General features: G+C 64.2%; 54 protein-coding genes (1 of these 54 cut by a window edge). 9 read left to right on the top strand and 45 right to left on the bottom strand.

Annotation, left to right across the window (positions count from 1 at the left end):
- The 3 genes in view from NCS03_RS14530 to NCS03_RS14520 are tightly spaced (at most 32 nt apart) and all read right to left on the bottom strand, a layout consistent with a single transcriptional unit that may run on beyond the window.
- Positions 1–167, bottom strand: the 5' end (the start) of a protein-coding gene (locus NCS03_RS14530; RefSeq protein WP_008354074.1) for a hypothetical protein. 445 nt of this gene lie to the left of the window's left edge; only the first 167 of its 612 coding nucleotides appear in the window; it begins with the start codon at positions 165–167; its stop codon lies off the left edge, out of view.
- Positions 168–199: 32 nt separating this feature from the next.
- Positions 200–973, bottom strand: a complete 774-nt coding sequence (locus NCS03_RS14525) for a molybdopterin-dependent oxidoreductase (protein ID WP_250529311.1) — start codon at positions 971–973, stop codon at positions 200–202.
- Positions 974–976: 3 nt separating this feature from the next.
- On the bottom strand, positions 977–1,600 hold the full coding sequence (locus NCS03_RS14520) for a cytochrome b/b6 domain-containing protein (protein ID WP_250529310.1): 624 nt from the start codon (positions 1,598–1,600) through the stop codon (positions 977–979).
- Between the two features lie 115 nt (positions 1,601–1,715).
- Between NCS03_RS14520 and NCS03_RS14515 the strand changes: the two genes are divergently transcribed.
- The gene (locus NCS03_RS14515; RefSeq protein WP_175982952.1) at positions 1,716–2,387 is read left to right on the top strand and encodes a heavy metal response regulator transcription factor; all 672 of its coding nucleotides are present in this window, start codon (positions 1,716–1,718) and stop codon (positions 2,385–2,387) included.
- The gene (locus tag NCS03_RS14510; protein WP_008354078.1) at positions 2,384–3,805 is read left to right on the top strand and encodes a heavy metal sensor histidine kinase; all 1,422 of its coding nucleotides are present in this window, start codon (positions 2,384–2,386) and stop codon (positions 3,803–3,805) included. Before NCS03_RS14515 ends, NCS03_RS14510 begins: the two co-directional genes overlap by 4 nt.
- Here the strand turns inward: NCS03_RS14510 and NCS03_RS14505 are convergent.
- From NCS03_RS14505 to NCS03_RS14405, 21 genes are all read right to left on the bottom strand, one after another.
- Positions 3,756–4,682 (bottom strand): LysR family transcriptional regulator, encoded by a 927-nt coding sequence (locus NCS03_RS14505; RefSeq protein WP_284504360.1) that lies wholly within the window; start codon positions 4,680–4,682, stop codon positions 3,756–3,758. The two genes, NCS03_RS14510 and NCS03_RS14505, sit on opposite strands and share 50 nt — an antisense overlap.
- A gap of 84 nt (positions 4,683–4,766) precedes the next feature.
- Positions 4,767–6,029 carry a cytosine permease gene (locus NCS03_RS14500; RefSeq protein WP_008354081.1) on the bottom strand — a complete coding sequence of 421 codons (1,263 nt, stop codon included), beginning with the start codon at positions 6,027–6,029 and terminating at the stop codon, positions 4,767–4,769.
- Positions 6,030–6,058: 29 nt separating this feature from the next.
- The gene (locus tag NCS03_RS14495) at positions 6,059–6,451 is read right to left on the bottom strand and encodes an allophanate hydrolase-related protein (RefSeq protein WP_175982951.1); all 393 of its coding nucleotides are present in this window, start codon (positions 6,449–6,451) and stop codon (positions 6,059–6,061) included.
- A 40-nt stretch (positions 6,452–6,491) separates the two neighbouring features.
- On the bottom strand, positions 6,492–7,454 hold the full coding sequence (locus tag NCS03_RS14490; RefSeq protein WP_250529308.1) for a carbamate kinase: 963 nt from the start codon (positions 7,452–7,454) through the stop codon (positions 6,492–6,494).
- Complete coding sequence (locus NCS03_RS14485; protein ID WP_250529307.1) at positions 7,451–8,878, bottom strand: YlbE family protein; 1,428 nt, start codon at positions 8,876–8,878, stop codon at positions 7,451–7,453. Before NCS03_RS14485 ends, NCS03_RS14490 begins: the two co-directional genes overlap by 4 nt.
- A 14-nt stretch (positions 8,879–8,892) precedes the next feature.
- A complete protein-coding gene (gene fdrA / locus NCS03_RS14480; RefSeq protein ID WP_250529306.1) occupies positions 8,893–10,443 on the bottom strand; it encodes an acyl-CoA synthetase FdrA in 1,551 nt (516 codons plus the stop codon).
- 60 nt (positions 10,444–10,503) lie between these two features.
- Positions 10,504–11,418 (bottom strand): oxamate carbamoyltransferase subunit AllH family protein, encoded by a 915-nt coding sequence (locus NCS03_RS14475; RefSeq protein ID WP_250529305.1) that lies wholly within the window; start codon positions 11,416–11,418, stop codon positions 10,504–10,506.
- A gap of 18 nt (positions 11,419–11,436) precedes the next feature.
- On the bottom strand, positions 11,437–12,105 hold the full coding sequence (locus tag NCS03_RS14470) for a cysteine hydrolase family protein (protein ID WP_250436340.1): 669 nt from the start codon (positions 12,103–12,105) through the stop codon (positions 11,437–11,439).
- Positions 12,106–12,487: 382 nt separating this feature from the next.
- Positions 12,488–14,254 carry an FAD-dependent oxidoreductase gene (locus NCS03_RS14465; RefSeq protein WP_372492631.1) on the bottom strand — a complete coding sequence of 589 codons (1,767 nt, stop codon included), beginning with the start codon at positions 14,252–14,254 and terminating at the stop codon, positions 12,488–12,490.
- A gap of 32 nt (positions 14,255–14,286) precedes the next feature.
- Complete coding sequence (locus NCS03_RS14460) at positions 14,287–15,399, bottom strand: DedA family protein/thiosulfate sulfurtransferase GlpE (protein ID WP_008354090.1); 1,113 nt, start codon at positions 15,397–15,399, stop codon at positions 14,287–14,289.
- 274 nt (positions 15,400–15,673) lie between these two features.
- A complete protein-coding gene (gene denD / locus NCS03_RS14455; protein ID WP_008354091.1) occupies positions 15,674–16,639 on the bottom strand; it encodes a D-erythronate dehydrogenase in 966 nt (321 codons plus the stop codon).
- 16 nt (positions 16,640–16,655) lie between these two features.
- Entirely contained in the window at positions 16,656–17,444 is a 789-nt protein-coding gene (gene otnI, locus NCS03_RS14450) for a 2-oxo-tetronate isomerase (protein ID WP_250529318.1), read from the bottom strand.
- A 335-nt stretch (positions 17,445–17,779) separates the two neighbouring features.
- Positions 17,780–18,421 carry a 3-oxo-tetronate 4-phosphate decarboxylase gene (otnC, locus tag NCS03_RS14445; protein ID WP_175982946.1) on the bottom strand — a complete coding sequence of 214 codons (642 nt, stop codon included), beginning with the start codon at positions 18,419–18,421 and terminating at the stop codon, positions 17,780–17,782.
- A complete protein-coding gene (gene otnK / locus NCS03_RS14440; protein WP_250529304.1) occupies positions 18,421–19,698 on the bottom strand; it encodes a 3-oxo-tetronate kinase in 1,278 nt (425 codons plus the stop codon). The genes otnC and otnK overlap by 1 nt, the downstream gene beginning before the upstream one ends.
- Positions 19,695–20,591 carry an L-threonate dehydrogenase gene (ltnD, locus tag NCS03_RS14435; protein WP_250521485.1) on the bottom strand — a complete coding sequence of 299 codons (897 nt, stop codon included), beginning with the start codon at positions 20,589–20,591 and terminating at the stop codon, positions 19,695–19,697. Before ltnD ends, otnK begins: the two co-directional genes overlap by 4 nt.
- A 10-nt stretch (positions 20,592–20,601) precedes the next feature.
- Positions 20,602–21,306, bottom strand: coding sequence for a FadR/GntR family transcriptional regulator (locus NCS03_RS14430; RefSeq protein ID WP_008354096.1), 705 nt, complete (start codon positions 21,304–21,306; stop codon positions 20,602–20,604).
- An 87-nt stretch (positions 21,307–21,393) separates the two neighbouring features.
- On the bottom strand, positions 21,394–21,732 hold the full coding sequence (locus NCS03_RS14425; protein ID WP_008354098.1) for a thioredoxin family protein: 339 nt from the start codon (positions 21,730–21,732) through the stop codon (positions 21,394–21,396).
- Positions 21,733–21,787: 55 nt separating this feature from the next.
- A complete protein-coding gene (locus NCS03_RS14420; protein WP_175982943.1) occupies positions 21,788–22,315 on the bottom strand; it encodes a chromate transporter in 528 nt (175 codons plus the stop codon).
- On the bottom strand, positions 22,312–22,863 hold the full coding sequence (locus NCS03_RS14415; RefSeq protein ID WP_250436372.1) for a chromate transporter: 552 nt from the start codon (positions 22,861–22,863) through the stop codon (positions 22,312–22,314). The genes NCS03_RS14420 and NCS03_RS14415 overlap by 4 nt, the downstream gene beginning before the upstream one ends.
- 5 nt (positions 22,864–22,868) lie before the next feature.
- Positions 22,869–23,795, bottom strand: a complete 927-nt coding sequence (gene panE / locus NCS03_RS14410) for a 2-dehydropantoate 2-reductase (RefSeq protein WP_008354101.1) — start codon at positions 23,793–23,795, stop codon at positions 22,869–22,871.
- Positions 23,796–23,824: 29 nt separating this feature from the next.
- Positions 23,825–24,166 (bottom strand): hypothetical protein, encoded by a 342-nt coding sequence (locus NCS03_RS14405; protein ID WP_250529317.1) that lies wholly within the window; start codon positions 24,164–24,166, stop codon positions 23,825–23,827.
- A gap of 286 nt (positions 24,167–24,452) precedes the next feature.
- On the opposite strand from NCS03_RS14405, the gene gnd reads away from it, so the two are divergent.
- Positions 24,453–25,859: an NADP-dependent phosphogluconate dehydrogenase gene (gene gnd, locus NCS03_RS14400; protein ID WP_008354103.1), complete on the top strand. Its 1,407-nt coding sequence runs from the start codon at positions 24,453–24,455 to the stop codon at positions 25,857–25,859.
- A 145-nt stretch (positions 25,860–26,004) separates the two neighbouring features.
- Here gnd and NCS03_RS14395 read toward each other — a convergent pair whose 3' ends face one another.
- Genes NCS03_RS14395 through NCS03_RS14370 form a run of 6 tightly spaced genes read right to left on the bottom strand, consistent with a single transcriptional unit; the run spans position 26,005 to position 32,736 of the window.
- On the bottom strand, positions 26,005–27,129 hold the full coding sequence (locus tag NCS03_RS14395) for a Gfo/Idh/MocA family protein (RefSeq protein WP_008354104.1): 1,125 nt from the start codon (positions 27,127–27,129) through the stop codon (positions 26,005–26,007).
- A complete protein-coding gene (locus NCS03_RS14390; protein WP_008354106.1) occupies positions 27,126–28,193 on the bottom strand; it encodes a sugar phosphate isomerase/epimerase family protein in 1,068 nt (355 codons plus the stop codon). The genes NCS03_RS14395 and NCS03_RS14390 overlap by 4 nt, the downstream gene beginning before the upstream one ends.
- A gap of 45 nt (positions 28,194–28,238) precedes the next feature.
- Complete coding sequence (locus NCS03_RS14385; protein ID WP_175982940.1) at positions 28,239–29,204, bottom strand: substrate-binding domain-containing protein; 966 nt, start codon at positions 29,202–29,204, stop codon at positions 28,239–28,241.
- 25 nt (positions 29,205–29,229) lie between these two features.
- Complete coding sequence (locus NCS03_RS14380; RefSeq protein ID WP_008354108.1) at positions 29,230–30,246, bottom strand: ABC transporter permease; 1,017 nt, start codon at positions 30,244–30,246, stop codon at positions 29,230–29,232.
- On the bottom strand, positions 30,227–31,714 hold the full coding sequence (locus NCS03_RS14375) for a sugar ABC transporter ATP-binding protein (RefSeq protein WP_250436332.1): 1,488 nt from the start codon (positions 31,712–31,714) through the stop codon (positions 30,227–30,229). Before NCS03_RS14375 ends, NCS03_RS14380 begins: the two co-directional genes overlap by 20 nt.
- Before the next feature lie 2 nt (positions 31,715–31,716).
- Positions 31,717–32,736: a LacI family DNA-binding transcriptional regulator gene (locus tag NCS03_RS14370; RefSeq protein WP_175982938.1), complete on the bottom strand. Its 1,020-nt coding sequence runs from the start codon at positions 32,734–32,736 to the stop codon at positions 31,717–31,719.
- A 193-nt stretch (positions 32,737–32,929) separates the two neighbouring features.
- Here NCS03_RS14370 and NCS03_RS14365 point away from each other — a divergent pair, with 193 nt between their 5' ends.
- Complete coding sequence (locus NCS03_RS14365) at positions 32,930–33,346, top strand: YciI family protein (protein WP_008354111.1); 417 nt, start codon at positions 32,930–32,932, stop codon at positions 33,344–33,346.
- A gap of 9 nt (positions 33,347–33,355) precedes the next feature.
- Here NCS03_RS14365 and NCS03_RS14360 read toward each other — a convergent pair whose 3' ends face one another.
- The 4 genes from NCS03_RS14360 to NCS03_RS14345 all read right to left on the bottom strand — a co-directional run bounded on the left by NCS03_RS14360 (position 33,356) and on the right by NCS03_RS14345 (position 36,097).
- The gene (locus tag NCS03_RS14360) at positions 33,356–34,549 is read right to left on the bottom strand and encodes a thiolase family protein (protein WP_175982936.1); all 1,194 of its coding nucleotides are present in this window, start codon (positions 34,547–34,549) and stop codon (positions 33,356–33,358) included.
- A gap of 13 nt (positions 34,550–34,562) precedes the next feature.
- Positions 34,563–35,270: an SDR family oxidoreductase gene (locus NCS03_RS14355; protein ID WP_033536683.1), complete on the bottom strand. Its 708-nt coding sequence runs from the start codon at positions 35,268–35,270 to the stop codon at positions 34,563–34,565.
- An 81-nt stretch (positions 35,271–35,351) separates the two neighbouring features.
- Entirely contained in the window at positions 35,352–35,780 is a 429-nt protein-coding gene (locus NCS03_RS14350) for a MarR family winged helix-turn-helix transcriptional regulator (protein WP_033536665.1), read from the bottom strand.
- A gap of 32 nt (positions 35,781–35,812) precedes the next feature.
- On the bottom strand, positions 35,813–36,097 hold the full coding sequence (locus NCS03_RS14345; protein WP_175982935.1) for a hypothetical protein: 285 nt from the start codon (positions 36,095–36,097) through the stop codon (positions 35,813–35,815).
- Here NCS03_RS14345 and NCS03_RS14340 point away from each other — a divergent pair.
- Complete coding sequence (locus tag NCS03_RS14340; protein WP_008354116.1) at positions 36,070–37,224, top strand: branched-chain amino acid ABC transporter substrate-binding protein; 1,155 nt, start codon at positions 36,070–36,072, stop codon at positions 37,222–37,224. The two genes, NCS03_RS14345 and NCS03_RS14340, sit on opposite strands and share 28 nt — an antisense overlap.
- A gap of 36 nt (positions 37,225–37,260) precedes the next feature.
- Here the strand turns inward: NCS03_RS14340 and NCS03_RS14335 are convergent, their stop codons facing one another.
- The 5 genes from NCS03_RS14335 to NCS03_RS14315 form a co-directional block, all read right to left on the bottom strand.
- Entirely contained in the window at positions 37,261–37,719 is a 459-nt protein-coding gene (locus NCS03_RS14335; protein WP_051079078.1) for a hypothetical protein, read from the bottom strand.
- A 21-nt stretch (positions 37,720–37,740) separates the two neighbouring features.
- Positions 37,741–37,956 carry a hypothetical protein gene (locus tag NCS03_RS14330; RefSeq protein ID WP_008354118.1) on the bottom strand — a complete coding sequence of 72 codons (216 nt, stop codon included), beginning with the start codon at positions 37,954–37,956 and terminating at the stop codon, positions 37,741–37,743.
- A 215-nt stretch (positions 37,957–38,171) separates the two neighbouring features.
- Entirely contained in the window at positions 38,172–38,843 is a 672-nt protein-coding gene (locus NCS03_RS14325) for a response regulator (RefSeq protein ID WP_250459178.1), read from the bottom strand.
- The gene (locus NCS03_RS14320; RefSeq protein WP_250529303.1) at positions 38,840–40,324 is read right to left on the bottom strand and encodes a sensor histidine kinase; all 1,485 of its coding nucleotides are present in this window, start codon (positions 40,322–40,324) and stop codon (positions 38,840–38,842) included. The genes NCS03_RS14325 and NCS03_RS14320 overlap by 4 nt, the downstream gene beginning before the upstream one ends.
- 254 nt (positions 40,325–40,578) lie before the next feature.
- Complete coding sequence (locus NCS03_RS14315; protein WP_034473137.1) at positions 40,579–41,490, bottom strand: LysR substrate-binding domain-containing protein; 912 nt, start codon at positions 41,488–41,490, stop codon at positions 40,579–40,581.
- Positions 41,491–41,620: 130 nt separating this feature from the next.
- Here NCS03_RS14315 and NCS03_RS14310 point away from each other — a divergent pair, with 130 nt between their 5' ends.
- From NCS03_RS14310 to NCS03_RS14300, 3 genes are all read left to right on the top strand, one after another.
- Positions 41,621–42,775: a methionine aminotransferase gene (locus NCS03_RS14310; RefSeq protein WP_008354122.1), complete on the top strand. Its 1,155-nt coding sequence runs from the start codon at positions 41,621–41,623 to the stop codon at positions 42,773–42,775.
- Between the two features lie 22 nt (positions 42,776–42,797).
- A complete protein-coding gene (locus NCS03_RS14305; RefSeq protein WP_008354124.1) occupies positions 42,798–43,580 on the top strand; it encodes an ABC transporter substrate-binding protein in 783 nt (260 codons plus the stop codon).
- A gap of 94 nt (positions 43,581–43,674) precedes the next feature.
- Positions 43,675–45,264: a DHA2 family efflux MFS transporter permease subunit gene (locus NCS03_RS14300; RefSeq protein WP_250529302.1), complete on the top strand. Its 1,590-nt coding sequence runs from the start codon at positions 43,675–43,677 to the stop codon at positions 45,262–45,264.
- Positions 45,265–45,285: 21 nt separating this feature from the next.
- Here NCS03_RS14300 and NCS03_RS14295 read toward each other — a convergent pair whose 3' ends face one another.
- From NCS03_RS14295 to NCS03_RS14285, 3 genes are all read right to left on the bottom strand, one after another.
- The gene (locus NCS03_RS14295; RefSeq protein WP_250459182.1) at positions 45,286–45,789 is read right to left on the bottom strand and encodes a DUF29 domain-containing protein; all 504 of its coding nucleotides are present in this window, start codon (positions 45,787–45,789) and stop codon (positions 45,286–45,288) included.
- A gap of 27 nt (positions 45,790–45,816) precedes the next feature.
- Positions 45,817–49,509: a DUF748 domain-containing protein gene (locus NCS03_RS14290; protein WP_250529301.1), complete on the bottom strand. Its 3,693-nt coding sequence runs from the start codon at positions 49,507–49,509 to the stop codon at positions 45,817–45,819.
- Positions 49,510–49,666: 157 nt separating this feature from the next.
- Positions 49,667–51,130, bottom strand: coding sequence for a DUF1254 domain-containing protein (locus NCS03_RS14285; protein WP_250436328.1), 1,464 nt, complete (start codon positions 51,128–51,130; stop codon positions 49,667–49,669).
- A gap of 412 nt (positions 51,131–51,542) precedes the next feature.
- Between NCS03_RS14285 and NCS03_RS14280 the strand changes: the two genes are divergently transcribed.
- Positions 51,543–53,786: a heavy metal translocating P-type ATPase gene (locus NCS03_RS14280; RefSeq protein ID WP_250529300.1), complete on the top strand. Its 2,244-nt coding sequence runs from the start codon at positions 51,543–51,545 to the stop codon at positions 53,784–53,786.
- On the opposite strand, the gene NCS03_RS14275 is transcribed toward NCS03_RS14280, so the two are convergent.
- The 3 genes from NCS03_RS14275 to cdhC are packed head-to-tail and all read right to left on the bottom strand — an operon-like array spanning position 53,726 to position 56,126.
- Positions 53,726–54,208, bottom strand: a complete 483-nt coding sequence (locus NCS03_RS14275) for a thioesterase family protein (RefSeq protein ID WP_250529299.1) — start codon at positions 54,206–54,208, stop codon at positions 53,726–53,728. The two genes, NCS03_RS14280 and NCS03_RS14275, sit on opposite strands and share 61 nt — an antisense overlap.
- 20 nt (positions 54,209–54,228) lie before the next feature.
- Positions 54,229–55,176, bottom strand: coding sequence for an L-carnitine dehydrogenase (locus NCS03_RS14270; protein WP_008354131.1), 948 nt, complete (start codon positions 55,174–55,176; stop codon positions 54,229–54,231).
- A 20-nt stretch (positions 55,177–55,196) separates the two neighbouring features.
- Positions 55,197–56,126, bottom strand: coding sequence for a 3-dehydrocarnitine:acetyl-CoA trimethylamine transferase CdhC (cdhC, locus tag NCS03_RS14265; RefSeq protein WP_008354133.1), 930 nt, complete (start codon positions 56,124–56,126; stop codon positions 55,197–55,199).
- Positions 56,127–56,344: the final 218 nt, after the last annotated feature.

Raw genomic sequence — 56,344 nt, 5'->3', positions numbered from 1 at the left:
ATCTTTACGGTGTCGCCGCTGCGTCGATGAACGGTCAGCGTATCGCCTGACAGCGACACGATATCGCCGCGAATGCGCGCGGGTTTCGCGGCGGGCGTCTGAGCAAGAGCCGCGGATGCGAGTGCGAGCGTCACGATGCTGACGCCAAGTTTGAGTCGAATCGACATGCAATCTCCTTCTGGTGATGAAAGCAAAGGCTTCAGGAACCGCCGAACCAGTTGTAGCCCTGGTTCTCCCAATAGCCGCCGGGATAATCGTTCGTCACAGTGATCGCGACGATGTGCTTCGGATTCTTGTAACCGAGCTTGGTCGGCATGCGCAGCTTCATCGGGAAGCCGTACTTCGCCGGCAAAATCTGGCCGTCGTAGGTGAGCGTGAGCAGCGTCTGCGCGTGCAGCGCGGTCGGCATGTCGATGCTCGTCGAGTAGTTGTCGGCGCAATGAAAGGCCACGTATTTCGCGCTCGTATCGGCGCCTGCACGCGCGAGGATTTGCGCGAATCGCACGCCGCCCCACTTGCCGATCGCACTCCAGCCTTCGATACAGATATGCCGTGTCACCTGGCTTTCCTGCGGCATCGCGTGCAGTTCGTCGAGCGTCCACACACGCTTGCCCTTGACGAGGCCGCCTATCTCCAGCTTGTATGTCGATGGATCGACTTCGGGCACTTCATCGATGTCATAGAACGCGTTGAACGGAAACGGCCGCGTGATCATCGAGTCGGGATAAGTCGGCGCGAGCTGGTTCGGGTCGAATAGCAACGCCTGCATGTCGTCGTTGAAGGATGAAATGCGGCGCAGCATCGCGTTGACCGATTTGTCGTCGGTGATGTTGCAGCCCGACAGCATCGCGAGGCCGCCCAGCGAAAGAATGCGCTTGCCGAACAAACGGCGCGCCGGCGCCTTCAGTTCCTTCGCGGCATCGTTGATGATGAGTTCAGCGTCGGGTCTCGATTTGAATAGCTTGAGCGACATGTGTTAGCGACCTCGGATCATCAGCACGAGCGAGCGCGGCACGAGCGCGACCATCGCGACGTGCACGACGAAGAACGCCACGAGAAAACTCATGCCGAAGAAATGCACGATGCGAGCGTTGTCGTAACCGCCCATCAACGTGCGAAGCAAGGGAAACTGCACCGACTTCCACACCGCGAGTCCCGACAGGATCACGATCGTGATGTCCACGATCACCGCGAGATACGCGAACTTCTGCACCGCGTTGTAATGCGTGAGATCGTCGTGACCGAGCTTGCCGCGTAGCGCGGCGAAGGCGTCGGTGAAAATGCTCTTGACGGAGAGCGGAAACATGCGGCGGCGCAGGCGTCCGGTGAAGAGATTCATCGCGATGTACACGATAAAATTCGCGACCAGCAGCCACATCGCCGCGAAATGCCATTGCAGCGCGCCGCCGAGCCAGCCGCCGAGCGTGATCGCGGACGAGAAGGTCAGCGATTTGAAAATCGGCGATGCGTTGTAGATCTGCCAGCCGCTCGTCACCATGATCAACACGGCGAACGCGTTGAGCCAGTGCGTGATGCGCAGCCATAACGGTTGGATTTGCACGTCGTCGAGCCTCGCGAGTCGTTGAGATTTCGAGGGCATGGTAGCGACGCGCCGCTGATCGATCGATGACCTCTCGATGACTTTTTTGTCATCTTTGCGAGCGTCGCGCGCGCTCTGGCTAGAATGTCGGCAATCCATCGAATGCAGTGCGAGCATGACCATCCTCGTTATCGAAGACGACCGCAAGACAGGCGACTACCTGAAGAAAGGGCTCATCGAGTCCGGCTATCAGGTCGAGCTCGTTCGCAACGGCACGGACGGTCTGCACCAGGCGCTCGCGAATTCCTACGAACTGATCGTGCTCGACGTGATGCTGCCGGGCATCGACGGCTGGCAGGTGATGTCGGCCTTGCGCGCGAAACGTGACTTGCCTGTCATTTTTCTCACCGCACGCGATCACGTGACGGACCGCATTCACGGACTCGAACTCGGCGCGGACGATTATCTCGTCAAGCCCTTCTCTTTCACCGAACTCGTCTTGCGCATTCGCACGCTGCTCAGACGCGGCGTGATGCGCGAATCCGATACGTTCCAGATCGCGGATCTTCATGTGGATGTGCTGCGTCGCAAGGTGACGCGCAAGGGCATCGACATCGTGCTCACGAACAAGGAATTCGCGCTGCTGCATCTCTTTTGCAAGCATCAGGGCGAGGCGCTGTCGCGCACCCTGATCGCATCGGAAGTGTGGGACATGAACTTCGACAGCGACACCAATGTCGTCGACGTCGCGGTGAAGCGGCTGCGCGCGAAGATCGACAATCCATTCGATCTGAAGCTCATTCATACGGTGCGCAGCATCGGCTATTCGTTCGGGGAGAATCCTTGAACCGGCCATCGCGCTCGCTTGCGGTACGTATCGCGTTGTCGTTTGCGGTGATCGTGTGCATCGTCGTCGGCATGATCGGCGCATCGCTCTATCACGCGACGAATCGCGCGCTGTCCACGCGCGCGGATTACCAGCTGATCGCGCGCGTCGAGCATTTCCGCTCGCTTCTGCACGATCTCTACACGATCAAGGAAATCGAAGCGCGACCTCGGCTCTTCGAAACGATGCTAGGCGATCGTCAGGACGTCATCCTCTTTCGACGCGCGGGCTCGGGGCCTTTCATCTACGTCAATCCGGAGAAGATGCCGTTGCCGCCGCTCGATGTCGTGCCTGTGACGCGCGCCATCGGACTCGATGACCTGTACGAAGGCTCGCGCGCGGACGGCGTGCGGATGCGCTGGGTCGGCGCGCAGGCGCGCATCGGCGAGAACGGCGAGGTCGTCGAGATCATCGCCGCGCATGTGATGACGCAGGAAGCGATTGTGTTGTCGGCGTATCTGAAGCGCGTATGGATCAACGTGATCGGCGCGGTGCTCGTGACGTTGCTGCTCGCTTACTGGGTCACGAGCCGCGGACTCATGCCGCTCAAACTGATGGCCGATAAAGCCGCCGAAATCACGCCGAACCGATTGTCCGCGCGGCTCGACGTCGCCCATGCGCCCGCCGAATTGCAAAGCCTCGCGGCGTCGTTCAATGCGATGCTCGACCGGCTCGAACACGGCTACGAGCGTCTGGTGCAGTTCTCCGCCGATCTCGCGCATGAACTGCGCACGCCGATCGGCGTGTTGGTCGGTCAAACGCAGGTCACGCTCGCGCACGAGCGCAGCGTCGCGGAGTATCGCAGCGTGCTCGAATCGAATCTGGAAGAACTGGAGCGCCTCGCGCGCATCGCGCAGAACATTCTCTTTCTCGCGCAGGCGGATCATGAGCAGCAACAGATCGAACGGGAGCGGCTCGATATCCGCGAAGCGCTCGAGACGATCGGCGCTTACTTCGAAGGCATCGCCGATGAACGCCGCATCACGTTCGATATCCAGGCCGAAGGCGAAATGCTTGCGAATGCAATCATGTGCCGCAGGGCGATCGGCAATGTCGTCGTGAATGCGGTGCGTTATGCGACGGCGGGCACCGTGGTCCGGCTGCGCGGTTACGCGGATGAACAAGGCGCGAGCATCGTCGTGGGCAATCGCGGCGCGCACATCGAGAAGGAAGAGCTCGCGAAGCTGTTCGACCGCTTTTATCGCGGCGACGCGGCGCGCAGCGAGTTCACGGAATCGAGCGGACTCGGCTTGTCGATCGTTCAGGCGATCATGCGGCTGCATGGCGGCGTCGCATCCGCCGAATCCACGCCGGACGGGTGGATCGAATTCACCTTGCGCTTCCCTGCTGCGGAGCATCGCCGCACAACCACGCCCTGAATTCCGGTCGCATCAGATAGTCGACGCACCATGCCCGCACCTTGCCGACGCCATCCGAACGATGCGCGAGGAAGAGCCGCGTCGCGTGCTTCTGCTCCTGAATCGACTTACTGACGAGCCCGGCGTCGCCGAATGCCGCGCGGATATGCGTGGGCACATAGCCGATCGCGACATTGCGCGCGATGATTCTCACGGCCATCGAAAAGTCGGGAACGAAGATCGGCTTCTGCCCTTCCAGAAGCCACGCATGCATCGGATCGAAATCGATCGACGTGTCCTTGATGCAGACCGCCGGATACTTCCGCAACTCCGCGCTTTGCAGGATATGCGGCGCATCCGCGAGCGGATGATCGGCGCCCACGAGAAAGTCCCACGCGAGATGGCCGAGCGCGACGCTCGTGATGCCGTCGGTCTTCGGCACGAAATGCGGCGCGCCGACGACGATATTCGCCTTGCTTGCATAGAGCGCGTCCCAGCAGCCGTTGTACACCTCCTGCTGGATCGTGACGCGCGTCGTCGGATACGCATCTTCCAGATCGCACAAGAACTGGATGATCGCGTCGCGCGGCACGATGTTGTTGACGGCCACGGTGAGCTCGGGCTCGATGCCCCCCTGAACGATGGCGAGATTGCATTTGAGCGCCTGCAGATCGTCGAGAATCGCCTTGCTGTGCGCGATGAAGTATTCGCCCGCCTCGGTAAGCCGGATATAGCAACCGCGGCGCTCGAACAGCTTCGCGCCGAACGATTCCTCGAGCTTCCTGACGGTGTAACTGATCGCCGACGGAACCTTGTTCAGCCGTTCCGCGGCCGCCGTGATGCTTTGATACTGCGCAACCAACCGGACTATCCGAATGCTTTCGTCCGAAGTGAACATCGAGCCTGCTTCCACATGAGTATTTGTCCTGCCACATGAGCGAAGCGCGCGATGAACACCGTGCGCTTCGCTCACATCGTTGCGTCAGTGCCCGCTGGGCTTGACAGTGCCGCTCGCCTGCGCGAACCGGCTCAGGATCATGTAGCCGATGCACGCAACGAGAATCGAATCGAGTGAGGGAATCGACGTGACCGTGAACATGCCGTTCACCGTCGCGAAACCCGTGAGCGATCCGAGAATCCACGCGACGAAGGTCATGATCTTGATCTGCGGTTCGCGCGCTGGCGCGGCAGCATCATACCCGTTGCGCCGATACATCACGAAGTCCGCGATATAGATGCCCGCGACGGGCGGCGTCGCGATGCCGAGGAACAGCAGGAACGGAATGAACCACGACATGATGTTCATGCTGCCGACGATCGCCGCCAGCACGCCGAGCGCAACGGTGATCTGCCACTTCGGAAAGCGCGTGATGAGCGTCGATGTGACGAGCGTGCCCTGGAACATGTTGCCCGCGTTGCCCGTGACCGTCGCGAAGATCAGCAGCAAGGCGGCCGGCAAGGTCGCGCCGAACACGGCCATCGCGGTGAGCAGCGAGCTCTTGCCCGTGAGCACGCTCGGCGTCGCGCCCGCCCAGTACAGCAGCGGATAGGCGATCAGGAACGTGAGCAGCGCGCCGCCGACCGCGTGTTTGCGGTTATGCGTGAAGCTGCCGAAGTCGGGCAAGGTCGCGACCAGCACGATGATCGTGCCGACGACCGTCGATACCGCGACGCCCATCGGCATGCCGGCGATCGCATCGACGGCAGGCGCCTGGCCATTGAGCGCGACGCGCACGATATAGCACATCATCAACGCGATGACCGGCACGGCGAACTGCGCCACCTTGCCGAGCACTTCGAAGCCGAACGCGGTGGACGCGACGAAGATCACGCAGCCGATCGCGACGAGCAGCGGCGCGGGCACGTTCACGCCATGTTGCGCGAGCAGGTCGGCGACCGAGTGGCCGAACATGTTGGCCGTCACCGCGATCCATCCGAACAGGCTGACCGCGAGCAGCACGTTGATGGCGATCGCGCCTTTCTCGCCGAACGGATACTTCACGATGCCGTAGGTCGGCAGCCGTGCTTTCTCGCCGACCGAGATCGTGATCGACGCGAGAATCGCGAGGATCAGGCTGCCGATCCCGACGACCTTGATCAGATCGCCGTTCGACATCTGATTGCCGAGACTCGACGACGACAGCAACACCGGCGTGACGGCGATGCCGAGCAGGATCATCGCGATGCGATAGCCCGGCGCAGTGCCGGGCGAAGCGCTGACCCGGCTCTCTTTCGATTGACTCATGACAGTTCCTTTGCTGATGCCGATTCCATTCAGGGCGTGTAGTGGTGGCCGGTGTATTCGCGCCATCCGCCGGATGCCGTGATCTCCTTCTGTCCTTCGACGAGCCACGGTTCGGCGAGGACGCCGAGCACTTCGCTGCCGTCCGCGAGCACGACCTTGCCGATCGAAAGACCCGCCGGTTCGCTGAGCAAGAGCGCGCCGAGATTGGCCATCGGCAATTCCCAGACTTCCAGCGATACGGCCACGCCGCCGCTCTTCACGCGCAACATGCCGGGATGACGATCGTTGATGGTCCAGATGCGATAGCACGCGTCCGTGCGATCCTCGCGCACGAATTCGCCCTTCGCCGCCAGCATGTTGTGGTTCAGCCCGAGGCCGCGCATCAGCGTGCCGTTCACCGCGAGCAGTGTCTTGTCGTTCATGTGTGTCCTTCTCCTTGTTGATGTCGGGGGCGTATGCGCGTTACGGCGTGATCCACGTACCCGTGCGCCGTTCGAGCGCGGGCCTGATCGCCGCCGGACTCGTGATGAGCCCTTCGCCCGCGTGGCCGTCCGGTTCGATGTGCGACACGAAGCGCAGAATCGCCTCCACTTTCGGCAGCATGCTGCCCGCGCCGAACTGACCCTGCGCGATCAGCTCGCGCGCTTCGCTCACGCTCATCGTGTCGAGCCAGCGCTGCTCGGGCGTGCCGAAGTTCACCGCGACCTGTTCGACGCCGGTCGGAATCAGCAGCAGATCCGCTTTCAGTTGCTGCGCGAGCAGCGCCGATGCGAGGTCCTTGTCGATGACCGCCTCGACGCCGGACAGCTTGCCGTGCTTGCGCACCACCGGAATGCCGCCGCCGCCGCACGCGATCACCACGCAGCCTTGCGCGAGCAGGCTCGCGATGACATCGCGCTCGATGATTTCAAGCGGCTCCGGCGACGGCACCGTGCGCCGCCAGCCGCGTCCCGCGTCTTCCATCAAGGTCCAGCCGAGCTCTTCCTGACGCTTCTTCGCGGTCGCTTCGTCGAAGAACGCGCCGACCGGCTTGGCCGGCTTCTCGAACGCGGGATCGTCGGCGCTGACGCGCGTCTGCGTCACGAGCGCAACGACGCGCCGTTCGATGCCGCGACGGTGCAGCTCGTTGGTCAGCGCCTTCTGGAACATGTAGCCGATCGCGCCTTGCGTATCGCCCACCGCGTAGTCGAGCGGCACGGGCGCGACTTCCTGAGACGCGAGTTCGGAACGCCGCAAGATGAAGCCGACTTGCGGCCCGTTGCCATGCGTGAGCACGACGTTCCATCCCGCCGCGATCATGTCGGCGATATGTGTCGCGCTCTCCGTCACCGCTTCGTATTGATCGGGAATGCTCAGATGACGATCGTCGCGAATCAGCGCGTTGCCGCCCACGGCGACGACTGCCAGAGGTTTTCGAACTGTCATGATGCTTGTCCGCTGGGTTGTTTGACGGTCTCGGCGAGCGCGCGAATGGCTTCGACGAAGCACTCCATCGGCGCGGTCGTGATGCCTGCGCCGATCTGCCCGACGCCTGCTTGCTTGTGAGCGATGCCCGTATTGATGACGGGCAAAATGCCGCGGTCGGCCACCTTGCGCGCATCGATGCCCGCGGCGGTCGGCGCGAAGTTGAGCGCGGGCAGCGTGAACGCCGGATTGCCGCCGAGCGTGATGGCCTGCATGCGGCGGCTGTTCGCGGTCGCATCGGCGGGCGTGCCGCCGACGAACTTCACGATCGCGGGCGACGACGCCATCGCGAAACCGCCCACGCCGGCCGTTTCGGTGATCGCGCTGTCGCCGAGATCGGCGGCTGCGTCATCGACGCCATAGCCCGGAAAGAACAGGCCCTCGACCGGATTCGCCTTCGCCTGGAACCAGCGGTCGCCGGTGCCCGACAGACGGATGCCGAAGTTCACGCCGTTGCGCGCCATCACCGAGACCATCGAGCTGAAAGGCACGTTGGCGCACGCGTCCATCATGGCCTTGCACGCGGCCATCGAGATGTTGAGGAAGAAGTGATCGTTGGCGATGATCGCCGCGCTCGCTTCGCGAATCTGCGCGAGCGGCAGTTGCGTGCCGAGCAGCGCGGGCACGATGCGCTTGATGAAGAGGCCCGTCGCCGCGCTGTTGCGGTTGTGGACTTCATCGCCCATATGCAGCGCCTGCGCCATCAGCGGCTTCAGCTCGATCTCGCCGGACACCGCGAGCGCGGCCTTCAGCGCGGGCGCGAGCGTCGCTTTCATCCAGCGCAGACGGTCGAGCACTTCCGTGCTGTTCGCGCCGAAGCGCAGCACCTTGCCGAGACCTTCGTTCAGATTGCTGTACGTGCGATGCCCGTTCGCCTTGTTCTCGACGACGAAAAGCGGCATCGACGGACTGATGATGCCCGCCATCGGACCGACGGCCTGATGGTGGTGACACGGCTCGAGATCGACCTTGCCGTCGAGAATCAGGCGTTCGGCGGCGGCGTGATCGGCGGCCCAGCCTTCGAGCATCACCGCGCCGATGATCGCGCCCTTCACCGGCCCGCACATGTTCTCCCACGCGATCGGCGGACCGGAGTGGAGAATCAGCTTGCGCGCGCTCATCGCGCTGATTGCTTCGGATGCCGTAGCGATGTCTTTCAACACCGGCTGCGCTTCGAGATAACGCGCGAATGCAATGTCGTTCGCCTGCTCGACGAGCGGATGGCGCATCAGCCACGCGAGATCGAGGCCCGCGGCGACATCGCCGAGAGCGGGCGGCTGCCAGTTGACGTGACTGACTTCGCCGCCCGCGAGACGCAGGTTGTCGGCGAAGCTCGTGAGCCCGCAGTTCACCACTTTCAGTGGCTGACCAAACAATCGGTTCATTCTTTTGCTCCTTTTTACGCGTGGCGTCGCGCCTGCAGACGCGCGACGCGGCTCGCCCACAGCGCGGCCTCGGCGTTGCATCCGGCGACGAGAACGCCTGCCTCGCGCAATGCGTCGATCTGACGGCTTCTGACTTGCGGATCGGATTCCGTGCCGCACACATGCGCGATCAACAGCGGCGCGTTTTCGCGCGGCAATTGCGCCAGCAATGCGATGAGCCCTTGCGCCGGTTCGTCCGCCGCGCCGTAACCGAGCACGAGATCGAACAGCACGACGGCAGTTGCGGGATCGAGCATCTCGGCGCGCACGCGTTCGTCGCGCAGGGTCGGGTCGATCATCGGATGCGGACGGCCGCGCGTGAAATCGTCGTCGCCCATGTCGACGATCGTGTGGCCCTCGCTTTTCCAGATATCCGCGAGCTTCGCGTTGCCTTTCACCGGCGTGTTCGAGCTCGCCATGAAACCTTCCGCCTTGCAGAGCAGTTGGCTCTCGTAGCAGAACGTGCCGCCCGCGAACACGCCGCGAATGAACTTGCGGCCCGCGCCGAGCGTTTCGCTCCGCTTGACGAGCGTCGCTTCGTCGTTGGCTTCCACGCGCGCGACGCTCGCCGGCAGCGGCGCGCCGTTCAGCAACGCGACGGCGAACTGCGCGGCATCGGCGAGCGTGTGCGCGGGCGTGAGGCCCGGCGCGCGCATCTCGTCTTCGGAAGCGCCGAGAAAATTCACGACGACGGGCTTGCCCGCCTTGCGCGCGCTCTCCAGAATGCGCTCCGCAACCGCGCGTGCGGGCGGCTTGGAGATCAGCACGATCACGCGCGTGTCGGGATCTTCGGCGAGCGCGTCGAGGCCGAATTGCATCGAAATGCCGCCGATGTCCTCATGCAGATCGTGTCCGCCCGTGCCGAGCGCCTGCGAAATGCCCGCGCCGAGCTGGTCGATACGGCAGGTGACTTCCTGCAGCCCCGTGCCCGATGCGCCCACGACGCCGATGCCGCCGCGCCGCACCACGTTGGCGAAGCCGAGCGGCATGCCGTTGACGATGGCCGTGCCGCAGTCGGGGCCCATGACGATGAGGCGCTTTTCGCGCGCGAGCGTCTTGATGGCCTTTTCGTGCGCCATGCTGACGTTGTCGCTGAAGAGCATGACGTTCATGCCGAGCTGCAGCGCCTTGATGGCTTCGGCGGCCGCGTAATCGCCCGGCACCGAGATGAGCGCGAGGTTCGACGCGGGTTCGTCGTCGCAGACCATCGCGAGACTGGTGGCCTTGAGCGCTTCGCTCGTCTGCGTGTCGGATGTCGACGCGCGCGCGCTCAGGCGTTCGCGAGCGAGACCGAGCGCTTCTTCGCAAGCGGCTTCGTCGCCGCGCACCGCGATGACGAGATCGTTCGGGCTTGCTTTCACGTCGTCGCCGAGTCCGGCGTCGGCGAGCTGCACGAGATTGGCCGGCGTCCCCATGACGACGGACGCCTGCTCGACGCCCGGCAGCTTGCCGATATGCGCCGAAATCTGCATCAGGGAAACCGAATCCTGATACAGATTTTTGAATATTTCGATTTTGATGGCCATTGCACCTCTCCGTTCTTTAAATGCGATTCGCGGTTTCTTGAAAACAGAATCGCAAATGCTTCAAGCCGATTCCGGGAATAATGATTTCGCTTCGCGCATTCGAATCGTTTCTCGCCATGCGCGCATGCCGTGCAAAATGCCGCCGAGACAATCCACGCCGGACGACGCGCCCCAGCGCATCACGGCATCGGCGGCATGTTCGATATCCGCGCTTTCGTCCGCCGCCGATGCAATCGCGATAAATCGATCGACCGGTTCGTTGAAATGTCCGTCGAGCGCGAGTTGTAGGTAATGGCGGCTGATATCGTTCGTGCGATGCAGATTCGCGCGCAGCTCGGTCGACAAGACATGCCGGTGCGCGTCGATTTGCGGATCGCCGCGCGCGGCCCAAATCGCCGCGAGATAGCCGAGCAGATAATCGTCGCCGTCGGGCGTGAGACCGCCGCCGAGGCCGACGAGCGCGTGAACCGTGGCAGCGAGCGTGGCGGGGTCATCGTGTGGACTCAGCCTGACGGCGCGCGCGTGCGCTGGCCAGCCCGGCAGCCACTGCAGCGCGCCTGCCACGGCGTGCCGCGCGCAGTGCGCCGCAAGCCGCGCCGCGACGCGCTCATGCCGCGCCGACAACGCATCCGGCGACATCCGCACGCCGGTTCCGCTTTGCAGCGCGGGCCGCCAGCACGCCGCGCCGGTCAGATCGACCTGCCACGTCGCGCCGCTCAGACGGCCATTGGAAAACGCGACGCGCTCGCCAGGCCGCGCATGGTCGCGCCAGTCCCAACCCGGCGGCGCGCTCACGCGCGCGCCGCACGACAGGTTCTCGCACGCGGCATCGACGAGCGTGAACCAGTCGCCCGTCTGCGCGACGAGATTGAGCGCGTGCCTGAAACTGCTGTGCACCGCGAAATCCCCGGTGCGCGACAAGCCCGGCCGCGCCAGATAGCCGATGCTCAGGCCGCGTAGCGTGATCGGACTCATGCGCAGGCTCAGCGCGCCTTAGCCGCGCAGCGCTTCGATGACCGCGCCGGCGTCGCTGACCCAGCCGAAGATCGCGCCTTGCGCCTTGATCATCTCGAGCGCGTACTTCTGGAACTCGGGGAAGTACGAACCGACGCAATCCTGCGGCACGATGCATTCGAAGCCGCGATCGTTGGCCTCGCGCACGGTCGTCGTCACGCACACTTCGGTCGTCACGCCGCACACGATCAGCGTGCGGATATCGTGATTCTTCAGGATGAGATGCAGGTCGGTTTCATAGAACGCGCCCTTGCCCGGCTTGTCGATGACCGGCTCGCCCGCGACCGGATACAGTTCCGGAATCAGGTCGTGGCCCTTCTCGCCACGCACGAGGATGCGGCCCATCGGACCGTCGGAGCCGATGAAAGTCTTGCCGCCGCGCGTGAGTTTGGCCGGCGGGCAATCCGTCAGGTCGGCGCGATGGCCTTCCCGCGTATGAATGACGAGCATGCCGGCGTCGCGCGCCGCGGCCAGCACGCGCTTGCACGGTTCGATCGCGGTGCGCACGAACGACACGTCGTTGCCCAGCGCTTCGCCGAATCCGCCGGGTTCGACGAAATCGCGTTGCATGTCGATCATGACGAGCGCCGTGTGTTTCGGCTCGAAAGCCAGATCGAAAGGTTCGGCGCGGAAATGTTTTTGCGTCACGGCATACTCCTCTTCTTCGTTGAATTAAATGGATCGGTCCGATTGGTTTAAACTCACGAACTCATAAGGAATTCGAAATAATTGAATTCTCCGTTCGCGCGATTATTCGATTCTTAATGCCACTGAAAATCAGTGCGGTTCAAATTCGACAGAACTTCGAACTGATTATAGGCAGCGCGAATTGGAACACGATGAAATGATTGAACGCCGAGGATCAAATTTCTCGAAGCTCAATAATGAGCGCCCAGAGCGTCAATACTGGCGCGGCTTTAGACAGTCTTTTGCAACTGAGTCGGAATGTCGCGTGAGTCGCGTGATATTCGAAAATAAAAACGGCCACTGTCGAGTGGCCGTTTTTATCGTCCGGAGCGTGATGCGCGTTTTACGCCACGGGCACGCTCAAAGCTTCGCGCTTCGCGAGCAAGCCGTGAATCTGCGCGACGACCGCAGCGCCTTCGCCGACCGCCGCCGCGACGCGTTTCGTCGAACTCGAGCGCACGTCGCCGATAGCGAACACGCCCGGCACGCTGGTTTCCAGCGCCATGACGCCTTCGGTGCGCCCTTCGTGGGCCTCCGGTCCAGTCAGCACGAAGCCTTTCCCGTCGACGTTCACGTTGCAGTTGCGCAACCAGTCGGTATTCGGGTCCGCGCCGGTGAAGAGGAACAGATGCCGCGACTCGATCGTGAGCGGCCCATCCGGCGACTTGCAATTGACCGCCGTGAGCGCGCGGCCGTCGCCGTCGAGCGAGGTGATCTGCGTATGCGTTCGCACCGTGACGTTCGGCAGCGAGCCGATGCGCTCGACCAGATAGTGCGACATGCTCGACGACAGCCCCGCGCCGCGAATCAGCACATGGACGTGCTTCGCATGCGTCGCGAGATAGACGACGGCCTGTCCCGCCGAATTGCCGCCGCCGACGAGCACGACTTCCGCGTTCTTGCAGAGCTTCGCCTCGACCGGCGACGCCCAGTAATACGTGCCGTGCCCTTCGTACCGATCCAGCCCCGCGATGTCCGGCCGCCGATACGCCGCACCCGAAGCGATCACGACCGTCTGCGTCGTCACGCGCGTGCCGTTCTGTAGTTCGATCTGGATCGGATTGCAGTCGCAATGCAGCGCCTTGATCTTCGTCGGAATCGCGATATGCGCGCCGAACTTCTGCGCCTGCACGAACGCGCGCCCGGCGAGCGCCTGACCCGAGATGCCGGTCGGAAAGCCGAGATAGTTCTCGATGCGCGAGCTCGCGCCCGCCTGCCCGCCCGGCGCGCGGCAATCGAACACCGCGACCGACAGACCTTCCGACGCCGCGTACACCGCCGTCGCGAGACCGGCCGGACCCGCGCCGACGACGGCGACATCGTAGACATGCGCGGGATCGAACTCCGGCAGCCAGCCGAGCTGCGTCGCGACCTGATTTTCATCGGGCGCGCGCAACACGGTGCCGTCCGGGCAGATGACGAGCGGGAAATCGGCCGTCGATGCCGAAATGCGTTCGAGCAGCGAGATCGCGTCGGGGTCGGTGCAGGCGTCGATCACCGTGTGCGGATAACCATTCCGGCGCAGGAAGCCTTGCAGCGACACGAGACGGCCGTCGTCGGACGGGCCGAGCAGCACCGGTCCGCTGCCCTTTTCGATGAGGCCGACGCGCCGCAGGATCAGCGCGCGCATGATGCGCTCGCCCAGTTCCGCTTCGGCGACGAGCAGCGCCCGCAGACGCTCCGGCGGAATCACGATGCCATCCACTTCGCCGACCGCCATGCCGTCGACGAGACACGGCTTGCCCGAGAGTTGCGCCACTTCCGCGAGAAAATGCCCCTCGCCGTGCTCGCGCACGATGTGCTCGATGCCGAGCGCATCGCGCCGCGTCACGCGCACCGCGCCCTTCAGGACGATCACCATGCCGCGCCCGGTTTCGCCGACGCGGAAAATCCACTCGCCCGCGCGATAGTGCGCCGGCGTGCCGAAGCGGCTCATGCGCTCGATCTCGTTATCGGTCAGGCGCGGGAACATCTGGTGCACGCGGCTTTCGAGCGGCGAGAAGGGCGCGTTGTCGTCGCTCGTCGAGGATGCGGCGGCGGGCGTCGGCACCACGTTCGGATTCGGACTCTCCATCGGCTCGCGCGCGCTCCATGCGACGACATTCGGCATGTCCTGAGAGGACTCGTTGAACGGCGTGGTACTCATGCGCGATCTCCGTGTGGAAAACCAGCTTCATGCAGGGATGCGGTGCCCGCGGGCGATGCCGACGCCGATCCCGATACCGACGACTTGACGGGCCACGGGCACATCGCCGCCATTTCCGCGACTTCCTCGGGCGACGACGCCGCGAGCTCGCCGAACTCGGTCAGCGTCGCGACGTGAAAACCGGCGAGCCGCCACGCGTCGAGCCCGCCCGTGAGCGGCACGACGTCGCGAAAACCCGCGTTACGCATGGTCTTCGCCATCCACGCAGCCGACACTTCGTTCGGACACGAGCAATAGATGACGACCTTGCGCGACTTGTCGTAGCTCTCGATGATCTTCGCGAGATCGCGTTCGTCGGCGAACATCGAGCCGGGAATCGCTTCGGGATCGAGCATGCGTTTTTCGGGCGAACGGATGTCGAAGATTACGGGCAGCGGCTCGTCGTTCATGAGCGCATACAGCTCGTCCACGCTGATGCGCGCTTTTTCCAGCGTCGCCATGAGCGCGCGGCGGCGCCACCAGCGGTACGTGACGTAGATCGCGAGCAGCACCGCGACGACCGCCACCGCCTGCCGCCCGAGCTGCGAGATCATCGCGAAGACCATCTCCAACTGCGCCGCGAAGATGACGCCGACCGTCAGCCCGACCGCGCCCCACAGCGCGATGCCCGCGCCGTCGTGCGCGATGAAGCTGCGCAGCTTCACGCCCATCGCGCCCGCGAGCGGCACGGAGACGAGCGAAAGACCGGGGATGAACTTCGCGACGAGCAGGATGCGTACGCCCCAGCGCCCGAAGAAGCGTTCGGTCTTCTTCACGCAGGTATCGCGCGAAAGCGAGAGCTTGCAGATGGTCTTGAGCGTTTTGTCGCCATACTTGCGCCCGCCCTGGAACCAGACGAGATCGCCGAGCACGCCGCCCGCCACCGCGACGCACAGCACGCCCACGAGCGGCGGCCAGAACGCGCCGCCGTCGACCGCCATCAGCGCGATGGATGCGCCGACGACGATCATCGTCGGCATGGCGGGCACGGGCAGCCCGAGCGCCGAGCCCATCACGTTGACGAACACGATCGCCGGGCCGAATCGATCGACTAGCTGATGCAACAACATGGGAATCTCCCGCGCGGGAATGGTCTGTTCACGGGACGACGGGACGCGCGCCGCGAACGGCGCTGCGAAGGCGCACGGAGCACGTTAGGCACGCAAGGCACGAAAGCGAGAGAGATACGAGCGCTTGCGGCCGCTCGTGGTTCAACGCGATACGCGCGGCGCCGGGCCGACGTTCGTCACATTTAAGAGATAAGTGTAGCCCGGAAACGCGATCGTAAGCATGACAGGCGCGCGGGACGCGGGCATCGCGCGCGCGATGCCCGGAGAGTGGGATTCAGGCGAGGTCGTCGGCGATATAGGCGCGGATCACGTCGGCGAAATTTTTATCGCCCGACAGGCCGAGTTGCTCCGCGCGCGCCGTATTCCACGCGCCCGGCCAGCTGCACACGATCTTCTCGATGCGTTCGTCGCGCTGCCAGTCGATGCGCTGCACGACTTCGTCGCCCGCCACTTCGCGCAGCGCCGCGACCATCTCGTTCACGCTGACCGACAGCCCCGGCAGGTTGATGACTGGCCGCAAGCCGAGCTTTTCGCGCTCGATTTCGCAGCCGGCGATCAGCGCCTCGACCGCGCTTTTCGGCGACAGCAGCCACAGACGTGTTTCGCCATCGACGGGACACGTCGAACGCTCGCCGTTCAGCGGCTCGCGGATGATGCCGCTCGCGAACGACGACGCCGCCGCGTTGGGCTTGCCGGGGCGCACGCTGATCGTCGGCAGGCGCAGCACGCGGCCATCGACGAAACCGCGCCGCGCGTAATCGGAGAGCAGCAGCTCGGCGATCGCCTTTTGCGTTCCGTACGACGATTGCGGATTCAGCGCGGTGTCGTCCTGCACGACGTCGGGCAGCGCGCCGCCGTACACCGCGACCGAACTCGTGAACACGACGCGCGGCTTGTGGCCCGCCGCGCGGCACACTTCGAGCAGCGCGCGCGACGCGTCGAGGTTGATCTTCATGCCGAGATCGAAATCCGCTTCGGCCTGGCCGCTCACGATCGCAGCGAGATGGAAGATGGCTTCCGTCCCCGTGTCGACGTGGCGTTGCAGCACCGCCGGGTCGGAAATGTCGCCGGTTTCGGCGCGCACGCGTTTGTCGTTCAGCAGGCTGTCGTCTTGCGGACGCGCTACGTCGAGCAGCACCAGTTCCGTGATCGGCTTGCCATTGAGCTCGTTGCGCGCGAGCAGCCGCTTTGCGAGTCGCTGACCGATGAAGCCCGCGCCGCCCGTGATGAGAATCTTCATGTGGTCGCTTCCGTTTTTACAGATAAGGTTTGAGCCAGCCGAGACCTTCCGACGTGCCGGCCTTCGGTTTGTATTCGCAGCCGATGAAGCCCTCGTAGCCAAGCGAATCGATCAGTTCGAAGAGATACGGATAGTTCAATTCGCCGATGCCCGGTTCGTGGCGCTCCGGCACGCCCGCAATCTGGATATGGCCGATGCCCGCATTCGGGCGCTTCATGTCGCGCTTAAGCTTCATCGCGATGTCGCCTTCCACGATCTGGCAGTGATAGATGTCGAATTGCACCTTTAAATTCGGCGCATTGAGCTCATCGCAGATTTGCTGTGCTTCGTCTTGGCGGTTCAGGAAGAAACCGGGTATGTCGCGGGTGTTGATCGGCTCGATCACGATCGTTATGCCCGCTTTCTGCGCTTCTTTTGCCGCGTATTCGAGGTTCTTCAGATACACCGCCCGATGTTGCTCTCTGTTCTGATCTTTCGCGATCAGGCCGGCCATGACGTGCAGTTTCTCGTTGCCCAGCACGGCGGTGTATTCGAGTCCCTTTGCGACGCTCTGCTTGAACTCTTCCTCGCGGCCCGGTAACGAGGCGATGCCGCGTTCGCCCTTCGCCCAGTCGCCCGGCGGGGCGTTGAACAACGCCTGCGTCAAGCCATTGTCCGTTAAGCGCTGCTTGATTTCGTTCGCTTCAAAGTCGTAAGGGAACAGGAATTCCACCGCCTTGAAACCATCCTTCGCCGCTGCGGCGAAGCGGTCCAGGAAAGCGTGCTCGGGGTACATCATCGTCAGGTTTGCTGCGAATCTTGGCATTTGCTTGTGCTCCGTCTGTTCCGGTTTCGAATGCGCTTGCTTCCATGGAATCCTGTGTTCGAGTCGGTCTATTGGCGTTGCCCCTGTGCGGGGCGGCACTTACTTTCTTTGCTGCTGCAAAGAAAGTAAGCAAAGAAAGCAGCTTTTCAGGCCCGCGGTCACACGCAATTTGGGTAGTACTCTCGTCCACCGTGGCACTCGCCTAAAGAGTGCCCCTCATAGGCCCCATCGGGCCTGGCTCGCGCACGGTCCGACCAGCTAGTCCGTTTCGCGCGCTGGTTCAGCACGAAATGGCTCCAGCCCGCTTCGCGGCCGATCGGTCAGTCGGCTCTGTGTTACCAGCGCGCGCCGAACGTCTTCTTCAATTCCTCTATCGCTTCTTCCGCCAACGGCTCCGGGCGCGGCATCGTCGATAGATACAGCCGCGCCGTCTCCTCCAACTCCTCCAACGCATAGCTCGCGTGCGACACAGACTTCTCCCACACCACCGGCCCCAACCGCTCCAGCAACACCGCCCTCACCCGCGACGCCAACGCCGCCACTTCCTCCGCCACCGACTCGTCGCCCGGTCGGCGGTACGCTATCAGCGGAACATGGCCCACCTTCATCACGTAGTACGGCGTGATCGGCGGCAATACATCGTCGTTCTTCCACACGCCCGCCAACGTCAGCGCCACCAGATGCGTCGAATGCGTATGCACCACGCCGCGCGCGTTCGCATCGTTTTCGTAGATCCGGCGATGCAGCGCCAACGTCTTCGACGGACGTCCGCCCGATACGTGATTGCCTCGCGCATCCACCTTCGCAATATCGTTCGGATCGAGGCGGCCCAGGCACGCATCCGTCGGCGTGATCAGCCAGCCATCGTCGAGCCGCGCGCTGATGTTGCCCGCGCTGCCCACCGTATATCGGCGCTCGTACAGGCTTCTGCCCGTCACGCAGATCTCTTCGCGAATAGCGTTCTCGTTCGATGCCATCACAGTGCCTTCAACGCCTTTTCAAAGAAATCGGTCGTGCCGAAATTGCCGGACTTGAGCGCCAGGCCCAGCGCCCCGCTTCCATCCGCGCCGATCGATTGCGTCGCCGGCACGCCCGGATCGATCTGCGGCCCGATGCGCAACGAACGCACGTCTAGCGCCTGCACCACCGCGCCCGACGTTTCGCCGCCCGCCACGACGAATTTGGCGCAGCCGTCATCGCGCAATGTCCGCGCTATCGACGCAAGCGCGTCTTCCACCAGATGCCCCGCCTTCTCGACGCCCAGTTCCTTCTGCACCGCCTTCACTTCTTCCGGCGATGACGTCGCGTAAATCAGCACCGGCTCGTCATGCTGGCGCGCGAATTCGACCGCGCTCTGCACGACCGGCTCGCCGCGCGACAACGCCATCGGATCGACGCGAAACGCCGGCTTCGATTCGCGCCAGTGCGCAACCTGCGCGTTCGTCGCCTTCGATGCACTCCCCGCCAGCACCACCGCTTTGCCCTCGATCGTCGGCAAATCGGCGGCGTGCTCCGCGTGCGCCAGCAGATTCGCCGCGCGGAAATTCTGCGGCAATCCAAGCGCGATGCCCGAGCCGCCCGTAATCAGCTTCAGATCGCGGCATGCGTCGCCGAGCACGTACAAGTCCGCGTCCGAAACGGCATCCGCGATCGCGAGGCGCACGCCATCCTTCTTCAATTCATCGATGCGCGCGCGGATCGCGTCCGCCCCCTTCGCAATCGTGTCGTAACGAATGAGCCCGACCTTCGATTTCGTCTGACGCTGCAAGACGCGCACGAGGTTCGGGTCGGTCATCGGCGTGAGCGGATGATTCTCCATGCCCGATTCGTTCAGCAACACATCGCCGACGAACAGGTTGCCGCGAAAAATCGTGCGGCCATTCTCGGGAAACGCCGGGCACGCAATCGTGAAATCGTCCTTCAGCGCGTCGAGCAACGCGTCCGCGACCGGGCCGATGTTGCCCTTGTCGGTCGAATCGAACGTCGAGCAATACTTGAAGAAGAACTGGCGGCAGCCCTGCGCACGCAGCCATTCGAGCGCATCGAGCGACTGGCGCATGGCGTCGTCGGCGGGAATCGTGCGCGACTTCAGCGCGACGACGATCGCGTCCGCCTCGATCCGCGCGCTCGCTTCCGGCACGCCGATGGTCTGCACCGTGCGCATGCCGCCGCGCACGAGCATGTTGGCGAGATCGGTCGCGCCGGTGAAATCGTCGGCGATACAGCCGAGCAGTGCCTGCGCCGCTTGCGTCATTGCTTCGCTCCCTTCGGAATGTCGATGCCCGGAAAAATCTTGATGACCGCGGAATCGTCCTCGCCGCCGTGTCCGGCCGTGGACGCCATCATGAACATCTGATGCGCCGCCGCCGACAGCGGCAACGGAAATTTCGACGTGCGCGCCGTGTCGAGCACGAGGCCCAAGTCCTTCACGAAAATATCGACGGCGGAAAGCGGTGTGTAATCGCCCGAAAGAATGTGCGGCACGCGATTCTCGAACATCCACGAATTGCCCGCGCTGTGGGTGATGACGTCGTAAAGCGCATCCGGATCGACGCCTTCGCGCAGACCGAGCGCCATCGCTTCGGCCGCCGCCGCGATATGCACGCCCGCCAGCAACTGATTGATGATCTTCACCTTCGAGCCCGCGCCGTGGGCGTCGCCGAGCCGATAGACCTTGCCCGCGATCGCGTCGAGTACGTCCTCGCAGGCGGCGTAGGCGTCGGCGGGGCCGGAGGTCATCATCGTCATTTCGCCGGAGCTGGCTTTCGCCGCGCCGCCGGACAAGGGCGCGTCGAGCATGTGCACGCCCTTCTCGCCGATGCGCTTGCCGAGATCGGCGGCGAATTGCGGCGATACCGTCGCGCACGCGAGCACGACGCCGCCGGGTTTCATCGCTTCGACCGCGCCGGTTTCGCCGAACAGCACGGCTTCGGTCTGCGCCGCATTGACGACGACCGTCAGCACGACCTCGCACTTGCCGCCCAACTCGGCCGGCGACGCGCACGCGATGCCGCCTTCGGCCGCGAACGCATCGAGCACCGGCTGGCGCACGTCGCACGCATGCACGGCGAAGCCCGCCCGCAGCAACGAGCGCGCGACGCCCATGCCCATTGCGCCCAAACCGATCACTCCGACGTTTCGTGTCATCGCAGATTCCTTAACAGATGCCCGCTTCCGCCAGTCGGCGCGCGGCGTTGATGAGATGCGTCTGCGCGGCGTGGCGCGCGGCGTCGGGCTCGCGCGCGCGGATCGCCTCGACGATCGCCGCGTGCTCCTCGCGCACCTGACGCATGAAGTCCTCGCGCAGCGCCTCGTTGCCGCGCGTAACGAGCGTGCCCGCTTCCAGGTACTGGTTCAGAAACGTGAGGGTTTTCAGGAAGTACGGATTGCCGGTCGCGTTGGCGATTTCCCGATGGAACGCGACGTCCTCGGCGACGCCGTCGCGGCCATCGCGCACGGCTTCATCGATGGATGCGAGCGCGTCATCGATGGCGGCGAGTTGTTCGTCGGTACGCCGCTGCGCGGCTTCGGATGCCACTTCGGCCTCGATCGCCCGGCGCAGCGCGAGAATCTGCACGACCGCGCCGGGCTCGACCGCCTGCGCATAATCGATGCGCAACGGCCGAATCCCCGCGCGCTCGACGATGAATACGCCGCTGCCCTGACGCGGCTCGACCATGCCTTCGTTCTTCAGCCGCGAGATGGCTTCGCGAATGACCGTGCGGCTCACGCCGAATTCCTGCGCGAGCACCGCTTCGGTCGGCAGCTTGCCGGTCGCGGCGAAACTGCCCTTCTCGATCAGCTTTTGCAATTGTTGCGCGACGGTGTCGCTCAACGCGCGCGGCGGAATTTTCTCGAACATGCGACTCGATGCGCCTCGTCAGGTCATCGGGTCATCATACAAATTTTTACGATGGAAGTGGACCGAGGAATAACCCTCGGTCGTGGCTTACTGCGCGAGCGGCTCGTCGATGAGCGCGAGCGCGTCACGAATTTCGGAGACGTCGCCGGGGCGCACGAGGCGCGCGACTTCCTTGCCGCCGAGCATGAAGACGAGCGTCGGCCAGAGCTTTACGCGAAACGAACGTCCGAGCGGGCGGCCGCTGCCATCCTCGATCTTGATGTGCTGCACCGCGCGATGATCCTGAAATGCCTGCGCGATCAACGGTTGCGCGGCACGGCAGAAACCGCACCAGTCGGTGCCGAACTCGACGACCGTCGGGCCGGTGAGCGCGTCGATTTCCGTGCGATCCGGTGCGGTCTTCGCGTATTCGATGTTCATGCTCATGGCGTGCTTCCTTGTCTTTTGTTGTCGATGAAGCCAGCAGAAAACTTGCCCGATCTTACTGGCCGAAACCCGTCAGCCCGATGAGCGCGCCGCCCGCGAGCAGCCACAGCGGATGCAGCTTCGTCCGGTACGAGACGAGCGCGACGAGCGCCGTGATGGCCGCGAGCGTCCAGGTTCCATCGGATGCCTCGGCGATCAGCAACGCGCTCGCCGCGACGAGCCCGGCCGTGATCGGCACGAGCCCGAGCTGGATGAAGCGCCGCCACGGGCGATCCTTGAAGCGCTCCCACGCGTGCATCGCGGCGATCGTCACGAGCGACGACGGCCCGAACTTCGCGATCGACGTCACCAGCACGCCGGGCCAGCCGGCGACATGCCAGCCGATCAGCGTGACGACCATCATGTTCGGGCCCGGCGCGGCCTGCGCGAGCGCGAAGAGCGCGGAGAAATCGGCCTTCGACATCCATTCGTGAACCTGCACGACCTGACGCTGCATTTCCGGCAGGATCGAATTGCCGCCGCCGAACGCGAGCAGCGAGAGCTGACTGAAGATCGCCGCGAGCGAAAGCAGATCGTTTTTCATCGGCGGACTTTCCACGCGATCAGCACCGAAATCGGCGTGAAGACGAGCATCGTCGGCAGGAGCGGCGTGCGCAGGATCGCTATCGACGCGAACATCAGAAGCGCGACGATCGCCGCTTCCGGCTTCCGGCGCAACGGCCACATGATCTTCGCCGCCATCGCGATGAGCAGGCCCGCCGCGGCCGCCGCGAGTCCCGCGAACAGATGCGCGATGCGCGGGTCCTGATGCGTGCGCTGATAGATCACGCCGAGCCCGATCACGATGAGCGACGGTCCGACAAGCAGCCCCAGCAAGCCCGCGAGCGCGCCCGGCACGCCGCGAAAGCGCATGCCGATTGCCACCGACAGATTGATCACGTTGCCGCCCGGCAGGAACTGACAGAGGCCGAGGAGATCGGTGAACGCGTCGGCGTCGAGCCATTTGCGGCGCTCGACGATCTCGCGCCGCGCGAGCGGCAGCGCGCCGCCGAACGCCGTCAGCCCGAGCGTCAGAAAGCCGATGAAGATTTCGGCGACCGTCGGCCGTGGCGCGTGGCCGTCGCGGGACATGACGCTCACGCGCGTGCCCGGCGCGCTTCGTAGGCTTTCAGATGCGCGTATGCGACCGCCAGCGCCGACAGCCCGGCGATTTGCGTGCGCCGCCGCGACAGCAGATCGCCGACGATGTGATCCGCCTCGATCGGCGCGCCGTTCTCGAGATCGCGCAGCATCGATGCGGTCATCGGCGAGCCGCGCTCCGAGAAAAACGCCCGCGCGCGCGTGACGACCGCCTCGCCCGGTGCGTGCGCGTTGTCGCCGGCGATGCCGCAGCATTCGTCGAAGAGCTGGAACAGCAGCGCCTCGCCGCCCGGCGCCGCGAGAATATCGCCGATGGGCGCGCGCATCAGGCAGGTGCCGGTCGCGAGCGTGGCGAGGAACACCCACTTGTCCCACATCGACTGAAGGATGTCTTCGCTCACGTTTAAATCGAAGCCTGCGCCGTCGAGTTGCGCGGCGATTGCGTCGATGCGCGCCGAGCGGCCGCCCGTGCGCTCGCCGATAGTCATCGAATGCATGTTGTTCAGATGCACGATCTCGCCTTCGGCGTCGAGCGTCGCGGCGATCACGCATTGGCCGCCGAGCACGTTCGCGGGATCGAAGCGCGCGTCGAGCGCGTCGAGATGGCCCATGCCGTTCAGGAGCGGCAGGATCGCGGTATCGGGACCGACGGCGGGCGCGAAGGAATCGATCGCGCCTTGCAGGTCGTAGGCCTTGCAGCTCAGGAGCACGAGATCGTAAGGGCCGTCGATGTCTTTCGCGAGCACCATCGGCGGACAGGCGAACGCGAGATCGCCTTCCGGGCTCTTCACTTTCAGGCCGCACTGACGCAGCCGCTCGGCGCGGCGCTCGCGCACGAGAAAGGTCACGTCGCGGCCCGCTTCGAGCAGCCGTGCACCGAAATATCCGCCGATGGCCCCCGCGCCCACTACCAGAATCCGCATGTCTCGCTCCTTTTCGCTGTATGAATCGTTCACGCCTGCCAGACGCCATAGCCCGCTTCGCGCAAGCCGATCGCCAGTTCCACTTCCATGTCGCGCGCGCCGTCGTAGGGCATCGGGTTGTACATCTCATACAGTTGCGGCAGGAGCCGCAGCCCGTATTCGCGGACGTAGCGATTCGACTGGATGCAGGCTTTGTGCTTGTCGAAGCGCACGTCGGGATCGATGCCCGTCATGCCCACGTAGACGAACGGCATGCCGATCACGTAATCCGGATTCGCGCGACGGAAACGCGCTTCGTTCCAGACCGTTCCGGACAGTTCGACGACGTAGACGGAGTAATGATGGCTGCGCGCGCGCCGGGCGGGCGGCATGTTTCGGATGGCCTTCGCGGCGTGCTCGTTGCGGGCGTCCATTCTATGACGGCGATGCTTTTGGCGCTCGATCGGACGGCGCGGCCCCTGCCGGATGCGTCTCAAAGTGGTAAATTCGGGCGGTCTGCGCTCGCGCAAAACGATCGGACATCGGCGCGGCCCATCGCGCCGCCGGTCGGAACCGGAGACGATCTCTCTCGCGCGGTCGCCGCCCCATCGACACGTTTTCATCCCGAAGCCGCGCGCCACGAGCCGCGCGACGCTTCGGTCATTCGGAGATCAAGCAATGAGCAAGCAAGCTATCGGCGTGGTAGGCCTCGCCGTCATGGGCCGCAACCTGGCCTTGAACATCGAGAGCCGCGGCCACGCCGTTTCGGTATTCAACCGCAGCCGCGCCAAAACCGACGAACTGATTGCCGAACATCCCGACAAGAAGCTCGTGCCGACCTACACGCTCGAAGAGTTCGTCGAGTCGCTCGAAAAGCCGCGCCGCATTCTGATGATGGTGAAGGCCGGCGCCGGCACCGACGAGACCATCGCTTCGCTGCGTCCGCTGCTGGAAAAGGGCGACATTCTCATCGACGGCGGCAACACGCATTTCACCGACACGATCCGCCGCAATCAGGATCTCGCGAAGTCGGGGCTGCATTTCATCGGCACGGGCGTGTCGGGCGGCGAGGAAGGCGCGCTCAAAGGCCCGTCGATCATGCCGGGCGGACAGAAGGAAGCGTACGAACTCGTCGCGCCGATCCTCACGGAAATCGCCGCGAAGGCGCCGGACGGCGAGCCGTGCGTCGCGTACATGGGCCCGGACGGCGCGGGCCATTTCGTGAAGATGGTGCACAACGGCATCGAATACGGCGACATGCAGTTGATCGCCGAGAGCTATGACGTGCTCAAGCGCGTCGCGGGTCTGTCGAACGAAGAGCTGGGCAAGGTGTATGTGGAGTGGAATCAGGGCGAACTGGACAGTTACCTGATCGAAATCACGTCGAAGATTTTCTCGAAGAAGGACGAGGAAACCGGCAAGGATCTCGTCGATGTGATTCTCGACCGCGCCGCGCAAAAGGGCACGGGCAAGTGGACGAGCCAGAACGCGCTGGACCTCGGCGCGCCGCTGCCTTTGATTACGGAAGCGGTGTTTGCGCGCGTGCTGTCGTCGCTGAAGACGCAGCGTGTGGCGGCGAGCAAGGTGCTGGCAGGCCCGACGCCGAAGTTCGACGGCGATCGCGCGGCGTTCGTCGAGTCGGTGCGGCGTGCGTTGTATCTGTCGAAGATCGTCTCGTATGCGCAAGGTTTTGCGCAGTTGCGCGCGGCGTCGGAAGAGTACAAGTGGGATCTGCATTACGGCGAGATCGCGAAGATTTTCCGGGCGGGCTGCATCATCCGCGCGCGCTTTTTGCAGAAGATCACCGATGCTTATGCTGCGAAGCCCGACCTCGCGAATCTGTTGCTCGATCCGTATTTCAGCGATATCGCGGCGAAGTATCAGGAAGCGCTGCGCGATGTCGTCGTGGCGGCCGTGAAGGCGGGGATTCCGGTGCCTGCGTTCTCGTCGGCGATTGCTTATTTCGATGCGTATCGGTCGGAGAGGTTGCCCGCGAACCTGGTGCAGGCGCAGCGCGATTTCTTCGGCGCGCATACGTTCGAACGCACGGATAAGGAAGGGAGTTTTCACGCGAATTGGGCGTGAGGATCTGACTGAACAGATCGAGAGCATGAGACGCGGCTTCCTTTGGAAGCCGCGTTTTTTCTTGCAGCCAAGCTGCGAAACCTTCGATTCGCAATCGAGCGTTTGGCGCGCATTTCGGCTGAAGGCGAAGAAAGTGGGTATTCGACTAATTCTTCAGCCCCACCCACTCGCCATTCCGCCCCCCACTCCTCAACACCGCCTCCACGAACCGCAACCCCGCGACCCCATCCTCGACGGTCGTCAGCCAGTCATCCCCCTGCGTCGTCCCGCTCGCGATACACGCCGCCGCATCCGTATAAACCTGCGCGAACGCTTCCAGATACCCTTCCGGATGTCCCGCCGGCACGCGCGTCGCGTGCAGCGCTTCAGGACTCTGCACGCGCCCGCGCGTGATGCGCTCCGACGCGCCGCCTATCGGCGTGAACCACAATTCGTTCGGCTTCTGCTGATCGAACGCAATGCCCGCCTTCGTCCCATACACGCGCAATCGCAACGCGTTCTCCTCGCCGGCCGCGACCTGACTCGCCCACAACATGCCACGCGCGCCGTTCTCGTAGCGCAACATCGCCTGCACATGATCGTCGACACGACGATTCGGCACGAACGTCGTCACATCGGCGGCAAGCTCGGATGGCCGCATCCCCGTCACGTATTCCGCAAGCTGATACGCGTGCGTGCCGATATCGCCGAGACATCCCGCCGGTCCAGCGAGCGCGGGATCGGTGCGCCATACGGCCTGCCGGTTCGCCTGCGTCTCGACAGGAAGAGACAGCCAGTCCTGCGCATACTCGACCTGCACCACGCGAATGTCGCCGAGCAAGCCGCGCTGTACCATTCCGCGCGCATGCCGCACGAGCGGATAACCCGTGTAGGTATAAGTCACCGCGAACACGCGATCCTTCTCGCGCGCGAGCTTCGCCAGCGCCTCGCCTTCATCGAGCGAAACGGCGAGCGGCTTGTCGCAAATCACGTGAATACCCGCTTCGAGAAAAGCGGTCGCGATCGGCGCATGCAGATGATTCGGCGTGACGATCGCGACCGCCTCGATGCCGTCCGAGCGTCCAGCCTCGATGCGCGCCATCTCGCGAAAATCGTCGTAGCTGCGCGCGAGCCCGATCGCCGCGGCGCTCGATGCCGCGCGCCGCGCATCCGACGACAACGCGCCCGCGACGAGTTCATAGCGATCGTCGAGCCGCGCCGCAATGCGATGCACCGCGCCGATGAACGCGCCCTCGCCGCCGCCGACCATCCCCAACCGCACGCGATTCATCGCTTGTCTCCGGAATCGATGCCGAGCACGCCGCGCATCTGCTCGCGGCTCGCGCCGCTGCCCGCGAAGTCATCGAAGGCGCGCTCGGCCACGCGGATGATGTGATCGCGGATGAACACCGCGCCTTCGCGCGCGCCGTCTTCCGGATGCTTCAGCGCGCATTCCCATTCGAGCACGGCCCAGCCGCCGAAATCGTATTGCGCCATCTTCGAGAAGATCGCCTTGAAGTCGATCTGGCCATCGCCCAGCGAACGGAAGCGGCCGGCGCGATCGACCCATCCGGAATAGCCGCCGTACACGCCCTGTTTCCCGCTCGGCCGGAACTCGGCGTCCTTTACGTGAAACGCCTTGATGCGCGCGTGATAGATGTCGATGAACGCAAGGTAGTCGAGCTGCTGCAACATGAAGTGGCTCGGATCGAACAGGATGTTCGCGCGCGGATGATCGTCCACCGCCGCGAGAAAACGCTCGAACGTCACGCCGTCATGCAGGTCTTCGCCAGGATGAAGCTCGTAACACACGTCGATGCCCGCGCGATCGAACTCGTCGAGAATCGGACGCCAGCGGTTCGCAAGCTCTTCGAACGCGGCTTCGACGAGACCCGCCGGACGCTGCGGCCACGGATACACATACGGCCACGCGAGCGCGCCCGAAAACGTCACGTGCGCGTTCAAGCCGAGACGCTTCGACGCCGCCGCCGCGAGCTTCATTTGCGCGATCGCCCATTCGGTCCGCGCGGCCGGATCGCCCCGCACATGCGGCGCGGCGAAGCCATCGAACAGCGTGTCGTATGCGGGATGCACGGCGACCAGTTGCCCTTGCAGATGCGTCGACAACTCGGTGATCGCGACGCCCGCATCGTCGACGGTGCGGCGAATCTCATCGCAATACGCATCGCTCGATGCGGCCTTCTCCAGATCGATCAGACGCGGATCGGCAGGCACCTGTATGCCCTTGTAACCGAGCGACGCCGCCCACGACGCGAGATTCGCGAGCGTATCGAACGGCGCCTGATCGCCCATGAACTGTGCGAGAAATATCGCCGGGCCTTTGATGGTTTTCATCTTTCGCCTCCACAAAAAGAAGGCCGGATGAACGGCCTTCGCGCATCAGAACGGCGAGTTCGGGAAATAGAACTGCTTGGCGTTGTCCTTCGTGATGAGCACCGACGGGATGATCGTCGTCGGCGGCAGCTTGTCGCCCTTCAGGCGCGCGTCGGCGGTCAGCTTGATCGCGTCGTAGATGAACTTCGGCGAATACGAGACATCGGCCGGCACGCGCGCATCGCCGTCCATGATGCGCTTCACCGCTTCCTTCGATCCCGCGCCGCCGAACACGATCTTGATGTCCGTGCGCTTCGCCTGATCGATCGCCTTCAGCACGCCGACCATCATGTCGTCATCCGCGGCCCACACCGCGTCGATATGCTTGAAGCGCGTGAGATAGTCCTGCATTACCTTGAACGCATCGTCGCGATTCCAGTTGGCGTATTTCGCATCGAGAATCTTGATGTCGGGATATTGCTTCAGCACGCCTTCGAAGGCGTTCCAGCGCTCGTTGTCGAGTGTCGTCGGAATGCCGCGCAGCGCGACGATATCGCCCTTGCCGTTCAACTGCTTCGCGAGAAACTCGGCGGGAATCTTGCCGAAAGCGGTGTTGTCGCCGGCGACGTACGCGTCCTGCGCGCTCGTGTCGGTCAGGCCGCGATCGACCACCGTCACATACACGCCTTTCTTCTTGACCTGCGCGACCGGTTGCGTGAGCGACGCCGATTCCTGCGGGAAGATCACGAGCGCATTGATCTTGTTGACCGTGACCAAATCCTGCAACTGGTTCGCCTGCTCGGGCGCGGTGCTCGCCGTCTTCACGATCACCTTCAGGTCGGGATGCGCCTTTTCCAGTTCCTTCTTCGCTTCGTTGGCCCACCACACGATGCCGCCCGTGAAGCCGTGATCGGCGGTCGGAATGGCGACGCCCAGCACGACCTTGTCGGCGGCGAATGCGGACGACGATGCAGCGGCGAACGCGCTCGCCGTCAACGTGAGCGCGCCGAGCGCGCGAAGCATTTTCTTCATGACGATGTCTCCTGTTTTATGACTATCAACGACGACCGCGCTGCAAGAATGCTACGAGGATGATGACGGCGCCCTGCACCGCCGCATTCAGATACACGCTGATGATGCTCGTGAGATTCAAAATGTTGTTGATGACCGAAAGCAGAATCGCGCCGATGACCGTGCCGATCACGCGCCCTTCGCCGCCCTTCAGCGCCGTGCCGCCGACCACGACGGACGCGATCGCTTCGAGTTCCCACAGGAGGCCCGTCGTCGGCGTGGCGGAGCCTAAGCGCGGCACATACAGAATCGTCGCGACGGCCACGCATAAACCGAGCAGCACATACGTGACGATCTTCACACGATCCACGCGAATCGCCGCATAACGCGCGACCTGTTCGTTCGATCCGATCGCCTGCACATGACGCCCGTACACCGTGCGATTGAGCACGAGCGCACCGCCCGCCGCCACGATCGCGAACACCCAGATCGGCACCGGAACATGCAGCAGACTCGCGTAATAAACCGGCCCGTAAAGATCGACGAGCGAGTTGTCGAGCGTGAGCGCGCCGCCATCCGCGAGCCATGTGAGCAGCGCGCGAAATATGCCGAGCGTGCCGAGCGTGACGATGAACGGCTCGATGCGCCCTTTCGTCACGAGCACGCCATGCGCGAAGCCGAACAGCGCGCCGAGCACGAGCGCGAGCACGATGCCGAGCGCGATGATCAGAAGCGGCGGCACCGCGTGGCCGTGAAAGCCCTGCATCAGCGCGTTCATCATGTAGATCATGCTGCCCGCGATGAGCGCGGCCATCGAACCGACCGACAGATCGATTCCGCCCGAGATGATGACGAAGGTCATCCCCACCGCGATGATGCCAATGAACGACGTGCGCGTGAGCACGTTCATCGCGTTGTCGACGGTGGCGAAATCGCCGTTGAGCAAGGTGCCGCCGATACACAGCGCGATCAGCCCGATGAGCGGCCCGACGCCGAACATGAAGCGCGCGACGGTGGAGAGACGGCTCTCGCTTTCGGTGTCTTCAGTGTGTGCCGGTCGCATGCGCGATCAACCTCTCTTCGGTCAAAAGATCCATGCCGAGTGTCGCGACGAGTTCGCCCGCGCGCATCACCGCGACGCGATGACACAAGCCGATCAGCTCGATCAGTTCGGACGAGATCACGATCACCGCGCGGCCTTCCGCGGCCAGCCGATGAATCAGGAAATAGATATCGCGTTTCGCGCCGACATCGACGCCGCGCGTGGGTTCGTCGAGCACGATCACGCGCGGATCGGGATTCAGGAACTTCGCGAGCGCGAGCTTCTGCTGATTGCCGCCCGACAGCATGCGCGCGCGTATCGACGCGTTGCCGGTGCGTATGCCGAAGTCCTTCACCGCCGCGTTCAGGGCTTCGCGTTCCGCGCGCGTATCGATGAGCGGATGCGCGTAGCGCTCCAGCGTCATCATCGTGAGATTGTCTTTCAGCGCCATGTCGACGTGAAGGCCGCGCCCCTTTCTGTCTTCGCTCAGATAAGTGAGGCCTTGCTGCATCGCTTCGCGCGGGCCTTTGAGCTTGACCGTTTTTCCGTCGATGACGACGCGCCCCGCACAGAGCGGACGCAGGCCGACGAGCGCTTCGAACAGCTCCGTGCGCCCCGCGCCGACGAGTCCCGCGAAGCCGAACACTTCGCCCTTGCGCACCGAAAAGCCGATGCCGTCGGCCCAGCCCGGCACCGATGCGCCTTCGACTTCGAACGCGACCGGCGCGTCGTCGGACAACGGCGGCTTGTCGGGGAACATGTCGGAGACTTCGCGGCCGACCATCAGATTGGCCATCTGCTGACGCGTCAGCTCGTCGGTCGGCGCGCGCGCGACGAAGCGGCCATCGCGCATCACGATCACTTCGTCGGTCACGCGTTCCACTTCGTCGAGCTTGTGCGAGATATAGACGATGGTCGTGCCCGCTTCCTTCAGACGCGCCATCAGGCCGAAGAGACGCTGCGTCTCCGATGGCGTCAACGTCGCGGTCGGTTCGTCCATGATGAGCAGGCGCGCGCTGCGCAACATCGCCTTCGCGATCTCGACGAGCTGCTTCTCCGCGACGATCAGATCGCGCACCTTCGTATCGGGATTCTTGTGCAGGCCGACGTCGTTCAACGCGGCGCGGGCATCGTCGCGCATCGCGGCTTCATCGAGGAAGAAGCCTTTCTTCAGCTCGTGCCCGAGGAACATGTTCTGCGTGATGCTCAAATGATCCGCGAGATTCAATTCCTGATGGATCAGCACGATGCCGGCATGTTCGGCATCGCGCGAACTCGTGAAGTCGCGCGCGCGTTCATCGACGAAAAGCTCGCCCGCGTTCGCACGCTCGTAGCCCGCGAGAATCTTCATCAGCGTGGACTTGCCCGCGCCGTTCTCGCCGAGCAATCCGTAGATGCGGCCCGGCGCGAGATCGAAGCTGACGCCGTGCAGCACGCGCACCGGCCCGAACTGCTTTTCGATGCCCTGAAAGCGCACGGCGAGGCTCATCGTCACGCGCTCCTTCTTCGAATCAGCCGATGCGGCAGCAGCACGCCCGGCACATCCGCGCGCGGGTCGCGCAGGCGCTTGAGCAGCAGGTCGGCTGCGGTTTCGCCGAGCAGTTGCATCGGCTGCGAAACGGTCGTGAGCGGCGGATCGACATGCGCGGCAACGGCGATATCGTCGAAGCCGACGACAGCGACATCGTCGGGCACTGAAAAGCCCGCGCCGCGAAAGCCGTTCATCACGCCGATGGCGAGCGTGTCCGACACGGCGAAGGCGGCCGTCGGACGCGCATCGCCCAACGATGCGAGTTGCGCGGCCGCGCGCTCGCCCGCGTCGTAATCGAGGCTGTCGAGTTCGATCAGCCACTCCGCGCGCGGCTCGATGCCGGCTTCGATCAACGCATCGCGATAGCCCGCGAGCCGCTGTCGTCCATACAGATAACCCTGACCCGAGTTGATGAGCGCAATGCGCCGATGCCCCTTCGCCGTCAGATAACGCACGACATCGCCCGCGGCGAGATGATTGTCGATGCCGACGTACGGCACGCCCGCCGCCGGATCGAACTCGCAGCACGCGACCCACGGCAGCGTCGACGCTTCTTCGGCGAGCGCTTTTTGCACGGCGGCGGGATCGAGACAGATGGCGCCATCGGCGCGGCGGCCGCGCAGCAGATCGAAATAGCTTCGCTCGCGCAACGGGTCCGCGCCGGTATCGCACAGCAGCATGAAGTAGCCGTTCTGACGCGCGACGCTGTCGATGCCGCGCACGATCGCCGCATAGAACGGATTGCCGAAGTCGGGGACCATCGTGAGGAGCAGGCGGCTTTCGGCCGTGCGCAGATTGCGCGCCAGCTCGTTGATGCGATAGCCGCTCGTCGCGACCGCTTCGAGCACTTTTTCGCGCGTCGTCTCGCGAACGTTCGTGTGTCCGTTGAGCACGCGCGATACGGTCGCGACCGACACGCCCGCGCGTTCAGCGACGTCGGCAATCGATACTTCTTCGCGTGGTCGAACCGTATCTGACATCGCTTTGCCGCGCGTCGCGATCGAGATGTAATGGATTACATTATTTGATCTTACGGGTCGCGAAGGCAACAGCAATCGACTAGGGAAAAACGCTTAAGGGCGGGCATGTCGATCTCGTGTCATGTTGCTCGTCGTTAGGTGTGAGCGTACCGAAGACGCTCGATAAATACACCAACTTCAAGGAGCGATCCACATGCGATTCATGATGCTGATGATTCCGCGCGGCTACGAAAGCGCCGAACCGGGCACGATGCCGAGCGCCGAAGCCGTCGCCGCGATGATGAAATACAACGAGGAATTGCAGAAGGCCGGCGTGCTGCTCGCGCTCGACGGACTGCATCCGCCGTCGATGGGCGCGCGCGTCACGTTCGAAGGCGGCAAGCCGCGCGTCATCGACGGACCGTTCGCCGAAGCGAAGGAAGTGCTCGGCGGCTACTGGATGGTCCAGGTGAAGTCGCGCGAGGAAGCGATCGAATGGGCGAAGCGTTGCCCCGGATCGGATACGGAGATGATCGAAGTGCGGCAGGTCATGGAGATGGACGATTTCCCGCCGGACGTGCAGCAAGCCGCGGCGGGTTTCGATGACATGCAGAAGAACGCGAAGCGCTGACGCGAACGCCTACGCGATCGCTTCCAGCGCGAGCGCGATGCCCTGCCCGCCGCCGATGCACAGCGTCACGATCGCGCGCTTCACGCCGTCGCGGCGCATCGCGTGGGCGAGGCGCGTCGTCAGCACGGCGCCCGTCGCGCCGATCGGATGACCGTGCGCGATCGCGCCGCCTTCGACGTTGACGATGTCGTCGGGCACGCCGAGCGTTCGCGCCACCGCGATCGGCACCGCCGCGAACGCTTCGTTGATCTCGAAGCGCTCGACATCGCCGAGCGTCCATCCCGCGCGCTGCAACGCCTGCTGCACGGCCGGCACCGGACCGAGCCCGAACATCCCCGGCTCGACCGCCGCGACGCCGAACGCCGCCAGGCGCACGAACGGTTCGATGCCGCGCGCGTCCGCTTCGTTGCGGCTCGTCACGATCATCGCCGATGCGCCGCTGTTCAGCCCCGGCGCATTGCCGGCCGTAATCGTGCCGTTGGGACGGAATGCCGGACGCAATTTCGCCAGCGCCGCGAAATTCGTGTCGGGACGCGGCTGCTCATCGCGCGCAAACGCAACGGTTTCCTTGCCCGCCTTCACATCGACGCCGACGATTTCCGCATCGAACGCGCCGTCCTTCTGCGCCGCCGCAAACGACTGCTGCGAGCGCTCGGCCCAGCGATCCTGCGCCTCGCGCGTGATGTCGAACTTCGACACGAGATCTTCCGTGTGCCAGCCCGAATGCTCGCCCGAGAACGCATCGACGAGACCGTCGCGCAGCAGGCTGTCGTAGATCTGCGCGTTGCCCATGCGATAACCGCGACGACCGCCATCGAGCAGATACGGCGCGCGGTCCATGTTCTCCATGCCGCCCGCGATGGCAAGCCGCGAGACGCCCGCCGCGATTTCCGTCGCCGCCGTCGCCACGGCCTGCGCGCCGGAGCCGCACACGCGATTGACCGTCAGCGCGGGCACGGAAACCGGCACGCCGCCGCCGACCGACGCCTGTCGCGCCGGATTCATGCGGTTGCCCGCCTGAATGACGTTGCCGAACACGACCGAATCCACCGATGACGGATCGAGCGCCGAACCCGCGCGCCGCAACGTTTCCGCGATGACGGCCGCGCCCAGATCGACGGCCGGCGTGTCCTTCAGCGAGCCGCCGAACGCGCCGATCGCCGTACGCACCGGATGACACAACACGATGTCCTGCGCAAACATGGCGAGCCTCCGATCAGCGCGGAATGCCGGTGAGGTAGATAGGGGCGTCGGTCGACAGCGATTGCTTGACCGCGCGCCCGGTGTCATCGACGAGCACTTCTTCCTGATTCTTCTCCACCGCCGCGAGCACTTCGCGCACGACATGTTCCGGCGTCGATTTCGGCGCGGTGACTTGCGCGGTCATGTCGGTATCGATGTAACCGGGATGCGCCGCCACGACGAGCGTGCCCTGCTCGCGCAATTCCTCGCGCAGGGCGTTCGTGGCCGCCCACGCCGCCGCCTTCGAGATGTGATACGCGCCGCCCGCCGGCAACGAGACCCAGCTCAGCACCGAAAGAACGTTGATGACCGCACCGCCGCCGTTCTTCTTCAGCACGGGCGCGAATGCCTGCGTGAGCGCGATGGGGCCGAACGTGTTGATTTCGAGCAGATCGCGAATGCCTTGCGTCGATGCCGGATCGACGAGCAAGCCGCGCGTCGTCACGCCCGCGTTGTTGACGATCACTTGGACGTCGGTGTAGGTCGCCGCTGCTTCCGCGATGTCGGCGGCGTTCGTCACGTCGAGGCGGATCGCTTCGACGCCCGGAATGTCGACGCTCTTCGGATCGCGCGCGGCCGCATAAACCTTCGCCGCGCCCGCTTCGATCAACGACTTCGCAAATTGCTTGCCGAGCCCGCGATTGGCGCCGGTGACGAGTACCACTTTTCCTTTGACCTGCATGATCTGCTCCGCTTGATTGTGCATATGCACTAATGCCGATGAATAAAAGGCTCGCACGCGGCGAGCCAGCGCTTGATCAACTCACTCCATCGTCGTCAATTCGAACAGCGACTGGCGCAATGCCTTCGCGCGTTTCTCGCCGAACTTCGTTTCGAATTCCGCCTGCGCCGCGCGCCATTGCGCCGCTGCCTTCACGAGCGTTTCCTTGCCGGTTGCCGTGAGACGCAAGCCGACGGCGCGCGAACTCGCCGATTCCTGCGCCGCTTCGACGAGACCGTCGCGCTGCAAGGGCTTGAGCGCACGCACGAGCGTCGTGCGGTCCATCACCATCGAATCGGCGAGTTCGAGCATCTGCACGCCGGGCTTGCGCCCGATCGCCGCGAGAATCGTGAACTGCGCCGCCGTGATGCCCGCTACGCTCAAATGCCGCTCGTACATTTGCGACACATAACGCGCCGCCTGACGGATCGCAAAACAGTTGCAGTCGAGAGGAGAAGAGTTGGAAGTCATGCCACGCAGAATATTTGTGCATATGCACTTTGTCAAGCGGCGGGATTCAATCGGCCCGATAGCAGCGTCTCGCGGATGGTCGGGAATCGTCGCGCGCGGCGCGTCGGCGAAACGCCCGAAGCCGCCATGGGGTTGAGATCGCGGCGTATCGGGCCTATGCCGAAATCCGCATCGGACGCGCGACTAAACACCAAGACGCGCCGAAATTGGCTCCCTACATTTCGCTTGTCCGATGCCAGGGCGTTCCATTCGATTTCGATTTGCCAGATCAAAAAGGAGAGGGAAAACCATGCGCTTCCGTACCAGACCTTTGGCATGGCTCGTGGCGTGCGCCGCGGCCACGCTCGGCGCCGTGCCTTTTGCCGCGAGCGCCGACGAACTTCCGGTGAAAGTGGGTTTCGCCGCGCCGCTGACCGGCGCGAACGCGGGTTACGGGAAGGATCTCCAGAACGGCGTGCAGCTCGCGCTCGATGAAGCCAACGCGAAAAAGATCACGATCGGTGGCAAGACGGCCAAGTTCGAGATCCGCGCGGAAGACGATCAGGCCGATCCGCGCGTCGGCGTGCAGGCGGCGCAGAAGCTCGTCGACGATGGCGTGGTCGTCGTCGTCGGACACTTCAATTCGGGCACGACGCTGCCCGCATCGCCGATCTACAACAACGCCGGCATCCCGACGATCGATCCCGCCGCGACCAATCCGACCATCACGACGCGCGGCCTCGCGAACATGTTCACGGTGATTTCCAGCGACGCGCAGAACGCGGGCAACGCCGGCGTCTACGCGGTGACGACGACGAAGGCGAAGCGCATCGCGATCATCGACGATCGCACGGCCTTCGGTCAGGGCGAGGCCGACGAGTTCGAGAAGGCGGTGAAGGCGAAAGGCGGCACGATCGTTACGCGCGAATACAGCGACAATCAGACCGTCGATTTCAGCGCGCAACTGACGCGCATCAAGTCGACCAACGCGGATCTGATCTTCTTCGGCGGCCTCGACCGGCAGGCGGCGGCGGTCGTCAAGCGGATGAAGCAGCTCGGCATGAACGCGCAGTTCGTGGGCGGCGGCGGCGTGATGGACGCGGATTTCCTCAAGCTCGCCGGCGACGCCGCCGAGGGCGCGCAGGCGTGGGAATACGGCAGCCCGCTCGACAAGCTGCCCGAAGGCAAGGCATTCAGCGAGAAGTTCCAGAAGCGCTTCGGCGTCGCGATCCTGTCGTATGCGCCGTTCGGCTACGACGCCGCGTGGGCCGCGATCAACGCGATGCAGAAAGCCAATTCCATCGATCCGAACGTGTACCGGCCGGTGCTGAAGACCAACAAGTTCGACGGCATCACGGGGCCGATCGCGTTCGACGACAACGGCGCGTTGAAGAACGCATCGTCGACGCTGTATCAGGTGAAGAACGGGCAGTGGGAATCGGTCGTGACGAAGCACGGCATGTGATCGAAACGCTTCGCGCGGCCGCCCGCGCGAAGCGTTTCAATGCGTGGGCGAATCGCTCGGGCGCGGCAACGTCGCGATGAAACGTTCGAGATGCTCGTTGCATTCGATGACCGCTGAAAGACGCACTTCTCTCATCTGCCGGTCGTGCTCGTTGATCACCGCAGTGAGCCGCGGCACCGCAGTCGCGGGAAGGCGCCAGTCGCCGACCGTCAGGCCGCGGTCGAGCAACGCGAGCACGTCGCCCTGCACTTCATCGAGCGTCGCGCGGTCCAGAATGCCGAAGCCCGCCTCGGTCAAGAGTCCAGACAGCAGCACGGCCTGCGCGATGCACTGCGCCTCGATCAGACTCGCCCGGCCACGCTTGACCGATTCGAGTGCGATCCGGCATTGAAGGATGACTTTGTCCGCCTCGACGCGCGGCATCGGCAGCCAGTAGATTCTGGCGTTCCGGTCTCGCGACGGTTTCGGGAGCCTTCGTATTTTCGTGTTCGACATCGTCTCGACTCCTCGTGGCGTTCAATCGACAAGCAGAAGACAAGCCAGCGAAACGAAACACAGAAGCGCGCTGAGACAGAAGAACCGGTCGGATTTCGCCAGCGGTCCGCGCGGCGTCTGCGGCAAGGGCGCGTCGTCCCGGATGATTCTCAAGACCGCGACGTACTCCACGATCGAACAGCACAGCATGACCGCCGCTGCGAGCAGGAAAGCAACAACCAGAATGTTGATCGACATAACTTCATGCACCCCCAATAGTGGTCGCAATGGTCCGGCGCGCCATGTCAAGAAGTGAAACGCGATTCACGCGCACATGACGTCCGACTGTTCCGGTCAGCGCATCATTCGTGCTTGTCGCGGAACATGAAACGCATCCTAGCCGCTCGAATCTTTCACGGCGCTATCGCGCGTGCTACGCATATCTAAGTATTGTCACCGAGCGCACACATCGATCATTCTTCGCGTGCGCGCAGGATATAGCCGAGACCGCGCAACGTCATGATCCGCGCGTTCGTTTCGGCCAGCCGCTTGCGCAAGCGATGAATATAGATGTCGATGGCATCGGCGCTGGCGACATCGTCGAGACTGAAGATGCATTCCATCAGCATCGACTTCGACACGGTCTTGTCCTGCCGCAGGATCAGCGCTTCGAGAATCGCGTGCTCGCGACGTCGCAGCGAAATGGGCGCGCCCCGATAGCTGAACTCGCGCGTGGCGAATGCATACCGGAGATCGCCGCACATCAGCGCGACGGCTTTCTGCGCGCTCTGACGACGCACCAGAGCCTTGATGCGGGCCACCAGTTCGCGCGCATCGAAAGGCTTGACGACGAAATCGTCCGCGCCCGCTGCGAAGCATTCCACCTTGTCCTCGATCGATCCGTGCGCGGTCAGCATCAGTACGGGCACGGTGTCGCCGCGGCGCCGCAGCCGTCCGAGCAGTTCCTTGCCGCTCATCGCGGGCAGGCGCATGTCCAGCAACACGACATCGTAGGTGCATTGATTGAGGATCGACGTGGCGCATTCCGCGTTCGGCACATGATCGACGATGAAAGAATCCGCCTTCAACAGACTCACGATCCAGTGCGCCAGCTCGGCGTTGTCTTCGACGAGCAGCAGCTTCATCGGATGTCCCCGCCGGACCATGCGGGCAGCCTGACCGACACGGACAATCCTGCACGCGCGTAGCCCGCCCCGAGCGTGACGGTGCCGCCGTGGCGCAGCGCGATCTCCCGCACGATCGGCAGCCCGAGCCCGGTGCCATCGGTAAAAGCAGACGCGCGATAGAAGCGCTCGAACACATGCGCGCGTGCCTCGGCGGAAAGCCCCGGACCGTTGTCGACCACCTGCAACAGAACCTGCTCGTGCGAACGCCTGACGATCACGGTGACGCGCCCGCCCGGCTGCGTGTAGCGAATGGCGTTGTCGACGAGGTTCGACACGAGCGCGGACAGCAGCGCCGCGTTGCCCGCCACCATCGTGCCCGGTTCGGTTTCTGCGCCAAGGTCGATATCACGCCGCTGCGCCAGCACGATCAGTTCTTCGAGCACGGACTCGACGACATCCGTCATGTCCGTCATCGTTCGTATGGGTTCGGGCGTGGACTCTGCCTGCGCGAGCATCAGCAGTTGCTTCGTTACGGCTTTCATCTTTTTCATGCTCCGGCCCGCGCTCTTGAGCGCGATCTCGCATGCGCGCTCGCCGCCGCAGTTCAGGCAAGCGTATTGGATCTGAGTGTCGAGAAGCGTGAGCGGCGTGCTGAGCTGATGCGCCGCATCGGACACGAAATCGCGCTGTGTCCGCGCGTGATGCCTGACTTGCGCGATGCATTGATTGAGGGCGTCGACGATCGGCCGGAGTTCGCGTGGCAAAGCTTGCGCGCGCATCGGATCGATTTCCAGCGGCGAGCGCCCGGCGAGGTCGTCCTTGAGGCGCATCAGCGGACGGAGCGCGGCCGCGAGACCGAGCGGAACGAGCGCGGCGACCAGCGCGAGCATCACGCATGCGCGCAGCAACTGCGGGCGCCATAGCTGATCGCGCATGGCATGCCGCGAAGCCCGCGTCTTGGCGACGATGACCCGCACCGCCACCACCTTGCCGTCATCGAACAGAAAACGCGGATAAGAGATGGCGCGAACCTTCGTACCCTCGAACTCGGCGTCGAAATAAACGGGATGTGAGCTTTCGCGCTCGGGCATCGGAAGCTCCGGCCTGCCGCCGAGCAATCGGCCGCGTTCGGCGACGACCTTGTAATACACGCGATCCCGATATGGCGACTCGAACATTTCGAGGGCCGCTGGCACGATCTTGACGGTGAGTTCGCGATCGGACCACTCGATGCCATCGCCGATGGTCCGTGCGGAGGCAAGGAGCGCCGCGTCCTCCATCATGTCCGCCGTGCGGCACGCGGAATCGTACGAAGCGATCGATGTAATCAGCACGAAAAGGGCAAGCGGCGCGAGCAGCCAAAGAAGCAGGCGTATGCGCAGGCTCGTCCGTCCGCATCTCGCGAACCGCGCGCACGCCGGCCGCAGCGGACGTTTCAGATTGTCGGCAGACGTGGCTTCGCCGGATTGCCGGTGTCCGTTGATTTCACGCCCGGGCATAGGCACTCGCGCTCGGGCCGTATGAAGCGAAGGATCTGAGTCGCACCCAGGCATCTCCGTCTGTTCGCAGGCGGCGGCTGTCGCAGCCTGTCATCTTTTGTGTGCGGATTGTAGTGGGCCGAATCCTTCGCAGTTCTTTCGCAGATTCCTATTCTGAATACGGAGTTTCCATGAGTCGAAGAAACTCAAACATCGGCCGTTTAGGAATAGTTCTACGTTCTGCAGAATGTGCTTAACCCATAACCCGCAGCGGATCAAAGATTGCGACGAAGATTTTCACGCGTGTGCGCCGCCTCATCGGCAAGCCATTGCGCGAACTGCTGCAACGCGGGCGACGGCGCGGGCCGCTCCGGATACACGAGGTAGTACGCCGCGCCGCTCGGCACGCACAGCGAAAACGGCGCGATGACGCGCCTGGCGCGCAGGTCTTCTTCGATCAGCGAGAGGTCGCCGATCGTCACGCCCAAACCCTGCATCGCCGACGAAATCGCCAGATCGAGCGTGTCGAAATGCTGCGCTTTCGTCGACGGCAGGCCGGCGTAACCGTAAGCGCCGAGCCACAGTAGCCAGTCGCGGCGGTCGCGCGTGGGATGCAGCAGCGTTTTCCCGGCGAGATCGTCGGGTGTTGGCGAGGCGTTCTTCTTAGGCTTCCACAATTCAGGCGCGCAAACCGGCGTCAGCACTTCATCGAAAAGATGATGCACGCTCGCGCCCTTCCCCGACGGCGCCGCGCCGAAGACGATCGCTGCGTCGAACTGCTCCGCGCTGAATTCGACGCCATGCGCCACCGACGCCGTCACTTCCACGACCAGTTCCGGCCGCTCGTTCTGCAGGCGGATCACGCGCGGCAGCACCCAGCGCATCGCGCAGGTCGGGCACTTCACGCGCAGAATGCCGGATTGCGCGCCGCCTTTCGCGAGGGCATCGTCGATCTGTCCGAACGCCTGCTGCAACGGCGCGACCAGCAACGCGCCGTGATGCGTGAGCGCGAGCCCGCGCGCCTGCCGCGTGAAAAGCGCATAACCGAGATGCGCCTCCAGCCCGGCGATCTGACGGCTGACCGCGCCCTGCGTCACGTTCAGCACCTCGGCCGCGCGCGTGAAATTCAGTTTCTGCGCCACCACCAGAAAGGTTTTGAGCACGTCGAGGGAAGGCAGGGGTTTCATCGGGTTTTTGACATGTAGCCATGATCTGCAAGCATGGCTAGTATGACAAAGTTTCGATTGTCCGCGCTTTATTGCTGCGGTTGAATCGACGGCAGATTTTCGTCGAACCGCAATTCCGGAGACATCCGCCGTGCAAAGCGCCTGCATTCCCGAGTCGAAGCTGCCGAACGTCGGCACGACCATTTTTACCGTCATCGGCCAGTTGGCCGACGAGCATCACGCGCTCAACCTGTCGCAAGGCGCGCCGAACTTCGCGTGCGATTCGAAGCTCATCGAAGGCGTCGAGCGAGCCATGCGGGCAGGACATAACCAGTACTCGCCGATGTCCGGCGTGCTCGCGCTTCGCGAAGCCATCGCCGTGAAAACGCAGAAGCTCTACGGCGCAACCTACGATCCGGGCACGGAAGTCACCGTCGTCGCGAGCGCGAGCGAAGGCCTGTACGCGACGATCAGCGCGCTCGTGCATCCCGGCGACGAAGTGATTTACTTCGAACCATCGTTCGACAGTTACGCGCCGATCGTGCAGTTGCAGGGCGCGAAGCCCGTCGCGATCAAGCTCTCGCCGCAGGATTTCCGCATCGACTGGGACGAGGTCGCCGCCGCGATCACGCCGAAGACGCGCATGATCCTCGTCAACACGCCGCACAACCCGACGGGCAGCGCGTTCACATCCGCCGACGTCGAGCGGCTCGCGGCGCTCACGCGCGACACGAAGATCATCGTGCTGTCGGACGAAGTCTACGAGCACGTCGTATTCGACGGCGCGCTGCATCACGGCATGGCGCGTTATCCGGCGCTGGCCGAGCGCAGCGTCATCGTGTCGTCGTTCGGCAAGTCGTATCACGTAACGGGCTGGCGGGTCGGCTACTGTCTCGCGCCCGCCGCGCTGACGGCGGAAATCCGCAAGATTCATCAGTTCATGACCTTCTCCGCCGATACGCCGATGCAAATGGCCTTCGCCGAAGCGCTCGCGGATGAATCGAGCTATCTGAATCTCGGGCCGTTCTATCAGCACAAGCGCGATCTGCTCGCGGAATCGCTGAAAGCATCGCGCTTCGAGTTGTTGCCGAGTGCGGGCAGTTTCTTCATGCTGGCGCGTTACGACGCGATTTCCGATCAAGGCGACAGCGATTTCGTGCTGCGCCTGATTCGCGAGGCGCGCGTCGCGACGATTCCGCTGTCGGCGTTCTATACCGACGGCACCGACAACCGCGTGATCCGTCTTTCGTTCGCGAAGGACGACGACACGCTCATCGAAGGCGCGCGCCGCCTTTGCTCGATCTGACGATTTCCTGGAGACCAACACGATGAAACTGAACCACATCGCCAGCGCGCTGTTCCTCGCATGCACGTTCACGAGCGGCGCCGCGCTTGCCGCCGATACGCTGCGCTTCGGCCTCGAAGCGCAATATCCGCCGTTCGAATCGAAATCGTCGACGGGCGAGCTGCAAGGGCTCGACATCGACGTCGGCAATGCCGTGTGCGCCGCCGCGAAAATGCAGTGCAAATGGGTCGAGACCTCGTTCGACGGCCTGATCCCCGCGCTGCAGGGCCGCAAGTTCGACGCGATCAACTCGGCGATGAACGCGACCGAACAGCGCCGCCAGGCGATCGATTTCACGACGGTCGTGTATCGCGTGCCGACGCAGCTCATCGCGAAGAAGGGCAGCGGCATCGAGCCGACGTCGGCATCGCTGAAGGGCAAGAGCGTCGGCGTGCTGCAAGGCTCGATTCAGGAGACGTTCGCGAAGGCGCACTGGGAAAACGACGGCGTGAAGGTCGTGCCGTATCAGGATCAGAACCAGGTCTACGCCGATCTGAAGTCCGGCCGTCTCGACGCGACGCTCGTGCTCGCGCCCGCGGGACAGAGCGGCTTCCTGTCGAAGCCGGACGGCGAAGGCTTCGCGTTCGCCGGTGCGCCCGTGCGCGACGACAAAATTCTCGGCAGCGGCATCGCCTATGGCATCCGCAAGGGCGACGATGCGCTCAAGACCAAGCTCAACGCGGCGATCGAGAAGGTCAAGGCGGACGGCACCATCGACAAGTACGCAAAGAAATATCTGGGCGATATCGATATTTCGGCGAAGTAAGCAGCTTTTTTTGAGCGCAGGCACACTGGCGGCTTGATCTTTTCCGGCCGCCAGCCGCGTCTTGCAAGCTGGCGGCCTCAAGCATGGAAGCCGCATGAGCACGCCGACGACGCCCAAACCCGCCGCCGCACCGTCACCCTCACCGTCCGCGCCGCCGCCGCTCGAAGGCGGCAAGCTCGTTCTCGCCACCTTCGCGGTGGCGCTCGCGACGTTCATGAACGTGCTGGATTCGTCGATCGCCAATGTCGCGATCCCGACGATCTCCGGCAATCTCGGCGTGTCCGTCAACGAGGGCACGTGGGTTATCACCGTGTTCGCGGCGTCGAACGCCGTCTCCATTCCGCTGACCGGCTGGCTCACGCAGCGGCTCGGGCAGGTGCGTCTTTTCGTCGGCGCGATCCTGATGTTCGTGCTGTCGTCGTGGCTGTGCGGGCTCGCGCCGAATCTGCCGGTGCTGCTCTTCGCGCGCGTGTTGCAGGGCGCGGTCGCCGGGCCGCTGATTCCGCTGTCGCAGGCGATCCTGCTCGGCTCGTATCCGAAAGAGAAGGCGTCGATGGCGCTCTCACTGTGGGCGATGACCGCGACCGTCGGCCCGATCGCCGGTCCCGCGCTCGGCGGCTGGATCACGGACAGCTATTCGTGGTCGTGGATCTTCTATATCAACATTCCGGTGGGCATCTTCGCGGCGGGCGTGACGTGGATCATCTACCGCGACCGCGAATCGCCGACGCGCAAGGCGCCGATCGACGTGATCGGTCTTCTGCTGCTCGTCTCGTGGGTCGCTTCGCTGCAGATCATGCTCGACAAGGGCCGCGATCTCGACTGGTTCTCGTCGCCGCTGATCGTCGTGCTGGCGATCGTCGCGGTGATCGCGTTCGCGTTCTTCGTCGTGTGGGAGCTGACCGACAAGAATCCCGTCGTCGATTTGCGGCTTTTTGCCGGGCGCAATTTCTTCGGCGGCACGGTGGCGATTTCGGTCGCGTATGGCGTGTTCTTCGGCAATCTCGTGTTGCTGCCGCAATGGATGCAGCAGTATCTGAATTACCGGTCGATCGACGCCGGGCTCGTCACCGCGCCGCTCGGCATTTTCGCCGTGATCCTCGCGCCGATCATGGGCAAGGTGCTGCCGCGCAGCGACGCGCGCATCATCGCGACGGCGGCGTTCGTCGGCTTCGCGTTCGTGTTCTGGCTGCGCTCGAAGTACGTGATCGAGATCGATACGTGGCATCTGGTCTTGCCGACGCTGCTGCAAGGCATTCCGATGGCGATGTTCTTCGTGCCGCTCACGGCGATCGTGCTATCGGGCTTGCCGCCGTCGAAGATTCCCGCGGCGGCGGGGCTGTCGAATTTCGCTCGGGTGTTTTGCGGCGCGGTAGGAACGTCGCTCGCGGGCAATGCGTGGGACAACCGCATCGCGCTGCATCACGAGCGGCTCACCGAGCAGGCGAATGTCTACAATCCGGCGTTTTTGCAGTCGCTCGGGCTATCGCAATCGACGCTCGACGTGGGTGAAGCGCAGGCGCGCGGCATGTTCAATTTCACCGTCAACTCGCAAGCCGCGATGATGGGACTCAACGATATCTTTCTGATCTCGGCGGTGATCTTCATTCTGATCATTCCGCTGATCTGGATTACGAAGGTGGCGAAGGGCGGGGGTGGCGGGGCGGCGTCGGGGGCGCATTGAATGATGCTCGCGCCCCGGGTGCTATTCGGGCAGAAAGCCCTCCTCCAGCACTGACGACATCGGCCATGGACAGCTTGCGGGAAACGTATCGAAGTCGATACCTGTCTCCGCTTCGGCCTGAGTCCGCGCTTTCGACCAGACCAAGTCGAGCCACTGAACATCATCGAAGCGTCGCCGCAAGCTCGGTGCTTCATTCAACACGAACAACGCCTCCCTTCGCTGCGTGCGAATGGTACTCGTCCAACTCCGGCTTCGGCGCTCCGGCTGAAATTGCCATTTGAGCAAATGCGCGAGCAGTACCGCCAATCTGCTTCGCAGCTCGCGTGATTCAGTTTTTGCCACGTCCTCGATTTCCTCAGCGATATGCTCGATATCGATGGACGCAAATTTCCCCGCACGCAGCAGCGCCGCCTGTTCCCAGGCCCACGCCACCACGTCCTTCTCATAAGGCGTTCCCATCGGCTGACTCCCGTTCTCTTCATCGTTCCCGGTGTCGCCGATATTAGTTTGCATTCCTTTGTTCATCCAGATCGTCCGTTTGGCCAACGCTCGTCACTTCAGCCCCAGTTCGACGCGCGAACCCGCGCCCTTGTCCTTGATGTCGTCCGCGTTCAACTTCGGCGCGACGACGAAAATCCGTTTGCTGTCGATTTTCCCGTCGAAATATTCCTGCACCGCCTGCGCGCGACGCTGCGCCAGATCGCGCAACGATCCTTCGTCGACCGGTGCGTTCTTCGTGAGCGCGGCTTTCATGTCGTCATCGGGCACCGACTTCGTCATGCCGATGAAGTTCGTCGGCTTCTTGAAATCGGCCGACTTGTACGCCTTCGTCAGATACTTGTCGTAGTCCGCGTCCGTCACCTTGATCGCGTTCCAGTCGACGTTCTCGCCATTGCTCGACATGTCGCGCACCTTCGCGCGCTTCACCTGTTGATCGAGCCACGCGGAACGCAACGCCGGCTCGTCCGTCTTCGGATCGACGCGGCCCGTCACGTCCAAGCGCACCGACGGCTTGTCCGCCAGCGCCTTCGCGATCGTATCGAGCTTCTTCTGCGCGGCATCGTTCAGCGTGGCCGAGCCCGCATCGAATTCGATGTAGTTGAGATCCTCGCCGCCGCCGCCGCCGCCGCCGAACGCATGCGCGAGCAGCGTGAACGGCGCGGTCACCGCCTTCTGCACCAGATTCACGATAGCCTGCCACACGAGCCCACCGATCGAAAACTCGGGATTGTCCAGCGAGCCGGAAATCGGAATATTGACATCGATCTCGCCGCGCGAATTCTTCAGCAGCGACACCGCGAGCCGCACCGGCAGCTTCGTCGCCGTCGGATTGTCGACGTGATCGCCGAACGTCAACTGATCGATGAACAAGTGATTGTTCGCCGTGAGCTTGTTGTCGGCGAGCATGTAATGCAGATCGACGTTGAGCTTGCCCTTCGTGATCGGATAACCCGCGTACTTCGACGAATACGGCGTCAGATTCGTCAGCTCGACGCCATGCGCGCTCGCGGTCAGATCGAGCGCGGGTTTCTCGATGAGCGGATTCACCTGCCCCTTGATCGACACCGGCCCGTTCGCCGCGAGTTTCGCCGACACGTCGACGGGCGCGGACGTGGTCGAATGCGTGCCGAACGCGCCGATCGTCCCGTTGATCGCAACGAGATTCGCGGTGTAGTTCGGCTTGATGAAGTTATCGGTGTAAGTGACGCGGCCGTCCTGCAGCACGAGCTGGCCGAAGCGCATGTTGACCGGCGGCCCCGACGGCTTCGCCGCCGTCTTCACCGGCACCGTCGCGCTCCCAGCGGCCGGCGCGGACGCGCCCTCTTCCTTCGCACGGTCGCGCGTCACCGATTGCGGGCCGTTGTCGCCGGCCACGACGCTCTTGAGGTTCAACCTGCCCTGCGCGTCGAGCAGCACCCGACCGTAGAACTTGGCGAAGGTCACGCGCGCCGCTTCGACATCGGTGCCGCGCTCGCTGTAGTCCGCCTTCACGTTCGAGAGCGAGAGCAGCTTCCAGCCGGCGAAGCGGTCGGAGGTCGCCTTGTCGAGCATGCGTACGTCCGTCAGCGACACGTCGCCCTTATAGGACGCCGCGAGCGTCTTGCCGCTGCCCGACATCGCGACGTCGCCGTTCGCGTTCAGATACGCGCTCGTCACGTCGATGTTGAGCATGTCGCCGAAATACGGCTCGAACGCGGAGGCGTCGACCTGATCGCCCTTGACGTGCAACGCGAGCTTGAGCGGCGACACCGTGACGTTGCCGCCAATCGCGAGCGCCCCCTTGCCGTTCAGCGTCAGCTTGCCGTCGACGGCGAGCGGTTTCGTCAAATCGTCGCCGAACTGCCTGACGTTGAGCGCGAGCGGCGCGACGCGCAGCTTGACCGGCTTCGTCGTGGTTTCATCGGTGATATTCGCCGATGCATCGGCGAGCGCGATCTCGCCGATCCGATACCGCCACGCCGGCCCCGCCGCCTGCGCCTTCTGGATCCTGCGCGTCGCCGACTGCTCGGGCGCGGCTTCGTGCGGCGCGGCGAGCGCGGCCAGATCGATGCTGCCGTCCTTGCGGCGCGTCGCATCGAGCGCGAGGCCGTTCAATTGCACGCTGTCGAGCGTCGCGTTGCGCGCGGACACATCGACCTTGGCGATCTTCGCCGTCGCCGACGCCAGCTTGATCGGCGCGCCGCCGCCCGCGTTGGGCGCGAGCGTGAGCGCATCGAGCTTCACATCGCCCGCGCCGATTTGCACGCCGCCATCCGCCTTGCTCCAGTCGACCGACACCGGCAGATTCGCGCCGAGCGTGCCGCTCGTCACGCGCGCGGCCACCATGTTCGCGAGATACGGCTGCAACGGCGGCAGCGCCAACGCGCTCAGCGCGAGCTTTGCGTCCGCCGTTTTCGTGGCGAGCGTCACGTTGCCCGATGCATCGAGCGCGCCGCCCTTGTCGAATGCCGTCTTGAGCGTGTATTTCGCGGGCGTTTTGGCAAGCGTCGAGAAATCGTCGAGCGTCACGGCGAAGCCGGTCAACGCGGCCTCAACACGCTGTTTGAGCAACTGGTCGTCGAGCGCGATCCGGCCGTCTTCAATCGCGAGGTGGCGAATCGCCAGATCGAGCGGCGGCGCTTCCTTCTTGACTTCCTCCGCTGAAGGCTTCGGCGCGGGACCGGCCAGCTTCTGCACGTTCAGTTGACCCGTCGAATCGCGCGCGAGATGGACATCCGGATTCGACAGCGTCACTTCGTCGAGGTGATAGACATCGCGCAGCGGCTCGGCATTCGCGATCTTCACGTGCAGCGCGCGGGCCGCGATGAGCGGCGCGCTCGCCTTGTCCGTCACCGCGAGATCGGCGAGATCGGCGGTGCCGTCGATGCGGATCGTCGGGGTATCGCCCGAGATCGCGAAGCGCACGTTGAGATCGGTCGAGAGCTTGCCGCTCTTCACCGCGACCGGCACCGACGCCGGCGCGTAAGACGCCATCTGCGGCACGTCGAGGCCGTCGAGCGTGAGCGCGATTTCCGATTCGCGCGACTGCGCAAACGGCTTCGTGCGACCCTTCACGACGAGCGGCGAGCCGTCGATGCGGGCCTGCAACAGCGGCGTCACGAAGATATCGGTGGCGGACGGCAGCGTCGCGATGAACGGAATGCCGAGCGCGAAACGGTCGACGACGTGCTTCGTTCTCAGAAGCCTGTCATCGAACGTGATCTGGCCGTTTTCGAGCTGAATGTTCGATACCGAGAAGCGCGCAGGCTTGTCCGAAGGCGGCGACGATGGCTTCGCGAACTTCGCGATCAGATCGGAGAAATTGAAATGCTCGCCGTCGAAACGCACGACGCTGATACGCGGCGAATCGATCTTCAGTTCGTTGACGACCGGCGCGAGTTTGAACACCGACGCCCACGACGTACGCACGACGAGCCTCGACACATCGACGAAACCGGCCGCCGCGCCCGGCGCCTTCGCGAGATTCGCGGGCGATTCGCCGATATGGACGTCATCGGCTTCCAAATCGAGCGTGTACGGATTGAGCCAAATACGCCTGATGCTGACGGGCCGGTCGAGCTGCTTTGCGAGCTGTTGCTCGGCGATATGTCGGATAACCGGCGGCGCGACGAAGAACCCGAGCACGCCGATAACGAGTATCGCGATCAGCAAGCCGATGAAAAAGCGCCGCGTGCGCCGCGCGTGAACGACGCCGCGCAGCGTCTGCCCGGCGGAGGCGAGAGAAGACTTCGTGATGCTCGACATTCGATGCGCGACGACGAGCCGCCGTCCCCGGAAAGATGATGTTCGAGTATACGACGATGCGACCCGCAAACGTTCGCCAAAGCGTGCGTCAAACGCATGAAGGCCGCGAAAAAATCGCGGCCTTCATGTTCGATTCAACTGTTTGCGCGCAGCGGAATCACTGCCGTTCGACTGACGGCGGCGCCCACGAGCCGTCGCTCGCCTGCGGCTTGGGCGCATAAAGACGCATCGTGAGCTGGAACTGGCCTTCGGGCGCGGGCAGCCAATTCGCTGTCTGCGCGCGGCCCGGCGACTTCGCCGACACGATCACGTCGATGGAGCCATCGCGATTCTTCTTCAGCCGGTCGCGATCGGAAAGCGAGAGTCGCGGCAGTTTCGCATCCGAGAGCGCCCCGTCCTTCGTGTAGGCGGTCAGGGTCCAGAAGCCGCGCACCGGCGGCAGTTGCTCGGGCTCGAAGTGCAGCGTGTACGCGTTCGCGCCGTCGAGTGCGTGGCCTTCGCTGTCCACGTGCGTCACCGGCTTCACTTCCCCTTCCTTCGTGCTCGTCGCGGTCTGCCGGCGCGCAAGATAGGCGCGCAACGTGTAATCCGTACCGTAGACGCCGACGCCATCGCCGAACCAGGTCCAACCGTTCTTCGTGATCGCGTTGGGCGGCGTCGTCTCGAGCCGCTCGCGTGCATCGGCGAGACCGGAATCGAGCAGCGGTGCATCGGTCTTCTTGAACTGCACCGGCTCGCCCGGCTTCACGCCGAGATCGGCGAGCTGGCTGATCGCGTGACTGTCGTCGGTGGCGGCGGGATTGTCGTCGAGCGAGCGGGCGAGGCGCGCGAAGAACGCGTTCGCATCGAGCGCTTCGGCCTGCGCGCCCGGCGCGATCGTCGCCAGCGCGGATGGCAGCGGCGGCACCGCGGGTTGCTTCGCGCCGTTCGCGGGCCACGCGCCGGAGACGACCGGCGTCGGATCGGCGGCGGAGCCTTTCGCGGGCGTCAGCGTGTCGATTCGCATCGCGGTCTGCAGCTTGCGCGCTTCGCGCACGTCGCGCGCGCCGTTCACGCGCACGCGCACCGAAAGCCACACGTAACGTGTGCGCGTTTCGACGCGCGTCGCGTTCGCGGGCAGCGTGCCGGTCCAGCCAGCGGGCACGAACGCGATGAGCTGCATCTTCGGATAGGGCGTCGTGTCGGCGCTGGAATAGAGCGCGTTGGTCCACGCATCGAACGCGCGGGCGTCGAGATAGCGGCCGCGCGGCGCGGCGGGCAGCGTGACGATCACCGGATCGGCGGACACATCGAGCCATGCCGACGATTCGAGCGTGTCGACGCTCGCCCAGCCCGGCGCGCCGGCGGGCGGCAGCGCGCTCGCGTGACGGAAGGTGTTGAGCGGCGTCTGGCCGGGCTGCCCGGCGCGGCCGCTGGCGCGTTCGCGCGCGATATCCGACGCGACGAGCGGAAAGCCGAAGGTATAGGCATCGGCGACCTGATTCTTCACCCAGCCCGTGCTGGTCGCCTTGGCTTCGGGCTGCTTGGTCGCACAGCCCGAAAGGACCGCCATGCCGGCGAGACTCACGCTCATCCAGATCGCGGTGTTGAGCGGAAACGTCCAGCGTCGCTTGTTCTTCATTCGAATGGAAATCCAGTTCTTCTTTCGATTTGGGTTCTCGCACGCATCTTCGTAGGAGCGATGCGCGGCACGCCCGGAAGCGTATCGGCGCCGCTGCCACTCCCCGCGCGGCGCGCCACGAGCGTTATCTCGAAATTCGGGTTTTAACTTATCCGCTGACGATAGGCAAGATTAAGTCAGCAAAAGCGCTGCGGCATGCCGAAGAATGCACCAGATGCCGGTCAAAAGCACTGAATGGCGCGCTTTTCGTCCTTCGAATACGGTCTTCTCGTAGCATTTCGCGCTCCCGCGCGGCGGGACTCGATATTGCACGACGCGCTTCATTCAGGCCTTGACCTTCCAGTCATTGGAAGGTCGATACTGTTCCTTATGTGGGATCTTCGCGATCCCGGCCAGAACGGAGCGTTTCGATATGTCCACAGCAGCATCCGACCATCCGCGGACCGCGGAATTGTCCGTCAGCGGGATGACGTGCGCGTCGTGCGTCGCGCGCGTCGAGAAAGTGCTTAAACGCCTTCCGGGCGTCGAAAGCGTCGCGGTCAATCTCGCGACCGAGAAGGCGACCGTGCACGCGAGCGCCGCCGTCACCGACGATCAGCTCGTCGCCGCCGTCGCCAAAGCCGGCTACGAGGCCGCGCCGATCCTGCCCGACGCCGCGCCGGAGCTCGCCGTTTCCTCCGGATTCGATCGCGAGCTCGCGGCCGTGCTCGCGTCCGCCGTGCTCACCGTGCCGCTGCTCGCGCCGATGTTCGGCCTCACGCTCGACCCGTGGCTGCAACTCGCGCTCGCGAGCGTCGTGCAGTTCGGCTTCGGCGCGCGTTTCTATGCGGGCGGCTATCGCGCGGTGCGGGCGTTCGCGGGCAACATGGATCTGCTCGTCGCGCTCGGCACGTCGGCGGCGTGGGGCTTGTCCGTCTGGCAGATGTTCGCGCACGGCGGCATGACGGAGCATCTGTTCTTCGAGGCGTCGGCGGTCGTCATCACGCTGGTGCGCTTCGGCAAATGGCTGGAAGCGCGCGCCAAGCGCCAGACCGCCGACGCGATCCGCGCGCTCAACGCGCTGCGTCCCGACAAGGCCCGCGTGCGCGACCGCGACGATCCGGCGCGCGAACGCGAAGTGCCGCTCGCTCACGTGCGTATCGGCGATATCGCCATCGTGCGGCCGGGCGAGCGCGTGCCGGTGGACGGCATCGTGCGCGAGGGCCGCACGCACATCGACGAATCGCTGATTACCGGCGAAAGCCTGCCGGTCGCGAAGGAACCCGGCGCGCGCACGACCGGCGGCTCGATCAACGGCGAAGGCGCGATCGCGATCGAAACCACGGCGATCGGCGCGGAAACGACGCTCGCGCGCATCATCCGGCTGGTCGAATCGGCGCAGGCGGAGAAGGCGCCGATCCAGCGGCTCGTCGATCGCGTATCGGCGGTGTTCGTGCCGGCAATTCTCGCGATCGCGCTCGTCACGCTCATCGGCTGGCTGCTGCACGGCGCCGATGCAGAAACGGCGCTGCTGAACGCGGTCGCGGTGCTCGTGATCGCGTGCCCGTGCGCGCTCGGCCTCGCGACGCCGACCGCGATCATGGCAGGGACCGGCGTCGCGGCGCGTCAGGGCATTCTCATCAAGGACGCGCAGGCGCTCGAACAGGCGCACGCGATCAAGATCGTCGCATTCGACAAGACCGGCACGCTGACGGTCGGCAAGCCGGGCCTCGTCGCGTTCGATGCCGCGCCGGGGCAGGATCGGAGCGCAGCGCTCGGACTCGCCGCCGCCGTGCAGCGCATGAGCGAGCATCCGCTGGCGAAGGCCGTCGCCGCCGCCGCGAGCCACGCACCGCGCTTCGAGGCGAGCGCGGCGCGCGCGGTCGCCGGACGGGGCGTGGAGGCGAACGTCGGCGCGCGGCGGATCGCGATCGGCAGTGCGCGCTGGGTCGCGGAACTGGGTTTTGACGTGCCGCCGACGCTCGCCGCGCGCGCTCGCGAACTCGAAGCGCAAGGGAACACGATCTCGTGGCTGATCGATCTCGACGGAGAAGTCCTCGCGCTGCTCGCGTTCGGCGATACCGTCAAGCTGACCGCGCGCGATGCAATCGAACGTCTTGCGCGCATGGGCGTGAAGAGCGCGCTCGTCACCGGCGACAACGAAGGCAGCGCGCAAGCCGTCGCGCGCGCGTTGGGTATCGCGCCGGAACGCGTGTTCGCGCAGACCTTGCCCGACGACAAGGCGCGCGTCGTCGCGCAACTCAAGGCGTCGAACGAAGGCATCGTGGCGATGGCCGGCGACGGCATCAACGATGCGCCCGCGCTCGCCGCCGCCGATATCGGCATCGCGATGGCGAGCGGCACCGACGTCGCGATCGAGGCGGCCGCCATCACGCTGATGCGCGGCGATCCGGCGCTCGTCGCGGACGCGATCGATATTTCGCGGCGCACGTATCGCAAGATTCAGCAGAATCTGTTCTGGGCGTTCGTCTACAACCTGATCGGCATTCCGCTCGCGGCGTTCGGCCTGCTCGATCCGATGTTCGCGGGCGCGGCGATGGCGTTTTCGAGCGTGAGCGTCGTCACGAACGCGCTCTTGCTGCGGACGTGGCGCGCTCAGGCCGGCGCGGCCGCTGACGAAGCGCGCGCCGGCAAGCCGATCACGCGGCCCGCGTAACGCGCGTCCTTCGGCGCGACCGCAGGTTCGGCGGCGATGCGCGCGGCGATGTCATCATCGAACGATGCGGATTTCGGCGCGCCGCTCGAATCGATGTGCATCAGCATCTGCTCGCACGCGCAAACGGCCTCCGTCGTGTCGCCTTCGAACATCTCCATATAGAGATGCACGCGCTTTTTGTCATGCGCGATCACGCGCCACTCGACGCGCACCGGCGCGCCCTCCTTGATCTCGCGCAGATACGTGACATGCGCTTCGAGCGTGTAGAGCGTGCGCTGGCGTGCGCGGCGGCCCGAGTCGTCGAGACCGATGCGGTCCATGAAGGCATCGGTCGCGAGGCTGTAGATCAGCATGTAGAACGCGTCGCGCAGATGGCCGTTGTAGTCGACCCATTCGGGTTTGACGGTGTCGCGATAGGTCATCGTGGTGCCTTGCGGTTCCGTTAGTCTTCGATCCCGTGACGCGCTTTCGCCTGCGCGATCGCCTCGATCACGCTCGCGATGCAGTCGTCGCGATAACGCTCCAGTTCCTTGATGCCGCGTCCGTTCGTCTGATTCGACGTACCGTCGACGACGCGGTCGATGAGTTCGTCGGTCAGTGTCGGCGCGACGAGTTTCGTCCACGGCAATTCGAGCGCGGGGCCGAACTGCTGCATGAAGTGTCGCATGCCCGCTTCGCCGCCCGCCAGCGTGTAGGTCAGGAACGTGCCCATGAACGACCAGCGGATGCCCGCGCCGTAGCGGATGGCGTCGTCGATTTCGCCGGTTGTCGCGACGCCGTCGTTGACGAGATGCAGCGCCTCGCGCCAGAGCGCTTCGAGCAGCCGGTCCGCGATGAAGCCGGGCACTTCCTTCCTCACGCGCAAGGGCCGCATGCCGATGGACGCGTAGAAGCGCATCGCGGCATCGATCGCTTCGCCGGATGTCGCTTCGCCGCCGAGCACTTCGACGAGCGGCAGCAGATACACCGGATTGAACGGATGCCCGACGACGCAGCGCTGCGGATTCACGGCGCGCGCGTAGAAGTCGGTCGGCAGAAGGCCGGACGTCGACGACGCGATGATCGCATCGGGCTTCGCCGCGCGGCTCGCGCGTTCGTGCAGCGCGAGCTTGAGTTCCTCGCGTTCGGGCGCGCTTTCCTGGATGAAGTCGGCATGGGCGACGCATTCCTCGACGGTATCGACGAAGCGCAATCGTTGTTGCGACGCGCCCGGCGCCAGTCCGACGCGCTCGAGCGCCGGCCACGCGTTCGCGACGTTCGCGCGCAGTTGCGCTTCGGCGCCGGGCGCGGGATCCCACGCGGTGACGTCGAGTCCTGCTCCGAGGGCGCGCGCCACCCAGCCGCTGCCGATCACACCCGCGCCGAGCGCGGCGAATTGCTTGACTTGCATGTCTTCGTGTCCTTGTCGGTTCAGGCGAATTGTTCCGCGATGCGTTTTTCCAGCAGGCGTTCGCCGCGCGCCGGGAGGCCGAGCTTCTTGCGGCCTTCCGCGGGCGTGAGCGCGCGTGCGCCGAGCCGCTCGATGATTTCCACCGCGCGCTGGACGAGCGCGCCGTTGGTCGCGTGCACGCCGCGATCGAGCCACAGGTTGTCTTCGAGACCGACGCGCACGTGTCCGCCGAGGAGCATCGCTTGCGCGACCATCGGCATCTGCATGCGGCCGATGCCGAAGCCGGCCCAATGCGCGCCGGGCGGGAGGTTATCGACCATGGCTTTCATCGTGCCGGTGTCGGGCGGTGCGCCCCACGGAATACCCATGCACAGTTGAAAGAGCGGCGGGTTGTCGAGCAGGCCTTCTTTCAGAAGTTGATTGGCGAACCACAGATGGCCCGTGTCGAAAATTTCCAGTTCGGGCTTCACGCCGAGTTCCTGGATGCGTTTGGCGCCGGCGCGCAGTTGCGCGGGCGTCGATACGTAGATGTAGTCGCCGTCGCCGAAATTGAGCGTGCCGCAGTCGAGCGTGCAGATTTCGGGCAGCAGTTCTTCGACGTGCGCGAGGCGCGTGAGGCCGCCGACGAGGTCGGTGCCTTTGCCGAAGCGCATCGGGTCTTCGCCGGCGCCGATCTCGAGGTCGCCGCCCATGCCTGCGGTGAGGTTGATGATCACGTCCGTGTCCGATGAGCGGATGCGGTCTACCACTTCGCGGTATAGCGCGGGGTCGCGGCTGCCTCTTCCTGTCTTCGGGTCGCGAACGTGGCAGTGGGCGACGGTGGCGCCCGCGCGGGCCGCTTCTATCGCTGCTTCGGCTATTTGCTTCGGCGTGACTGGGATGGAGGGGTGCTTGCCGGTCGTGTCGCCAGCGCCGGTTACTGCGCAGGTCACTATCACTTCGTAGTTCATTTTCGATGTCCTTTAGGGTTCCTGTATTTTTTCTTCGGCTTTCGTTAAGTCCTGATTTCGCGTCGGTCTATTAGCACTGCCCCTGTGCGGGGCGGCACTCACTTTCTTTGCTGCTGCCGCTTCGCCGGATCCCGTATTCGTGTCGGTCTATTAGCACTGCCCCTGTGCGGGGCGGCACTCACTTTCTTTGCTGCTGCCGCTTCGCCGGATCCCGTATT

Origin of the sequence: Caballeronia sp. ATUFL_F1_KS4A (assembly GCF_023630905.1) — a bacterium.
GTDB classification, from domain to species: domain Bacteria; phylum Pseudomonadota; class Gammaproteobacteria; order Burkholderiales; family Burkholderiaceae; genus Caballeronia; species Caballeronia zhejiangensis.
Note: the sequence above shows the minus strand (reverse complement) of the source record. Positions and strands in the feature narration are given on the sequence as shown.

What these genes read in the sequence shown, in the direction of transcription:
- NCS03_RS14525 (WP_250529311.1), bottom strand. Translation starts at nt 973, where the DNA reads ATGTCGCTCAAGCTATTCAAATCGAGACCCGACGCTGAACTCATCATC.
- NCS03_RS14520 (WP_250529310.1), bottom strand. Translation starts at nt 1,600, where the DNA reads ATGCCCTCGAAATCTCAACGACTCGCGAGGCTCGACGACGTGCAAATC.
- NCS03_RS14515 (WP_175982952.1), top strand. Translation starts at nt 1,716, where the DNA reads ATGACCATCCTCGTTATCGAAGACGACCGCAAGACAGGCGACTACCTG.
- NCS03_RS14505 (WP_284504360.1), bottom strand. Translation starts at nt 4,682, where the DNA reads ATGTTCACTTCGGACGAAAGCATTCGGATAGTCCGGTTGGTTGCGCAG.
- NCS03_RS14500 (WP_008354081.1), bottom strand. Translation starts at nt 6,029, where the DNA reads ATGAGTCAATCGAAAGAGAGCCGGGTCAGCGCTTCGCCCGGCACTGCG.
- NCS03_RS14495 (WP_175982951.1), bottom strand. Translation starts at nt 6,451, where the DNA reads ATGAACGACAAGACACTGCTCGCGGTGAACGGCACGCTGATGCGCGGC.
- NCS03_RS14490 (WP_250529308.1), bottom strand. Translation starts at nt 7,454, where the DNA reads ATGACAGTTCGAAAACCTCTGGCAGTCGTCGCCGTGGGCGGCAACGCG.
- NCS03_RS14485 (WP_250529307.1), bottom strand. Translation starts at nt 8,878, where the DNA reads ATGAACCGATTGTTTGGTCAGCCACTGAAAGTGGTGAACTGCGGGCTC.
- fdrA (WP_250529306.1), bottom strand. Translation starts at nt 10,443, where the DNA reads ATGGCCATCAAAATCGAAATATTCAAAAATCTGTATCAGGATTCGGTT.
- NCS03_RS14475 (WP_250529305.1), bottom strand. Translation starts at nt 11,418, where the DNA reads ATGAGTCCGATCACGCTACGCGGCCTGAGCATCGGCTATCTGGCGCGG.
- NCS03_RS14465 (WP_372492631.1), bottom strand. Translation starts at nt 14,254, where the DNA reads ATGCCGAATGTCGTCGCATGGAGCGCGCGCGAGCCGATGGAGAGTCCG.
- NCS03_RS14460 (WP_008354090.1), bottom strand. Translation starts at nt 15,399, where the DNA reads ATGTTGTTGCATCAGCTAGTCGATCGATTCGGCCCGGCGATCGTGTTC.
- denD (WP_008354091.1), bottom strand. Translation starts at nt 16,639, where the DNA reads ATGAAGATTCTCATCACGGGCGGCGCGGGCTTCATCGGTCAGCGACTC.
- otnI (WP_250529318.1), bottom strand. Translation starts at nt 17,444, where the DNA reads ATGCCAAGATTCGCAGCAAACCTGACGATGATGTACCCCGAGCACGCT.
- otnC (WP_175982946.1), bottom strand. Translation starts at nt 18,421, where the DNA reads ATGGCATCGAACGAGAACGCTATTCGCGAAGAGATCTGCGTGACGGGC.
- otnK (WP_250529304.1), bottom strand. Translation starts at nt 19,698, where the DNA reads ATGACGCAAGCGGCGCAGGCACTGCTCGGCTGTATCGCCGACGATTTC.
- ltnD (WP_250521485.1), bottom strand. Translation starts at nt 20,591, where the DNA reads ATGACACGAAACGTCGGAGTGATCGGTTTGGGCGCAATGGGCATGGGC.
- NCS03_RS14430 (WP_008354096.1), bottom strand. Translation starts at nt 21,306, where the DNA reads ATGTTCGAGAAAATTCCGCCGCGCGCGTTGAGCGACACCGTCGCGCAA.
- NCS03_RS14425 (WP_008354098.1), bottom strand. Translation starts at nt 21,732, where the DNA reads ATGAGCATGAACATCGAATACGCGAAGACCGCACCGGATCGCACGGAA.
- NCS03_RS14420 (WP_175982943.1), bottom strand. Translation starts at nt 22,315, where the DNA reads ATGAAAAACGATCTGCTTTCGCTCGCGGCGATCTTCAGTCAGCTCTCG.
- NCS03_RS14415 (WP_250436372.1), bottom strand. Translation starts at nt 22,863, where the DNA reads ATGTCCCGCGACGGCCACGCGCCACGGCCGACGGTCGCCGAAATCTTC.
- panE (WP_008354101.1), bottom strand. Translation starts at nt 23,795, where the DNA reads ATGCGGATTCTGGTAGTGGGCGCGGGGGCCATCGGCGGATATTTCGGT.
- NCS03_RS14405 (WP_250529317.1), bottom strand. Translation starts at nt 24,166, where the DNA reads ATGCCGCCCGCCCGGCGCGCGCGCAGCCATCATTACTCCGTCTACGTC.
- gnd (WP_008354103.1), top strand. Translation starts at nt 24,453, where the DNA reads ATGAGCAAGCAAGCTATCGGCGTGGTAGGCCTCGCCGTCATGGGCCGC.
- NCS03_RS14395 (WP_008354104.1), bottom strand. Translation starts at nt 27,129, where the DNA reads ATGAATCGCGTGCGGTTGGGGATGGTCGGCGGCGGCGAGGGCGCGTTC.
- NCS03_RS14390 (WP_008354106.1), bottom strand. Translation starts at nt 28,193, where the DNA reads ATGAAAACCATCAAAGGCCCGGCGATATTTCTCGCACAGTTCATGGGC.
- NCS03_RS14385 (WP_175982940.1), bottom strand. Translation starts at nt 29,204, where the DNA reads ATGAAGAAAATGCTTCGCGCGCTCGGCGCGCTCACGTTGACGGCGAGC.
- NCS03_RS14380 (WP_008354108.1), bottom strand. Translation starts at nt 30,246, where the DNA reads ATGCGACCGGCACACACTGAAGACACCGAAAGCGAGAGCCGTCTCTCC.
- NCS03_RS14375 (WP_250436332.1), bottom strand. Translation starts at nt 31,714, where the DNA reads ATGAGCCTCGCCGTGCGCTTTCAGGGCATCGAAAAGCAGTTCGGGCCG.
- NCS03_RS14370 (WP_175982938.1), bottom strand. Translation starts at nt 32,736, where the DNA reads ATGTCAGATACGGTTCGACCACGCGAAGAAGTATCGATTGCCGACGTC.
- NCS03_RS14365 (WP_008354111.1), top strand. Translation starts at nt 32,930, where the DNA reads ATGCGATTCATGATGCTGATGATTCCGCGCGGCTACGAAAGCGCCGAA.
- NCS03_RS14360 (WP_175982936.1), bottom strand. Translation starts at nt 34,549, where the DNA reads ATGTTTGCGCAGGACATCGTGTTGTGTCATCCGGTGCGTACGGCGATC.
- NCS03_RS14355 (WP_033536683.1), bottom strand. Translation starts at nt 35,270, where the DNA reads ATGCAGGTCAAAGGAAAAGTGGTACTCGTCACCGGCGCCAATCGCGGG.
- NCS03_RS14350 (WP_033536665.1), bottom strand. Translation starts at nt 35,780, where the DNA reads ATGACTTCCAACTCTTCTCCTCTCGACTGCAACTGTTTTGCGATCCGT.
- NCS03_RS14340 (WP_008354116.1), top strand. Translation starts at nt 36,070, where the DNA reads ATGCGCTTCCGTACCAGACCTTTGGCATGGCTCGTGGCGTGCGCCGCG.
- NCS03_RS14345 (WP_175982935.1), bottom strand. Translation starts at nt 36,097, where the DNA reads ATGCCAAAGGTCTGGTACGGAAGCGCATGGTTTTCCCTCTCCTTTTTG.
- NCS03_RS14335 (WP_051079078.1), bottom strand. Translation starts at nt 37,719, where the DNA reads ATGTCGAACACGAAAATACGAAGGCTCCCGAAACCGTCGCGAGACCGG.
- NCS03_RS14330 (WP_008354118.1), bottom strand. Translation starts at nt 37,956, where the DNA reads ATGTCGATCAACATTCTGGTTGTTGCTTTCCTGCTCGCAGCGGCGGTC.
- NCS03_RS14325 (WP_250459178.1), bottom strand. Translation starts at nt 38,843, where the DNA reads ATGAAGCTGCTGCTCGTCGAAGACAACGCCGAGCTGGCGCACTGGATC.
- NCS03_RS14320 (WP_250529303.1), bottom strand. Translation starts at nt 40,324, where the DNA reads ATGCCCGGGCGTGAAATCAACGGACACCGGCAATCCGGCGAAGCCACG.
- NCS03_RS14315 (WP_034473137.1), bottom strand. Translation starts at nt 41,490, where the DNA reads ATGAAACCCCTGCCTTCCCTCGACGTGCTCAAAACCTTTCTGGTGGTG.
- NCS03_RS14305 (WP_008354124.1), top strand. Translation starts at nt 42,798, where the DNA reads ATGAAACTGAACCACATCGCCAGCGCGCTGTTCCTCGCATGCACGTTC.
- NCS03_RS14300 (WP_250529302.1), top strand. Translation starts at nt 43,675, where the DNA reads ATGAGCACGCCGACGACGCCCAAACCCGCCGCCGCACCGTCACCCTCA.
- NCS03_RS14295 (WP_250459182.1), bottom strand. Translation starts at nt 45,789, where the DNA reads ATGAACAAAGGAATGCAAACTAATATCGGCGACACCGGGAACGATGAA.
- NCS03_RS14290 (WP_250529301.1), bottom strand. Translation starts at nt 49,509, where the DNA reads ATGTCGAGCATCACGAAGTCTTCTCTCGCCTCCGCCGGGCAGACGCTG.
- NCS03_RS14285 (WP_250436328.1), bottom strand. Translation starts at nt 51,130, where the DNA reads ATGAAGAACAAGCGACGCTGGACGTTTCCGCTCAACACCGCGATCTGG.
- NCS03_RS14280 (WP_250529300.1), top strand. Translation starts at nt 51,543, where the DNA reads ATGTCCACAGCAGCATCCGACCATCCGCGGACCGCGGAATTGTCCGTC.
- NCS03_RS14275 (WP_250529299.1), bottom strand. Translation starts at nt 54,208, where the DNA reads ATGACCTATCGCGACACCGTCAAACCCGAATGGGTCGACTACAACGGC.
- NCS03_RS14270 (WP_008354131.1), bottom strand. Translation starts at nt 55,176, where the DNA reads ATGCAAGTCAAGCAATTCGCCGCGCTCGGCGCGGGTGTGATCGGCAGC.
- cdhC (WP_008354133.1), bottom strand. Translation starts at nt 56,126, where the DNA reads ATGAACTACGAAGTGATAGTGACCTGCGCAGTAACCGGCGCTGGCGAC.